The organism is Rhodococcoides kyotonense (assembly GCF_900188125.1).
GTDB classification, from domain to species: Bacteria; Actinomycetota; Actinomycetes; order Mycobacteriales; family Mycobacteriaceae; genus Rhodococcoides; species Rhodococcoides kyotonense.
Genome location: NZ_FZOW01000013.1, coordinates 114363 through 172033, shown reverse-complemented (window position 1 = coordinate 172033; position 57671 = coordinate 114363). Strand labels below are relative to the sequence as shown.

Here is a 57671-nt window from a genome sequence, read left to right as displayed (position 1 = left end):
CGACGAGTTGAACAGCTTCCCGATGACGCTCGCGCCCTACCAGGGAGTCCCGGTCATCCTGCGGTGACTCTAGGATTGTCTCTCGTGAGCGAATCCGGAAGTGACCCAGAGATCCGTCGGCCGCCGCCGCGCCCGGAGTTCGTCGTCGAGCCGCTGCGTCCGCGCGTGGAGCCGACGGGTCCTACCGTCGCGTTCCGAGTTGCGCTGTGCGCCTGGGTCGCCGTCGCTGTCGTGGTGCTGGGTCTCGCTGCCGTCGTCGCGTTCGAATACGACGGCGTGCGTGCAGCTTTGGAGACCTCGGTGCAGGACGCCGGTTCGGGTGCTACGTCGTCGGAGGTCTCGGACACCGTCACGGTGACGTTGCTCGGCAGCGGTGCAGTCGCCCTGCTGTTGCTCGTGTTCGCGGGCCTCGGTTTGTCGATGGCCGCCGCCCGGAAGGTCGCGTCGGGCATCCTTCTTCTCGTCGTGGGCCTCGCGACGATCGGCGCGAGCATGCTGTTCTGGTCGTTCATGTCCGACGCCGGATCCATCGCCGCCGGTGTGCTGCAGTGGGGGCCCTTGGCCTGCGCAGGCTTCGCGGGAATCGCCACGGTGGCCGCCGGAACCGGGTTGACGCAGCGCTGATCGAGCCGGTCAGCGCATACCCGCGACGATGCCTTCCGCACTGCGCGCGGCGACGGCGCATGCACGGGCCGTGAACGGATCGAGCAGCGGATGTTCCGACATTCGACGCCATTTCTGCACCGCAGCGAGCGCACTCTCACGCGCACCGGAGTGCGCGTCGAGACCCAGTCGGGCGACCGGGTCGATGCCGTAACCGCCGATGAGACGCTGCAATTCCGCAACGTCGCCCTCCGGAAGCTTCGGCACCTGCGAGCGCATCCGGCCCAGCAATCGCAGCTCCTGAAACCCGTGCACGTCGGCCAACATTCGACCGGCTTCGGCGCGGAACAGCGCGGACTGCGGGATCGGCCGCGATTCCAGAATACGTTGCAGCGCAACGAGAGCGGAATGCAGCTTCAACTGGTCGGCGCGCTGCCCGAACTGCACGTCGATCACCGAACGCAGCTCGTTCAACCCACTACGCTCGACGAGTTCCGCTGCCAGTGTGGGTGAATCGTGCACGCCGAGCTTGATCAGCGTGATAGCCATCCGGATACCGAAGAGCCCGAACCTGTCGACGATCGACGCTCGCAGATCTGCATCCACCGGCAGCAGCCCGGGACGCGAGAACCGATCGGCGGACAGCATCGCAAGCTGCAGGTCCGCGTCGGGCACCTGGGCAAGCGACTCGAATGCAGCGAATTCGTTCTGCCGCAACGTCTCCGCTGCCAACGCGAGAAGACCAGCAACCGGTACGACGGCCTGACACAGCCCGGTCGCCTCCAACTCGGCGGCGAATCGAGCGGCGACGTCCTTGGCGGACATCATCGCGTCCATGCGCCCGGCACCGACCTCGTCGGCTCTCGACACGACACCGACGACGCCGAGCGGCCCGGATTCGCCGCCCACATGCGACCCGATCTGGCTCAGGAAGGACACGTCCGTGGCGTTCAACGTGCGCAGCAGATACACGACCGCATCGGCGCCCGACGACGCGTTCTCCGGCGTCAGCATCGACAACGTCCGCGCCGACACGTCCCGCGACAGCGACGACGTACCGGGCGTGTCGATGATGGTGGTGTGCGTCAACGTCCGCGCCGGCCATTCGACGTCGAGCCGATCCACCTGTGACGCCGTCAGTGCACCGAGGTCGAACGTCAACCGGCCGTCGCGACGTTGCACCGGCACGTGGGCCGAACTGTCGCCGTCGTACCAGGCCGTGACGGTCGGCGTGGCGCCGCTCCGGTACCACGTGACGACCTTGGTGCATTCGGTCGCGTCCGTCGGTGCAATATCCTGCCCGACAAGCGAATTGAGCAGCGTCGACTTGCCTGCCTTCAACGACCCCGCCAGCGCGACGCGCAACGGCTGGTCCAGCCGGTCGAGACAGTCCGTCAGTGCCGCGGCTGCGTAGGTGTCGATGGAATAGGCGCTGCGCGCGGTCGAGATCAGCGTGCGTGCGGCGGCGAGCGCGGTCACTGGACGGAGTCATCGGACGGCACGAGGGCCGACGCGCGCTCGTTGAGCTCGGCTACGACTTTCATCTCCCGATCCAAATGCGCTATGCGCGAAGCTCTTTCGGTGGTCTCGACGTTAGCGGCTTCTTGCGCGGCCTTGAGCGAGTCGTTGAGGGAACGAAGGGTCTGTTCGGCGATCGACGTGAAATGATCGCGGAGGACACGCTGAATCAGTCGCAGCCGGTCCTTCGATTCCTTGCCGACCTGGAAGCTGACGTCGTCGGTGAACCGGCGGATGGCCATCTTCGCCTCCGCACGCCTGCTCTTGACGCGGTTCTCCTTGTCTTCCTTGTACGCCTTGGTGCCCAACAGAACTCCGGCGCCGATGGAGATCGGGTTGAGCAGGCTGAGTCCGACGAACGTCGTGATGAGTCCGAACATCAACACCCCGCCGTACGATCCGCGCATGCCGACGAGCACCTTCTGCGTGATGCCGGTCTTGCCCGTCTCCAGATCTGCAAGCGAGGCAACAGGATCGAGCACGTTCTCGAGGTCACCGAGATCGAGGTCGGGCAGCGCGACAGCGCCTGCAGCCGCGAAATGCTCGGCGACGAGCTCGGACAACCACAGTGCACGCTCGTGCGCCCAGACGAAATTGTCACCGACGGACGCGGCGATCTGCTCCTCGAGCCACTCGCCCAGTTCGAGCCAGTCGGAACCTGGGTCGCCCTCGTCGACGGTTTCCTCGGCCTCGCGCGTCACCCTGCGCAGGCGGTCACGTAGGTCGTGATCGATGTCCGACGCGAGGTCGGTGATTCCGTCGCTGAGTGTCTGTTGCCATTGCGACGTCTTCTTGTGCAGTTCCTCGGCTGCGGACTTCGCGCGCTGCAACCCGGCGACAGCTGCTGCGGCACGCTCCGGATCCCGCAGTGCCGCAAGCTCACTGCCCATCGCCAGAGTGAGATGCTCGGTGACGGACCGGATGTCGAGCGACACCGCGGCGCGTGTGGTGGCGTCGGCGGTCGAGACGACCTGGTCGCGGAGGAAAGCGTACAGATCGGGGAAGCCGGATTCGGTGTTCAGCTCGTCGTCGTTCAGCCGCAGTGCGTGCGAGCGCAGCAACGACGACAGCGCGATCATCGGAACGTCGAGTCCCTCTCGCTGCAGGTGGCCACGGTTGGCCTCGACGATCTGACGCCAATGCGGGTACAGGTCCGTCTTGGTGACCAGCACGGCGACCGACGGGCACAGGCCGAGAACCTGACGCAGGAACGCGATTTCGGGTTCGGTGAACTCACGGCTCGCGTCGGACACGACGAGCACGGCATCGGCAGACGGGATCAGCCCGAGAGTCGCTGCGGCATGCGGGTTTCCGTGTCCGCCGACTCCAGGCGTGTCGACGAGAACTAGACCGTCCGCGAGGAGCGGGCTCGGAACATTTACTTCGAGTCTGAGGACCTCACGCCCCTGCGCGCGAGGGCTCGCCGGTGTGATGGTCTGCAATTCGTCGAGCGGAACGTCGACGCGCACGGGGTCGTTACCCGGGTCGGCCAGAACCAGTTGTGCCGTGGACTCTTCCGAGTTCTGCACCACCGTCGGGATGGCCGTCGTCTCGTCGTCGCCCACCGAGCAGACGTTGAGATTCAACAGCGAATTGACGAATTGGCTTTTTCCCTGTTTCAGGGGCCCTACGACGACTATTCGTCTTCTCGGGTCGAGCACCCGATCGCGTGCGAGTTCCACTCGCGACACGAGATCGGACCGTCCGACCGTCTGCGCCACTGCCGCAGTTCGATCGAGCAGATCGGCCAGCTGCTTCGCTTGCCCGTCCATAGCCTTCTTTCGGATACACAACTCTTGAAGTCCATTGACTCTAACGACGAAGAGGCCCCGCGCGCACAATTGCCGCGCGGAGCCTCCGTCGATCAGGGCCCGAGTGTTACGGGTTGAGCAGATCGGTGTGGTGATCGACCGCGACGTCGGACACCGTCGTCGCGGTGCTGTCGACGTCACCGTGCAGGCTGCTCTCGGCCTGCGACGTACCGAACACGTCGGAGTCGACCGAAGACCACGCGCTGCTCGACGCGGCCCCGTCGAACGAGCCGGACAGCGAGCCGGAGGTGTCGGCCGCCGCGTCGGCGAATCCGCCGATACCGCCTCCGATGCCACCCGCGAGTCCACCGAGCGCGTCGGCGCCGCCGCCGATTCCACCTGCGACCTGGCCTGCCACGTCGGCTCCTGCATCGACGCCACCCGCGAGTCCACCTGCGAGGCCACCCGCGACGTCGCCACCGACGTTGCCTGCTGCTTCGGCGCCACCGGTGACTGCGCCGGCGACGTCTGCGCCTGCTGCCGCACCTGCGTCGATTCCTGCGCCGATGCCGGACGTCAGACCTGCACCGAGGCCGCCTGCGACGGATCCGCCGAGATCGGCAGCGCCACCGAGCGAGCCGGCCAGATCGGCACCCGCGTCAACGCCTGCGCCCACGGTTCCATCCACCGCACCAGCCAAGCCGCCACCCAGACCAGCAGCCGCATCCACACCAGCGCCCACGGTTCCATCCACCGCACCAGCCAAGCCGCCACCCAGACCAGCGGCCGCGTCGACGCCAGCGCCGACAGTTCCATCCACCGCACCAGCCAAGCCGCCACCCAGACCAGCGGCCGCGTCGACGCCAGCGCCGACGGTTCCATCCACCGCACCAGCCAAGCCGCCACCCAGACCAGCAGCCGCATCCACACCAGCGCCGACGGTTCCGCCGAACGCGCCACCGAGTCCGGTGGTCAGTCCGCCACCCAGTCCGGCGAGGCCGCCGCCGAGTCCTGCGAGACCGCCGGTCAGGCCCGCCCCTGCGTTCCCGACGGCAGCGAGGCCGCCGTCCAGTCCACCGGTGAGGCCGCCTGCGACTCCGCCGACGGTTCCGAGTCCGAGGTCAGCGCCACCGGTGATGTCGCCTGCAGCGCCGAGGGCCGCGTCGAGAGCTCCGGTCAGTGCGCCGCCGAGTTCCGCGCCGCCTCCGAGTGCAGCACCGAGATCCAGAGCCGCGCTGGTGTCGAGAACGGTGTCGAGTGCGGCGCCGAGGCCTGCGCCTGCTTCTCCACCCACTCCGAACGCTGCGCCGAGAACGCCTTCGAGGTTGGTGGCTGCGTCGATGTCGACGCCTGCCGTCGCGTCGATCGCGGTGCCGAGGGCTGCGGTGAGGCTGCCGATGGCACTGGTGTCGAGGTCGAGGGCAGTTCCGAGTGCTCCGGAGACGATGCCGCCGAGGTCGGCGCCGGTGACTCCGGTGAGGTCCAGGTCGGCGAGGGCACCTGCGTCGAGCACTGCACCGAGCGAGGTTCCGATGGTCGACGCGAGGCCACCTTCGGCTGCGAAGACGCCTTCGAGTGCCCCACCGAGACCCGCCGAGAGGTCGACGCCACCCGCCAGGTCGCCTGCTGCGCCGAGTGCGGCGTCGAGCGCGCCGGTCAGTGCACCGCCGAGAGCTCCGCCTGCACCGAGGGCTGCGCCGAGGTCGAGGGCACCGGTGGTGTCGAGGACCGCGTCGAGTGCGGCGCCGAGGCCTGCTCCCGCCTCTCCGCCGATTCCGAAGGCGGAACCGAGGATTCCTTCGAGGTTGGTGACGGCTCCGAGTCCGCCGCCGAGCGCGCCGTCGATGGCAGTGCCGAGCGAGCCCGTCAGGTCGCCGATGACACCGGCGTCGAGGTCGAGTGCTGTTCCGAGTGCGCCGGCGACGATGCCACCGAGGTCTGCGCCGACGAGGCCGCCGAGGTCCAGATCGGCCAGCGCACCTGCGTCGAGCACTGCACCGAGCGCCCCACCGAGGGCCGTGCCGAGGCCGCCCTGCAGCGCCAGCACACTCTCGAGTCCACCGGAGAGGCCACCTGCCAGACCGCCGACGAGCCCGCCGCCCGCACTGATCGCTGCGTCGAGCGCGGTGCCGAGTCCTGCTGCGACGCCGCCGCCGAGGCCGAGGCCCGCGGTCAGGGCAGCACCGAGGTCACCGGTGAGATCGATTCCGCCGGCACCGATCACGGCACCGAAGACGTCGCCGAGCGCTGCGCCGAGGTCGGCACCGATGGAGCCGCCCACGCCGAAGACCGATTCGAGTGCACCGCTGAGGGCACCGTCGACGCCTGCGAGTGCGCCGAGGTCGATTCCGCCGACTGCTCCGAGGGCCGCGTCGAGCGCGCCGTTCAGTCCTGCCGTGACGTCTCCGCCGAGGTCGATTCCGCCGCCGATCAGGCCGGTCAGTGCGCCGCCGAGATCCGCTGCGCCACCGAGGTCGATCGATCCGCCTGCACCGACGAGCGCTTCGAGTGCGGCACCGAATGCTGCGCCGAGCTCGGCTCCGATCTGGCCGCCCACGGCCAGTGCTGCGCTGAGTGCCGCGCCGATCGATGCGGCGATGTCGCCTGCGAGGTCGATGTCACCGCCCAGCCCACCGCCGATTCCGCCACCGATGATGCCGCCGCCTGCGAGGCCGCCACCGACGACTGCACCGGCGGTCAGTCCGAGACCGGTCGACAGTCCGCCGCCGATTGCTGCACCGCCTGCGAGTCCGCCTTCGATGCCGCCCGACGCGCCTGCGCCGACGATGGCTGCCAGCTGCGAACCGGCTCCGGCGAAGAGGCCCGACTCGGCGACCATCGGGGCGACCGCGACGATGTCTGCGTGGCACACGTCGCCGAGTCCGGCTGCGGCGAGCGCTGCTTCGGGGTTGGCGCAGTACGCGGCAGCTGCCTCGTCGTCGCGGAGCAGGCTGAGGATGAAGTCGAGTACTGCGTTGGTGGCCATGTCGTGGCTCCTTCTCGTGAATCGGTGATTCGTGGTTGATCACAAAGCTATGGCCCCCATGCACTCCGCCCAACGGGCTTCTACCCCCTATTCGACGCGGCTCTCCCAGGGGTGACGCATTAGGGGATTTCGGTGGGATAGGGGATTTACCCGACAACCGTCCGTGAGCTGCTGTGAGCCGTAACGAAAGGTGACATGCTTTCGACATCACCAACAGCGTCAACAGACGTCAGCGTCACTCGGCGCTGCCACCTCGAGAAGTCGGAGACGGAAGATGAGCGCAGGGCTCGGCATACGGATCGGAACGATCACCTCGGTGGCCGTCCTCGACGACTCCCACGATCCTCATGCGCCCCGCGACTACGCGACCGACGAGGCGATGCCGACCGTCACCAAACGATCCGCGCTGGACCTGCGCCCCGGCGCCGCCCCGAGCCTTGCCGACCTGTGGGACCGCGGCCAGCGACATCTGTTGAGTGGCTTCGCCGATCGCGTCGGCGACCCTGTCCCCCTCATCGACGACGACGGCCGCTCCCACCAGGCCGAGGACCTGTTCGCCACCGCCACACGCGTTCTCGTCGCCGAGGCGTGCGTCGGGACCGAAGCCGATCCGTCGATCGTCGTCGCCCACCCGGACCGCTGGTCCGGCTACACCACCGACACCCTGCGCGACGCGCTCGAGCGGGCGGGCGTTCCGGACGTCACGCTGGTCGCCGATTCTGTCGCGTCGATGCGGTGGCTCGAAAGTTCTCGCGGGGAGTCGGGTGACGGCCTCACGGTCATCTACGACCTCGGTGCGTCGTCGCTGAACGTCACGCTGATGCGGACCGGGTACGAGCAGGGGCCCATCGGTTCCGGCGTGCACTCGACGGATTTCGGCGGTGCCCAGTTCGATCACCTGATCACCCAGCACGTACTCGAAACCGTCTCGAGCAGCCACTCTTTCGAGTTCGACCCGTTCGATCCCGACACCGTCGGCGCGCTCGTCGAACTCCGGGCCCGCTGCGGTGAGGCCAAGGAGCAGCTGTCCTACGAGACCGCGACGACCCTGTCGGTCGAGCTCCCCGGGTTCGCCGCCGAGACGAGGCTCGTGCGCGACGAGGTCGAGGACCTACTGCGGAGCCCGATTCTCGACTCGGTCGAACTCGTCCGCGAAACCCTGCACACCGCGGGTCTCGACGTCTCCGACGTCACCCAGGTTCTGCTCATCGGCGGCAGCTCCAGCATTCCTCTCGTCGCGGAACTGATCTCGTCCGAACTGCGCGTCCCCGTCGCGACCGGACCGCACCCGGGTCGCATCCCGGCTATCGGCGCGGCGTTGTTCGGAAGCGAGATCGCGGCGACGTCAGCAGCCGTGGCACCGACAGCCGCAGCGGTCGCGGTCACCCGTCCCGCTCCTCGACCTGCGCCGGTGCTGGCGTCCGCGGCCACCGACTCGAACCGGATGTCCGGACGCAAGCGCGCCGGGATCGTCGTCGCTTCTGTTGCCGCACTTGCCGTTCTGGCCGGTGGCGGCCTGTCCCTCGGCACCGTGTTGACGAACAACGACGCCCCGGCCGACGCGGTATCCGAGACCGTCTCGGACGCATCGACGACGACGGCACCCGGCACGACGGCAGCAACCGTCGCCGACGCGGGTACGACGAGCACCACCACGAACGGCCTGCCGGCTCCGACGGTCGCGGCGGACGGCACGCTCGTCCCGGCTCCGGGCACAGTGATCAGCTCCGACGGAACCGTCGTCGCAGACCCGGCAGCGCCCGCTGCTGCTGGAACGCAAGCCCCTGCTGCTGCAGGCACCCCCGCGGCGCCTGCGCCGAACGTCTCCGTCCCGAGCGTCTCGGTACCGAGCCCCCAGGCCCCGACGTACACCGCACCGACCTACACCCCGCCGACCTACAGCGGTCCGACGCTCGGTGACGTCGGTACCGGAGTCGGCGGAGCCGTGAGCGACCTTGGCACGGGAGTCGGTGGCGTCGCGGGCGGCGTGGTCGGCGGACTCGGCAATGTCGTCGGCGGAGTCACCGGACCCCTGCTCGGTAACTGATGCCGCTGACGAAGTCGGACATCACGGCCCTCGCGGCCGAGCGTGGGCGCCCCATCTCGGGCGCCCTCGCCAGTACCGTCCTCACGATCACAGGCGGATGCCCGACGACGGTCGCCGCCGCGATCGATGCTGCACGACAGGCAGATTCGGACGAGTCCGTCACCCGCATCGTCACCGACGCCGTCCACGAGCACCACACTCACCAGCTGCGCGAGTTGAGCAGCGGTCACCAGGACGTCGTCGCTCTGGCGCATTTCGGGATCGGTCACGATGCCGACGTGTTGACCGAACTGTCCGACGGCCAGAATGCGTCTGCAGTACTCGAGGCGGCGGCCGCGTCGGGCATTCTGGCGTCGGTTCCTCTGCCCGGCCTGGACAGTGCACTGCTGGGGGTCCTCGGAACACGAAGGCTCGCAGCGGTTCTGACACGCTTGCTCGAATTCCGCTTGAAGACGGACACTCTCGACGCCCCGACGGCCCTGACGCTGGCACGCAACGGCATTCAGCACCCACAGCTCGCGGCCTTTCTCAGTGATGCAGCCGAGGGGTCCGATCCGGACACCGCGACCGTGCTCTATGCGAGCGCCGTCGACGCCGGGGCCGACTCGCTGAGTCTGGCAGCGCGCCGAGCCGAGGCTCTCGCCGCTCTCGGCGATTTCGATGCCGCAGAACAATTGTGCGACGCCGTACTCGAGAACAGCCCTTCGGTCGACGTCGACGAATTGCGCAGGGCTGTCACGGTATCCGCGAGCGTCGCCGCCGAACGGGGAATGACCGCGCGAAGCGCTCAACTGTACGACTGGCTCGGCCCTGACCGAATGGGCGCCGATTCCGACGTCGCCCACGTGGTTTCACTTGCCAGCGGGACTCTGGATGCGCCTTCTGCCGGGATCCCCTCGACGCCACCGACGTCGGCGAGCGCTGCCGCCTCCCTCCTGGCGACCGGGTTCCGGCAGACCATCACGGCCAGGTCGACGGCCGAAGCAGTCGCCGCGACGAACACGCTCATGCGTTCGGTATCGCTGTCCGGCAACACCATACGACGCGTCGTGCCCGAGAATGCCGCTGCGACATCGGTACTGTTCGCGTTGCACTGCGGCGACCTGGCGCGAGCGGAGTCCATCGCAACCCGCGCCGCCGGGCTGTTGCCACCCCGCCACCCGGCCGCGACGCGCATTGCCCTGCTGCGAATCTGGACTGCGATGTTGGCGGGCGACACTCACTCTGCGACGCAAGGCTTGGATTCCCTGCGAATTCCACAGGCACACACACGAAACCAGTTGTTCGCTCACGCTCTGCGCGTGGGCCTCGCACGTCGTTCCGGGGATGCCGGAACGCTGCTCCGCGCGTGGGACGATGCACAGGACGTCGTCGCCGCTTATTCGGTCGATCTGTTGTCTCTGTTGCCGGTCGGCGAACTGTGGCTCGCCGCGGTCCGATTGGGCAAGCCGGAAGCGGTGTCTCACCTCGTCGCCCAGGCGGACATGATCGTCGAGATGTTGGACGAGCCGTCCGCATGGTCATCGGCGCTGCACTGGTACGGCGTGCAGGCCGCCATCATGTCCGAGCAACCGCCCGAGCTGATTCCACACGCAAAGGCACTGGCCGCAGCCGCCGAATCCAACCGCTACAGCGCCGCGCTGGCCGGGGCTGGGCGTGCATGGCTGGCGGTCCTGCAGGGCCATCCCGATGTCACCGACGTCGACGCAGCGGCTCGCTCTCTGGCGAGCTTCGGGTTGTCGTGGGACGGCGCCCGTCTCGCCAGCGAGGCAGCGCTGCGCGTCGAGGACACACGGGTTGCGACGACGCTTCTCCAGATCGCCCGGTCTTTGCGACAACCCGTCGCCGCTCCCGCCGTCACGACCGAGGAGCCCAAGGGCTCCTTGAGCGCACGTGAGGCGGAGGTCGCCGAATTGTTGGTTCTGGGAGTCACATACCGCGAGGCAGGCAGCAGGCTCTACATCTCGGCGAAGACCGTCGAGCATCACGTCGCGCGAATCCGACGACGGCTCGGCGCAGGCTCCCGCTCGGAACTGCTGTCGATGTTGCGGGCCATGGGATACGGGACCAGCGGCGCCGACGTGTAACTTCCGGGCTCTCGATTGCGACATCACGGACAGTGAGGTGCGCCGTCCGGTTCGCCATGGCCAGACCCAAGGTAGAGACATCGACATGTACAACCGATACACGCAGCCCGACCAGGGCTCCGTCGTGGATGAAGCGCTCCCCGACGTCGGGTTGTACGTCGACGACGACCGATCCATCGCGGCTGTGTCGCACCCGCTGCGTTCCAACCCGTCGCTGCACATCGCGTCGCTGCACCCGACCGTATTGTTCGTTCACGGTGACGGATCCGCGTCGCTCGGCGGCACCGAGGATGCGTACGCCGCCGAGTTCACCGGGTTCGTCGGTGACGTCGACACCCAGCAGGCATCGGGATACAGCCCGTCGGACCTGACCGCGATGACACTGCTGTGCCTCCTCACCGAAGTTGCTACCTCGACCGGCAACAAATTCGACGCACTCGCCGCGGCGGCCAGCTACCCCGCGCACTGGACTGCCGAGCACATCGCCGACGTCCGCGAATCCATGAACGTCCACGGCCTCGGGCACGTCGCGCTCGTGTCGGAAGCAGAAGCACTGCGGGCGTGGTCCGAGAGCACCTTGTCGACCTGGGCGGGATCCGACTCCGGCATTGCCGCGGCCCGGGGTGCTGCATCGATGGCTGGGCACTACCCCGTCGACGCCGTGACCGAGGAAATTCTCGTCGCGGGCGCTCGGCGACAGGCGTCGCGCACTCCGCTGTACTTTGCCGCCGGATTCGCCGCGGTCCTCACCCTCGCCGCGGGCGTCACGGCCCTGGCGCTACGGAGTTCCGACACGGCTACCGTCCCGACCATAGAGAGCGCGGACCTCGCAGTCCCGACCACGACGGCGTCCGTGCCCGCACCACAACTGCCCTTCCCGACGGTCGTGCCCATCATCGAGCCCGAGGTACCCGTCGTGATCGCTCCGCCGGTCGAGACGACGACCGTCGAGACCATTGCCCCGCCCGTCGAAGAACCGCTGTCGACGCGACCCGCAGCAGACACCACGACGCCCGACGTCACCAACCCGGATCGCACCGAAGAGGAACCGTCACCGTCGGCCGAGCCCGAGGTGGAGGTGCCCGGGGAGACCGACCCGGACCCCGTCGACGAGGACGAGGACGAGACCGACACTCCCCCGGCCGAATCGGTCCCGGCACAGCAGTCGACTACTTCCAACTGACCCCCCGCGCATGCTGACCAGCGCCGGTGCCGGCTGCACACGGTCATGCCCTAAGGTGGGGCGCTGACACCCAGACCCGATGAAGGGATTTCATGCGTAACACGGGGGCACTGCGCGCCGCAGTGATCGGATCTTCGGCGTTGTTGTTTTTTGCTACTTTCTCCACTCCCGCCTCGGCTGCCCCCGAAGGCACCGTCGTACAGGGTTCGGCGGATCAGCTTCCGCAGGAGCTTGCCGACGCAGTGGTCCGGGATCTGAAGATCTCACCGCAGGAGTACCTGGACCGCGCCGCACGCGCACAGGAGTTGTCGACGTATGCGTCCGACTTCCGCGCTTCGCGCCCCGGCGACTTCGCGGGCGCATGGATCGGCGAGGACGGCCAGGCCGTCGTCGCAGTCACGTCGCAGGACGCAGCACGCGCAGTCGCCAAGGATGGATTCGGCACCGAGCAGCGCCCGGTCTCGGCGGATGGTCTGGAACAGTCTCTGGGTGAACTGAACAAGTGGATCGCCTCGCTCCCCCGTGAGGTCTCGAGTCAGGTCAACGGAACGTCGATCGACTTCCTGGACAACCGGGTCGTCATCGACATCGCGAACAGCCCGGTCGGCCGCGCACTGAACATCCCCACGCTGTTGGCGAATCTGAAGGTCATCCTTTCTCCTGGCGCGAACCAGCCGGCTGATCCGTCACCGATGGGTGGCGACACCTATGTCACGACGCCCGCACCCATCGCGGACGTGCCGACGACCGACATCAGCATCTGCTCGTTCGGCTTCAACGCGGTCGACGGCTCGGGTGACCCGGTCAATCTCAGTGCGGGCCACTGCAACCCGAACGCCGAAACCGGTGCAGGTGGCGCTCCCGTCTACCTGCCGAATCCTGCGGACGTCCACAACAGCACCCAGATCGGCGAGTTCCAGCGTTCGAGCCTCGGTACCGGCAACGCGCTCGACTGGTCGGTCATCTCGTTGAACGACAAGGCAGTTGCGTCCGGGCTCGACCGCCCGACGGTGCGCGGCGCCAACGGCAGCACGGTCACCATCACCGGTACCGCCGATCCGGTTGTCGGAGCGCCGGTGTGCAAGTCGGGTCAGTCGTCGTCGTTCACGTGTGGCGTGATCGCCGCCGACCGTGTGGAGACGCAGTTGTTCATGGACGACGGTACGAGCCGCACCGTTCGTGGATTCGCCAGCACCGCATGCACGTTGTCCGGTGACAGCGGCGGCGCGATCGTCACGGGAACGCTCGCGCTCGGAATCACCAGCGGCTCCAACAGCGGTGGCGCCCCGGACTGCACCGAGGCGAACCTCGCGCTCGCGCACTTCGGAGGCACTGCGAGCCTTGGCATTCCGATCGGCGCGATCGCATCCGAGACCGGCACCACGATTCGGACAGCACCCGTCGACTGATCGACATATCTGTTCCCTTCCTGGGAGTGATGGGCCACCGCGGCGACGCTGCGGTGGCCCATCGGTGTATTACGGCCACGTGTCGAAGGTTTCGACACGCAGCCGCGTATCACGGTCTAGGCCGCGGGTTTTCGCCTGCGGTGGTAGCTGGGTCGTGGTGTTCGCTCGGGGTCGACGCTCGCCGGTGGGATGGAGTAGGGGTGCCCGTCCTGTCCCATCAGTAGCTGCCAGTCGGTGTCGTGGATCAGGTGATGGCATTCGGTGCACACCAACGCCGAATTGTGCAGATCCGTCGCACCGCCGTCCGACCAATAGACCACATGATGCACTACGCACCACTGTGCCGCCCGGCCACACATCACGCACCCGCGGTCACGGATCACCACCGCAGCCCGCAGATGAGCGGGCACCAAGCGCTCGGTGCGGCCCATCGCCAACGGCACACCAGCGCCGTCGACGATCACCGGCGTCAGATCGGAATCACAGGACAGCATCTCGGCCAGTTGCCGACTGACAGCCCCGGTCCACGACAGCAGGAACGGCCACTGCGGATCCTCCGAACCCCCAGCGCCCTCCGAACCCGCAACGCCCTCCGAACCTCCAGTGCCCTCGGAACCTACAACGCCCTCCGATGCGTTCCTCTCCCGAGAAGTGTTGCTGCCCTCGTGTTTTCTTCCACCGACATCACAGTCGGTGGTGTCGTCTGAGCCTCGGTTGCGCAGGAGGTCGCGGAGGGTGACGATCAGGTTCACGTTCGCCCGGACCCCTCCCTGCACCGGCGACCGTCCACCCTGCATGTACAGGTCGAGTAGACGGGAGAGTCCGTCGGCGCGGCGTTGGCTCGGTGTCCGCGGGTCGGGTTCACCGCTCGGCCCGGGCACCGGTGCGGTCAACGGCGACAACGACGCCCGCAGCTTCTCCGCCGTCAACTTGTCCAGATCACCGGTCACCCGGGTACGACCGTTGACCAGCGGAATTAGATCGAGCTTGTTGAGCGCAGTGTTCTCCGACAATGGCACCGGCGGCGGACCCAACGGCACAGCATCCGACGCCGCAGAATCGGCCGGCGCAGGATCAGGAGTCGGTGAATCCGGAGTCGGGGAACCATCCGGCGGGAAACCATCGGGCCCCGGCGGTACAGCCGGTGTCCCGGACGATCCAGGACTGTCGCCGCGGCGGCGTTCGTCGTCCTCCCGACCCCGGCGCTCCTCATCCTCCCGCCGCCGGCGTTCCTCGTCCTCCCGGCGCCTGCGTTCGTAGCGTATGCGGGCGTCGGCGGCTGCAGCCTGCGCGAGCTTGTCGGCGCGGTCGGACACCTCACGGGCTGTGGCATCGAGCGCCAGTTCCAGCAGTGCGGCGACGACGTCGGCGAGTTGTTCGTCGGTCAGAGTCGCATCGGCGGCGGCGACAGTGGCCAGACCTTCGACGATCGCATGGAAGTGGCCCGCGTGAATCAGGCCGCCGCGCAACGCGTCCGCGACGCTGGTGTGCAGCGAGAGCCAGTACCCGAACTGGATGTGCCGACCGGCCGCGTAGTCGGAGATCCGAGCGCTGCCTGCATACCAGCGTTTGGAGGACACGGACGCGATCTGCTGCCCGAGGCCGCGGCGGTCGATCTCGGCGGCGAGCGTGAATTTCGCTGCGAGCAGGGCGCTTTCAGCCGCGTGCACCTCGGCCAGGCCGGACACACAAGCCTGGTCCGACAGCGTGTGCACCGCGCCGAAATCCCCCAATTCCCGCATGGCGCGCACCATACAACCCATCACCGACAAACTCTTCGGAGATCCGAAGGCACACAGATCGTTTACGCCGTCAGAGGAGATCGTGACGCGCGAGTCGGTGTCATCTTCAGGAACACGACACCGACTGTAGAAACACTCGATTCGGTTCGTACGCCATATAATTCGTTTCGGACACTACGAGCTCGACCCCCTCGAAATATCCACGACGAACTCGTCGCCGAACAGATATGGGAACCACATGCTTGGATTGCTTGGAGTTGCTTTCGACCTCGTCGGCTATGCCGTGACCATCATCGCCGAAGGAATCAAGCTTTCCTCCCCCGGCACGTTCAACTGAACTCGACCCCTAACACAATTCAGGCCCGTCACCTTCGAGGTGACGGGCCTGAATTGTTGGTTCGAGGTTGATCAGTTCGCGAACTTCGTGGTTCCCGGAGGAGCGTTCAGCGTGTTGATGAGGTCGATTCCAGCGACGACCAAGGTCGGTCCGCCTGCGACGATCGTGCCGACAATGCCACCGATGGCCGCGAAGGTCGGGATAGTCGCCAGTGCGACCGGGCCGCCGAGGAAGCCGATGGCGCCGATGCCGAATCCGATGGCAGTGCCGGTGAAACCACCGATGGCCGTGGCGAGTCCCAGCTGCGACGCGAACGTCTGCTGTGCCTTCAGGTTCTCGTCGGGCGAAGCGACCGGAGTAGCTCCGATGCTGCGCGAGTTAGCCGAAGCCTTCGTCAGATCCAGCTGCGGGACCAGACGCAGAGTCTTGCCGTCGTTGTCGACGTTCTGCTCGTACGGGAAGTTCAGGCCACCCAGGTTGAAGGACAGCGGCAGGGTGACAACGACGTTGTCGGCCTGATCGAGAACGTCGACCGTCTTGCCGTCGTCGGCGACCTTGAAGACACCGGCGTCGATCGTCGTGACGATCGTGCGGTCCTCGAGGTTCGATTCGAAGTTGATGTCTTCTGCGGGGGCGGGGGCGTCTGCTGCCGGGTCTGCATACGCAGTTCCGCTGGCGAGACCCATCGCGGCGGCCAGGAATGCCGCCGTAACGACCAGTTTGCTGAGTTTCATGTGGAGAATGTTCCGTTTCTATGCAGGAGCCTGGCAGTACCGATCATGAGGGGGCCCGTCTACGCAGAAACACCCAGACTGAATCCGCGAAAATGTCGGTGCCGTCGCAGCATAACGTACAAGTCGGACCGAGCGTTATCGTCTCGGCACCTATCCGAGTCCATATCTTTGCAAAACCCCAGCAAAGCGATTCGAAATGCCTCGGAAAGATGCCCGTGCCCCCACTTCTCGGGGCAGACGTGACCGTTTCGAGACGCGCACATGTCGCTCGGCGGCGTTCGAGTTAGGTCTGCCTTCCGATTCACCCCGTCGGACCCTGGGAATAACGTGAGCGTTCGGACGCACCCTACCGACCGGTTCAGCCCACCGCGACGTAGGTACTTCCGCCGAACGACCAGCGCGGCACCCACTCGCGCTACACAAGGTTACCCGTCAGTAGATCGAAGTTGTTACTGGTGGGTAACTTAGCTAGGCTTAGGCTGATCGGGCTGACCCGAGGTGGCTCCCCCGCTGCCGATGAACGAAAGGCCGCTTACATGAACGCCCTGACGATCACGTTGGGCACGGTCGGTGCGCTGTTGAGTCTCGTGTGTTGGTACGCGTTCATTCGCGGCGCGCTGAGGATGTTCTACATCGTTCGGCTAGGCCAACCAGCCCCTGACCGTTGGCGCCCGATCGTTCCTCGTTTCAAGCAGATGATGGTCGAGTTTGTCGCGCACACGAAGATGGTCAAGTTCCGGACCGTCGGCTGGGCGCACTGGCTCGTCATGATCGGCTTCTTGCTCGGCTTCATCGTCTGGTTCGAGGCATACGGCCAGACGTTCAACCCAGAATTCCACTGGCCTCTTATCGGAAACACGGCCGCGTATCACCTCGTCGACGAGATCCTCGGCCTCGGCACGGTCATCGGCATCACGACGCTGATCATCATTCGTCAGCTCAATCATCCCCGTAAGCCGGAGCGTCAGTCCCGTTTCGCAGGCTCACGCTTCCAGGCTGCGTACTTCGTCGAGGCGGTCGTCCTCGTCGAAGGACTGGGCATGATCTTCGTGAAGGCCGGCAAGATCGCCACCTACGGACACGCCAACCCGTGGACCGACTTCTTCACGATGAACCTGGCGCACCTTCTCCCAGCCAGCCCGACAATGGTGTCGATTTTTGCGTTCATCAAACTGATGTCCGGCATGATCTGGCTCTACATCGTCGGTACCCGCATCAACTGGGGCGTCGCGTGGCACCGATTCACCGCGTTCCCCAACATCTACTTCAAGCGCATGGACGACGGCACCGTCGCACTCGGCCCGGCCAAGCCGATGATGTCCGGCGGCAAGGTCCTCGAGATGGAAGAAGCCGACCCCGACGTCGACGCGTTCGGTGCAGGCAAGATCGAGGACTTCAGCTGGAAGGGCTGGCTCGACTTCACCACCTGCACCGAGTGCGGACGCTGCCAGTCCCAGTGCCCTGCTTGGAACACCGGCAAGCCCCTGTCGCCGAAGCTGCTGATCATGTCGCTGCGCGACCACAGCCACGCCAAGGCCCCGTACCTCCTCGCCGGCGGCAAGAAGGACATGGGCGGTGACGAGGTCGGTCTCGTCGACGGCGAGGGCAACGTCGATCAGAAGAAGCTCGACGCCATCCCGCAGGCCGCTCGCGACGAAGCAGACCGCAAGCTCGTCGCCGATGCTGTCGAGGGCGGCATCATCGATCCCGAGGTTCTGTGGAGCTGCACCACGTGTGGCGCGTGCGTCGAACAGTGCCCGGTGGACATCGAGCACGTCGACCACATCATCGACATGCGTCGTTACCAGGTTCTGATCGAGTCGGAGTTCCCCTCCGAGCTCGCCGGACTCTTCAAGAACCTCGAGAACAAGGGCAACCCCTGGGGCCAGAACTCGAAGGACCGTCTCAACTGGATCAACGAGATGGACTTCGACATCCCGGTCTTCGGCCAGGACGCGGATTCGTTCCAGGACTACGAGTACCTGTTCTGGGTCGGCTGTGCGGGCGCCTACGAGGATCGCGCGAAGAAGACCACCAAGGCCGTTGCCGAGCTCCTCGCCACGGCAGGCGTCAAGTTCATGGTCCTCGGCGCCGACGAGACCTGCACCGGCGACTCGGCTCGCCGCGCGGGCAACGAGTTCCTGTTCCAGCAGCTCGCGATGCAGAACATCGAGACGCTCAACAACGTCTTCGAGGGTGTCGAGCAGCGCAAGCGCAAGATCGTCGTCACGTGTGCGCACTGCTTCAACGCGCTCGGCAACGAATACCCGCAGGTCGGTGGCGACTACGAGGTGGTTCACCACACGCAGCTGCTCAACCGACTCGTTCGGCAGAAGAAGCTGATTCCGGTCGCATCGGTCAGCCAGGACATCACGTACCACGACCCGTGCTACTTGGGTCGTCACAACAAGGTCTACGACGCTCCCCGCGAGCTGATGGCCGCGTCCGGCTCCAACCTCAAGGAGATGCCGCGTCACGGTGAACGGTCCATGTGCTGTGGTGCCGGTGGTGCTCGCATGTGGATGGAAGAGAACATCGGCAAGCGCATCAACATCGACCGGGTCGACGAGGCGCTCGAGACCAATCCCAAGAAGATCGCGACGGGTTGCCCGTTCTGCCGCGTCATGCTCACCGACGGTGTCACTGCACGTCAGGAAGGCGGCGCACACGAAGGTGTCGAGGTCGTCGACGTCGCGCAGCTGATGCTCGAGTCGATCACCCGCGTCGAGTCGTCGGTGCTCAGCGAGAACATCAAGGTCATCCCGCGTGAGCCCACTCCCGAGGAGGAGCTCGCTACCGAGGAAGCGGCCGAGGTCGAGGAGCAGGGCCGCGTCGAAGAAGTCGAGGTCGCGGCCGAGGGCGTCGATCCCGAGGAAGCCACCAAGAAAGCCCAGCCCGCGAAGGCTGCCGGCGGCCTGAAGATGAAGGGCCTCGCAAAAGCACCAGGCGCGAAAGCACCGGGCGCGAAGGCTCCCGGGAATGCGGCCACGTCCGCCGAGGCCGACACGTCGTCGGGCCACTCGGCCGATACCGCGGCGGATGCGTCCAAGCCGAAGGGTCTCGGACTCGCCGGTGGCGCGAAAGCTCCCGGCGGCAAGGGCCTGCAGGTCAAGGGCAAGGCTCCGGGTGCGAAGTCCGCAGCGCCCAAGGCTGCCGAGCCCGAGGCGCAGGCGTCGACGTCCGAAGCACCCGCCGAAGCTACGGAAACGAAACCGACGGTCAAGCCCAAGGGCCTCGCCGTGAAGTCCGGCTTCAAGAAGCCGGGCGCCAAGGCACCCGGGAAGCCCGCAGCGGCACCCGCGTCATCTGACGCCGACGCACCGAGCGACACCGAGACCCCGGCAGCGACGCCGGACACGGCAGCAGCTCCTGCATCGGAGTCGATGCCGACGGTCAAGCCCAAGGGCCTCGCGGTGAAGTCGGGCTTCAAGAAGCCAGGAGCGAAGGCGCCCGGCAAGCCCGCTGCGGCACCTGCGCCCACCGAGACTGCGACCGAGACCCCGACCGAGGAAACTCCAGCCGCATCGGAGGCGCCTGCCGAGACATCGGCACCGGCTCAGGAGTCGAAGCCGACCGTCAAGGCAAAGGGCCTCGCGGTCAAGACGGGCTACAAGAAGCCAGGAGCCAAAGCGCCCGGCAAGCCCGCCGCAGCACCCCAAGAGCCGGAGACACAAGCACCCGCAGAGCCGGAGGCACAACCAACGGCCGAGACGGAGCCGGACGCACCGGCGCCTGCCGAGGCTTCTGCACCGGCCGAGGCCGCGTCGACCGAGGCGTCTGCACCGGCCGAGGCCGCGTCGACCGAGGCGTCTGCTCCAGCCGAGGCTACGAAGCCGACCGTCAAGGCCAAGGGCCTCGCAGTCAAGACGGGCTACAAGAAGCCGGGCGCCAAGGCACCCGGCAAGCCCGCGGCAGCACCTGCGGCACCCGCAGAGCCGGAAACGCAAGCACCCGCAGAGCCGGAAGCGCACACACCAGTCGAGACGGAACCGGAAGCTCCCGTGCAGGAGACGACCGAGACCAAGGCTGAGCCGACGGCCGAGGCACCTGCCGAGACGTCATCCAACGGGGATGCTCCGGCACCTCCGGCCGCGAAGCCCGGTGGTCTCGGGTTCCGTGCGGGTGCGAAGGCGCCGGGTAGAAAGAAGTAGTGCCGAGCCCGCCGGGCCCGTGATGCGAAGTGTCAGGTCACGGGCCCGGCGTGTTCGCGCCGACGGTGTGCATCGTGGGGACGGGAGCCGGCCCGACCGGTTCCGGCGCCGTAACTGCATGCGCCGCAACGAAACCGCCGACACCGAGCAGTACAGCGGCGGCTCCGCTCGCCATCCACACTCGGCTCTTCGTCCAGATCGAGCGGCGGGTTCGGCCGTCGGCGATGCTTGTCGGTCGGATCGGAATCGTCGGCATGTTCGACGCGATCGGTGAAACGAGGCCGCTCGCCCACAGAATTGCACCCTTGATGACAGTGGCGTCCGGGGTGGTCGCGACTACGACGGCTGCACGGGTTCGGACCGAAATAGCCTCGGCAACCATCGGAATCGACGCCGCAGCCCCATGCACGACGACCTTCTGCACGGGCTCGGAGAACTGCGCGACGGTACCTGCTACTCGCGAAGCCATTCGTACGACGTCGGCGACGATCAGTTCCTCGAATTCGGATCGAACGATCCGCATGGTGCGATGTACACCGTGGAGATGGGTGTCCACGTCCACGACCGGCGTGGTATCGAGGCGGTGTCTGGCCGCGGACACACGCTGCGCGAGCTCGTGCAGGTCGTTCCAGTTCGACGGATCGGCCGGGTCGATCGAAGGGTCCGCCTTGCGGAGCTGACCGACTATGTGCGCCAACACTGTTCGGTCCACAGAGACCGCTCCGAATGGGTCCGATCCAGGCTCGGTGACGACGACGGTCCGTCCGTTCTCGGCGCGGCAACACGAGACGACCGTGTCGTCCTCGCCTACCTCGACCACGATCGCCTGCCCCTTCGATGGCACTGTCCCGATGCCGCGAAGCCACCGGTCCGCGACCGACGGCCGATTCACGACGGCGGCCACGACAGACCGTCGGCTCAGTTCGTTCTCGAGCGCCGACACCGCATACCGCGTCCAAGTGACTGGATGGACCACGACGACTGCGTCATATTTCCTGCGTCCTGCAAGTTCCGCGATGGTGTCCGCGACCAGTTGCGCGCCGGTCGCACTGCGCCCGTCGGGCAGGAAGATCGGCACCGGATCTCCGACGCGGCCCGCCGGCGACAGAACACGAGCGTCGTCGCCGATATGGACGGACGCACCGACGACCGAACTGTCGACGACCGAAACGTCCACGGACGCTTCGAAATTGTAGGTCGCGACGGTCATGTCGTTCGAGCCGATCGCGATCGCCAGCACTGTGTGCATTACGGCACTCCTGAGGTTCGGCGCGGCGACCCGCGCTCGGTGTATGCCCTATTTCACTCGCGCGTGGTGCATCCTCGCTGTGCGCACGCTGTGAAGGTGCTGTGACCGAACCTGGATCGAAAGCGCAGGTCGTTGCCAAGGTCTTCCCAGAGTCCGTCCCTAACTTCGGTGTCTGCAGGCCGAATGGCCGAACAACTCACCGGAAGCAGGAATCCATGCGCACTCCGATCAGGTCGAACAACCACCACCTCGCTCCGACCGCAGACATGGGGCAAGCCTTCGATCCACATGCTGCGATCGAGAGCACGCTCACGCGGTTCTTCCACGACATTCGCCACGTGGGCGGCACACATCCCGCGGCATTCCCGGTGTCCGCGGAACGCATTCCCGACGCGCAACACGTCGACACCCGGGTCGTCGATCGTCACGACGCAGACGCGCAGACCCCTCAGCGCGACCATGTTCAGACACACGACAACGTAGTGGCGGGTGCCACGCATCTCGGCGACATCCGGTCGTCCGCTCAGCGCGATACATCCAAGCAAGACAACGAATCTCACGATCAGCACATGCAAGCGCAGAGCGGATCCGTCGACCAGCACTTCACGTCTTCCTTCGGAGGCTCTGCTGCACTGCGCAACAACGAGTCTCACGGAGCGGACCGGGTGGGCATCACGCTGCAGAACTCGACGCCCCAGGCAACGGCAACGGCAGCGCCTACTCCGACAGCCGCGTCGGCTACCCTTGCGGCAACTCCGGTTCCGACGTCGCCGACGAATTCCGTAGCGTCGGTTCCGCTCTCGACGTCGGTCCAGTACACCGCCTCCGAAGCGACTGCTGCCACCTACACGGCACCGACGGCCGACTTGGGAACCGCCTCGACATGGTCGGCCGGACAGCAGACCGCCGTCACGACTGTCGCGGACACCACGACGGAAGCGGCAGCGACCACAACCACGGCCGCCGGCAACGACGCACCGTGACGACCACCGCCACCACTGTCGAGCCGAACCCCGCCTCGACCAGCGCCGCCACTGCAGACACCGCGACAACTGCAACGACTGCAACGACTGCAACACCTGCCGCCGAGACCCCTACCGCGACCGACACCGCAGGCATCGGCACCAGCGCACTCATCGGCACCACTGAAACCACTGAAGCCACTGCAACCAGCACAGCCACCGAAACCCCGGCCACCGACTACGCGGACTACAGCACCACCGTCCCGACGGTCGAGTCCGATCTGAGCGCGGATACGTCACTGTCCACAGGCCTCACCGCGGACACCAGCGCGTCCGCGACCGACCACTCGACGGCAGACCTGGCGACGACGGACACCCATCACAGCATGTAAGTCGGGTCGATCTCGGCCGGTACTGCTCGCGCGCGTGCCGGCCGAGGTCGCGTGAGAAAGGATCGAACAGCAGTGTCCATCAGCATCATCGAGACCGAGGTGTCGAATCTGCTCGACAGTCTCGAACACGCTGCAGCGGCAGCAGGCAGACACGACATGTCGGATCGTCTCGATTCCGCACGAAAGCGATTCTTCGACAGCACTGTCCGCGTGCTGGTCGTCGGCCAGCCCGGTGCCGACGCGTCGTCGACCTCTGATTTTCTCCGCGCGGAGCTGGGCGACCTCCAGCTGACCGAAGTGCCCGGTCTGTCCGCCCGGCACCCGTCGAACGCGGGTGAGGCGCTGAGCCTGGTCACGGTGTCGGACGCCGTTCTGTTCGTGACCGATGCGAGTCAGGAATTCACCGCGCCCGAGCTGGACTTCGTCCGTCAGATTCACGCGTTGTGCCCGTTCGTCGTCTGTGTGCTGACGAAGATCGACTCGTATTCACAGTGGAAGGACATTCAAGGCGCGAATCGTGCGCATCTGACCGAAGCCGGGCTCGGGCTGCCGATCCTGCCGGTGTCGACGGCGCTGAAATCCGCGTCCGACGACTTCGACGACGACGAGCTGCGCATCGAATCCGGCTTCCCTCAGCTGATCGAATTCCTGTCCGGCACCGTCGTCCAACAGCAGGATGTGTTGGCTCGCATCGCGTTCTCGAACGACATCGGATCCATCGCGGACCATCTGTCGCTCGCACTGCGCACCGAACGCGAGGCGTTGATCGATCCTGCGAACGGCGCTGCGACCGTCGCTCAGCTCGAAAGAGCACGAGCAGAGGCCGACGCGCTTCGGCAGCGCAGTTCGTCGTGGCAGTACACGCTCACGGACGGTGCGGTAGAGCTGATGACCGACATCGAACACGACCTACGTGACCGGCTCCGAGCCGTCGTACGCGACGCCGAGGCCGATATCGCGGCGTCGGATCCAGCGCCGAGATGGGCCGACTTCGAGTCGTTCGTCGACCAGAAAGTGGCGACGGCGGTGCGCGAAAACTTCGTCATGGCCCACACGCGGTCGGTCGAGCTGGCCCGTGCCGTCGCCCTGCGCTTCGCCGACGATGGTGACATCACGCTGCCCAGCATCCACATCGACGACGTGTCCGACGTCCTCGCACCCGTCACCGCACTCGATGCGCTCGAAAGCGGCAAAGCGGGGATCGTCCAGCGGGTCATCAGCGCCACACGCGGCTCGTACGGCGGCATTCTGATGGTCGGCTTGGCGACGTCGTTGATGGGTATGGCATTGGTGAACCCGTTCTCCATCGGTGCAGGTGTTCTACTCGGCGCCAACACGTTCCGCGAGGATCGAAAGGCGCGAACAGCCAGACGGCAAGCGGAGGCGCGCGTCGCGGTCTCCAAACTGATGGACGACGTCGTCTTCCAGGTGAACAAGGAGTCGAAGCATCGACTGCGCCACGTCCAGCGCACGCTGCGCGCCACTTCACGCAGGTTGCGACGGATCTTCTGAGGTCGGTCGACGAATCACTGCGCAGCGCCCAGAATGCCGTTGCCTCTCAGAAGGACTCGTGTGTCGCCCGAGTGTCGCACATCGACGAACTCGCTCAGGAGATCGCGTCCGTACGACGCGGCACTGTCGCACTGGTGTCCAGCGAGGCGTACGCGTGACCGACCTCGACCGAGCACACGCACTCCTCATCGAGGCCCGAGCGGTGCTGGGATCCGATCGTGTCGTCGACGCAAGAATCGTCGACATCCGTGCCCGACTGGACTCTCCGCTCCGAATCGCGCTGGCGGGTACCGTCAAGGCCGGAAAGTCGACGCTGCTCAATGCGCTTGTCGGAGAGGAGATTGCACCGTCCGACGCCACCGAGTGCACACGCGTCGTGACATGGTTCGTGCGCGGCAGGATACCGTCGATCGCAGTGACGACCGAAGGCCGGACCAGAGCCCTCCCGGTCGAACGCACGGACGGCAGACTGATTCTCGACCTCGGAGACGTCCCGGCGGACCGCGTCGAGCGGTTGGAGGTCACCTGGCCGTCGAGCCTGCTCGAGCGCTACACGGTCGTCGACACCCCTGGTACGGCGTCGAATTCGCGTGACGTGTCGCGGCGAACGATGGCGCTGCTGGCCCCGTCGTCGGGTCACCGGGAAGTCGACGCGGTCGTCTATCTCACGCGGGATCTGCAACCGTCGGATGTGGACATTCTCGACGGCCTGCGCGGTGCGGGCGCGGCAGGTCCGCTAGGGGTCATCGTCGTGCACAGTCGCGTGGACGAGGCACGCGGAGAACAGGATTCGTCGATATTGCCGGTGTCGGGATTGTTGGCGCTGCGCGGGCGTACGCTGCGCCAGCGGGAGTTCGACGCGTTCCTCACCCTCGCTTCGGTGCCCGATCTCGAGCGATCGCTACTGTCGGTCGACCGATTCGCGAAGGCCGACTTGCCGGTCGACTCCACTGAACGACGCACACTCGCACGACGATTCGGGCTCTTCGGCATCAGATCTGCGGTGTCGATCGTCCGGTCCGGGGTCTCGTCGGCGCCGGAACTTGCCGCCGAACTGGTGCGCCGAAGCGGTGTGGCCGAGTTGGAGCACCGAATCGACGTGCACTTCGGTGCGCGCCATACTCAATCGAAAATTCACGACGCGTTGACGTCGGTACAGAAGCTGCTCGAGGCGCGTCTCGACGCACGGTCGGCGCCGTTGCTGCGGCGCGTCGACCGGGCACTCGCCGAGGACCACCTGTTCGAGGAACTCACCGTCCTTGCGAGCCTGCAGACCGACCCGCTCGCCACGACGGAATGGCAGCGGAATGCACTGGACGGAATTCTCGGTGGCCGCGGGCTCGATCCGGCCACTCGGCTCGGCCTGCCGGAGAACACCGGCACCGACGACGTGGTCCGCACTGCCCGAGCAGCCCTGCGCTACTGGCGCTTTCAGCTGTCGAATCCTCTGCTGTCGCCTAGGACGACGCGGGCCTACCGGGCCGCAGCCCGGAGCGCCGAGGCGATACTGCACTGAGCGTCACGGCCTCCACAAGTCGAGCGTCGGGATCCCCGGAGGCGTGAAGCCGAGCACCTGGCCGTAGAACGACAGCTCGGATTCGCGCGCGTTCACCTGCGTCTCGAGCTTTCGGAACCCGTGTGACTCGCCTTCGTAGGCCAGGTACGCGTGCGGAATTCCCTTGCGCACCATCGCGTCACGGAAACGTTCGGCTTGCGACGGCGGGACGATCGGGTCCGCCAACCCCTGGAGCAGCAGCACCGGGCACGACAATCCGTCGACGTTGTTGACCGGCGCCCGAGTACGGTACAGATCGAGGGCCTCGGGCAGCGGGCCGATCAACCCGTCGATGTAGCGGGATTCGAAATCGTGCGTCTCGGCGACGAACAGTTCTAGTTCTGCGACACCGTAATACGAAGCACCACAGGCGAACACGTCCGACGAGGTCAATGCCGCCAGCACGGTCCAGCCACCGGCCGACCCGCCCTCGATCGCCAACCTGGCCGGGTCCGCCAGGCCGGCATCGGCGAGCCCCTGGACCGCTGCGACGGTGTCCTCGACGTCGACGATGCCCCACTGGCCACGAAGCCTGTTGCGGTAGTCACGGCCGTACCCGCTCGAACCGCCGTAATTGACGTCGACGACGCCGATTCCGCGACTGGTGAAGTACGCGTACACCAAGTTGAGCGCGGGTGCGACATGCGCCGTGGGTCCGCCGTGCACGAACGCGACGTACGGAGGCAGCTCCCCCTCCACTCCCTCGAACAAGGGACTTCGAGGCGCATACGCGATGGCGTGCACCTCACGATCGGGACCGTGGAACGTCATCGGCTGACCCTGCGGAAGGTAGTCGGCGTCGGGGATGGTCTCGATGCTCGACCGGATGTCGGTGACGCTGCGGGTGTCCAGATCGAGTTGCCGCAACCCGGCGGGGCTCTGTGCACCACCGGTTTTCAGCAGCACCTTCGATCCGCTACGCCCGCCGAGCGACACCGATGTGAGCGGGCCGAGGTCGATGTCGTCGATCGCCCCGGTCGCGGGATCGAGGATGCCGAGCGTCTCGGTTCCGAAAGTCCTGACCGTGAGCAGTTTTCCGTCGTCCAAGATCGAGTACCACCGCGCACCGAGCTGCCACAGTGGTGCACCGAAGTCGGCCTCCGCCGCGTACAACGGTGTCACGACGCCCTCGCGTGTCGTGCGATAGATGTTCCACCACCCGGTGCGGTCGCTGATGACGTACAGCGAGTCGTCGTCGATCCACTCGGGCTGCAGGACGGACTCCTCGACGCCGCCGAGTACCGTCGTCCACTCACCGGTCGCCAGATCGGCGATGCGCAATTCGGTTCCATCCCAGGGCATCTGGGGGTGATTCCACGCGATCCATGCGAGCTTCGAGCCGTCGGGCGACAGCCGCGGGTAGGCGAGGAAGTCCGATTCGGACACCACCGAGCGAACTCCGGTGCCGCCCAGGTCGATTGCGCAGATGTCGCGCGTGATCTTCTCGCCGTCGTGAGTCTCGCGCACTGCGAAGATCTCGTCGCCGACGACGGACAGCTCGCCGAATCTGACCGACGCCGCGACGTCGGGCTTGTCCGTCAACGGCACGGGCGTATCACCGGGACGGGTGATGTAGACGCGCTGATCGGAGAACTCCGCGAACACGATTCGGCCGTCGTCGGTGGCCGCCCATGCGCCGCCGCCGTATTCGTGGACACGGGTCCGCGCGTTGTACGGCTCCGGCAGAAGCGCGACGACGGCACCGTCGACGTACCGACAGATCGTCGTACGTCCGTTCTCCGTCGGGCGCATCTCGGACCACCAGACTTCGCCGCCGACGAACCGTCCCCCTTCCACCGGGTGTCCGCTGGCGGACAGGTCGGTCGCGGAGATGGGGGACGGCCAGGATCCGAAGGGCAGCGCGGTACGAGTCACGCCGACCAGTATTACCCGACAGGTGTCAGTAGTTCCGGACTGTCGTTCCTCACGCTGTTGACAGCGGTGCTGACCTCGTACGGCACGAGCCGCGGTTCCGGGATGGCCGCCAGCATCTCCTGCACCGACCCGAGATCGGTGATCGCCGGGTTCAGCCAGTCGGATCGCAGGTCTGCGGGGACGACGACCGGCGAACGATCGTGGATGTGGCCGAGCGCGTCGGCGGCAGGGGACGTCAATACCGTCACCGACCACAACCAGCGGTCCGGGTCGTCGTCCTCCTTGGCCGGATCACGCCACAGCTCGTACAGCCCTGCCATCGCGAGGACTCCCTCCTCGTGAAGGAAGTACGGCACCTTCTGGCCGTCGCGCTTCTCCCACTCGTAGTACCCGTCGGCAGGAACGATGCATCGCCGACGTGCGGCGGCCTTCTTGAACGACGGCTTCTCGGTGATCGTCTCCGACCGCGCGTTGATCATGCGGCTGCCGATCTTGACGTCCTTGGCCCACGACGGAATCAGGCCCCACCGGACGGACCGGAGCTGGCGAACGGCGTCGGCGTCGGGCTCGTCCTTGGGGGCGCGCTCGAGCACTGTCCGCACGGTCTGCGTCGGCGCGACGTTGTACGCCGGCGGAATCTCGTCGCCGACCGTCTCCGCGATGTCGAACACCGCCCGAAGATCACTGTCTGTCTGGGTACTGGCATACCGTCCGCACATACGCACGATTGTCGCACCGACCACCGACACCAGCAGGTGGACGAACAATGCCAGATGGACGGACAATGCGATGGCGATGCCGTCGGCAGACCTGGCACGATAGGGGCGTGAGCCATCCCCACCAGTCGCGCGTACATCGCCCGCTTCAGCAGTCGACGAAGCTGCAGAACGTTCTCTACGAGATCCGAGGACCGGTACACGCGCACGCGGCGAGGTTGGAAGCCGAGGGTCACCGGATCCTCAAGCTCAACATCGGCAACCCTGCCCCGTTCGGTTTCGAGGCACCCGACGTCATCATGCGCGATATGATCGCCGCGCTTCCCTACGCGCAGGGCTACTCGGAGTCCAAGGGCATCCTGTCCGCGCGACGCGCCATCGTCACGCGCTACGAGCTCGAGCCCGGCTTCCCCGAGCTCGACGTCGACGACGTCTACCTGGGCAACGGTGTCTCCGAACTCATCACGATGACGATGCAGGCGCTGCTCGACGACGGGGACGAGGTGCTGATCCCGGCTCCCGACTACCCGTTGTGGACGGCGATGACGACGCTGTCCGGCGGCAAGGCCGTGCACTATCTGTGCGACGAGGAGAACGGGTGGAACCCCGACCTCGCCGACATCGAATCGAAGATCACCCCGCGCACCAAGGCGCTGCTTGTCATCAACCCGAACAACCCGACGGGCGCGGTCTACTCGACCGAGGTTCTGCAGGGCATCGTCGACCTGGCACGACGCCATCAGCTGCTCCTGCTCGCCGACGAGATCTACGACCGGATCCTGTACGACGACGCGAAGCACACGTCTCTCGCGAGCCTGGCTCCCGACCTGCTGTGTCTGACGTACAACGGGCTGTCCAAGGCGTACCGGGTTGCGGGTTACCGCTCGGGCTGGCTCGCCATCACCGGCCCGAAGGAACATGCGGCCGGGTTCATCGAGGGCATCGATCTGCTCGCGTCGACGCGTCTGTGTCCCAATGTGCCTGCCCAGCACGCGATTCAGGTTGCTCTCGGTGGACATCAGAGCATCGAGGACCTGATTCTCCCTGGCGGCCGTCTGCGTGAGCAACGCGACGTCGCATGGGAGAAGCTCAACGAGATCCCCGGCGTCTCGTGCGTCAAGCCGAGGGGTGCGCTGTATGCGTTCCCGCGGCTCGACCCCGAGGTCCACGAGATCCACGACGACGAGCGGCTCGTGCAGGATCTGCTGTTGCAGGAGAAGATCCTGGTCGTGCAGGGCACCGGGTTCAACTGGCCCGGTCACGATCACGTTCGGATCGTGACACTGCCCTGGGCACGGGACCTGTCGGTCGCGATCGAACGCTTCGGTAACTTTCTCGCGTCGTATTCGCAGTAGCGGTCGAATCACCTTTCGTCACGATCCCACCCGCCGATTCCTTACGGGAAAGTAGGGAAAGTGATTGAAAGTGACGCAAAAAACATACTTCGATTGCTCCCAAAACGGCGTGGAGTCTGTAGATTGGCGTGCGGCACCTTGTTGTGCCCGAGCACTGGTCGTATCCCATCCCCCCCGGGACGATCAGGAAGGTGGCGGGGGACGCCCCCCCTGCTCCCCGCCACCGAGCTCCCTTCTCCGACACCTAGTCTTGCTGGGTGGAGTCACACGGTCACGGTCATGGTCACACCAACACGCCCGCACCTCTCACCCCTCTCGCCGCTCGAATAGTCGTCGGCCTGCTCGTCGCGATCGGAATCGCCGTCGTCGCGGGTGCGGTCGCGCTGTGGCCGAGTGAGCAGCACATCGAAGTCCCGCTCCCGTTCCAGACGTCCGGCGGCGGTGCCGTCACGACCGAGGCAGGAACGGTGGTCTCGCAGGACATCGGGCCATGCGGCAGCGCGTCGGCCGGCCGCGTGTTCACCGGAAACCCGACGCCTCCCGTCAGCGCGGGCTACGACTGCCAACGCAGCATCGTGTCCATCGACTCCGGACCGAACGCAGGCACCAAGACGCTCCTCGAGATCGTCCCCGGTCCCGGCCAACCGGATCTGCGCACCGGAGAGAACATCCGACTGGTCCGACAGACCGACCCGAGCGGTACGACGCAGTACTCGTTCAACGACTTCTCCCGAGGCCTCCCGCTCGCCCTGATCGTCGGCGTGTTCGCGGTGGTGATCTGTGTCGTCGCACGGTGGCGTGGCTTCCGCGCACTGATCGGTCTCGTCATCGCGTTCGCCGTGCTCGTCGGCTTCATGCTTCCCGCCCTGCTCGACGGGGCGCCCGCTATTCCCGTCGCGCTGGTCGCCGGATCGATCATTCTCTATGCCGTGCTCTATCTCGCCCACGGGGTGAACCTGCGCACCAGTTCGGCTCTTCTCGGCACGTTGACGTCGATGGCCCTCGCGGCGGTGCTGTCCTACGTCGCGATCCGCATGACCCACCTGACCGGCCTGTCGGAGGAACAGAACACCGACGTGCAGGCGTATATCCAGAACGTCAGCATCACCGGACTACTGCTCGCCGGATTCATCATCGGCTCGCTCGGTGTGCTCAACGACGTCACCATCACCCAGGCGTCGGCGGCGTTCGAGATCGCATCGGCGGATGCGGCGACGACCCGTCGGGACATCTTCTCGTCGGCGATGCGCGTCGGACGTGACCACATCGCCAGCACGGTCTACACACTGGTTCTCGCGTACGCCGGCGGCGCACTGCCGCTACTGCTGTTGTTCTCCGTCGCGGGCCGGTCGATTCAGGATGTGCTCACCGGTGATGCCGTCGCGATCGAGATCGTGCGATCTTCGGTCGGCGGTATCGCGTTGGCCCTGTCCGTTCCGCTGACGACGGCGATCGCCGCGCTCCTCGCCCGACCCGGCGGTGCCCCTGGGCCATCGAAGCCTCAGGCCCGCAAGTCGGGGCGCCATTCTCGGTAGTGCGGCTGCGCCGCCTGTGCGTGCATAGTTGGCATGGAGACCAACTCTGCACGCACGGGTGGCTGCGCCGCGAAGGCCGCAGCAACCGTGGCGGACAACAGCTTTCCTTCGTGCGTGCTGAGGCCCGCGCGCAAACCGGGATCGGCGGCGACGGCGGCCTCCCATCCCTTGTCCGCGAGGGCGACGACGTACGGCAACGTGGCATTGGTCAGCGCGTACGTCGACGTCCGCGGCACCGCACCGGGCATGTTCGCGACGCAGTAGAACACCGACTCGTGGACGCGGTACGTCGGATCCGCGTGCGTGGTGGGGACCGAGTCCTCGAAGCATCCGCCCTGATCGATCGCGATGTCGACGAGCACCGAACCCGGCTTCATTCGCTGAACCAGACTGTTGGACACCAACTTCGGCGCTTTCGCACCGGGCACGAGAACGGCTCCGATGACCATGTCCGCGGTCAGCACGGCCTGTTCGAGCTCGAAAGCATTGGAGACGACGGTCTTCACCGCGCCGTGGTAGAGGTCGTCGATTGCCCTGAGCGCCTTGACATTCAGATCGAGAACCGTGACGTCGGCGTGCATTCCGTGTGCGATCGCGACGGCGTTCCGCCCGGATACGCCCGCGCCGATGACGACGACGTTGGCCGGTCGAACACCAGGCACCCCGCCCATCAGCACGCCGCGCCCACCGCCGCTCGCCATCATGTGATACGCCCCGGCCTGGGGTGCGAGCCGACCCGCGACCTCGCTCATCGGCGCCAGCAGCGGCAGGGAGCCGTCGGGTGCGGTGACGGTTTCGTAGGCGATCGACGTCGTTCCCGACGCCAGCAGCGCGTCGGTGCACGCCTTCGACGCTGCGAGATGCAGGTACGTGAACAGCACCTGCCCCTTGTGTAGACGCGAATACTCCTCTGCAATAGGCTCTTTCACCTTCAGAAGGAGATCGGCGGTAGCCCAGACGTCGTTCGCGTCGACGAGAATCTGCGCACCTGCAGCTTTGTAGTCGGTGTCCGAGAAGGACGATCCCGCACCGGCTTCCGACTCGATGACGACTTCGTGCCCACGCGAGACCAGTTCGTGTACGCCTGCCGGGGTGATCGCCACCCGGTACTCGTGGTTCTTGATCTCGCGTGGAATTCCGATCTTCATTGCCGCCTCCAGCAGTGGGGGTTGATGCGATGTCACCACTATGAATTATCGAAAGAAATACCCACAACAGATGTGAACATAATTCTGTATCGTCTCCATATGGCAACAGAACATTCGGAATCTCCGCGTCAGAGGCCTGCCGCACCGAAGGATGTTCGGCGGGCTCCGCTCGACGCGATCGACCACATCCTGATCGACGAGCTTCGCCGCGACGCGCGCATGCCCAACAACGCATTGGCCGCCGCCGCGGGCATCGCCCCGTCCACAGCGCTGGGCCGGGTCCGGTCTCTCGTCGAGCGTGGCGTCATCCGCGGCTTCCATGCCGAGATCGACCCGGACGCGCTCGGGCAGGGCATCCAGGCCATGATCTCGGTGCGCCTCCAAGCAGATGCCCGACGACGCATCAGCGAATTCGGCGAGCAGATCGCCGCACTTCCGGAGACGCTGAACATCTACTTCATCGCAGGTGCCGACGACTTCCTGATCCACGTCTCGACGGTGGACACCGCCGCGCTACGGCACTTCGTCGTCGACAACCTCAGCGCGCACCCAGCCGTCGCGGCCACCGAGACGATCCTGATCTTCGAACACATCCGGCCACGCGGGCAGCGGGCACCGATGACGGACTGACTCAGGGCGCAGGCGGGAACAGCGGTGGCAGCACCGGCAGCGTGAACTCGGGCAGACCTGGGATCAACGGAACAGCAGGTGCAGGCGCAGGTGCCGGTGCAGGTTGCTGCGGAGACTGCTGGGTCGGTGCTTCCTGAGTCGGCGCTTCCTGGGTGACCGGGTTCTGCGTCTGAGGCTCGAGCTGCGGCGCGGGCGCGGGTGCCGGAGCCGGAGGGGGCGCCTCGACGGCAGTCGTCGCGGCCGGCGGCGGCACGACAGGCGCGACGGGTGCTTCCGGCGTCGGGGCGGGCGCCTGCGTCGTCGCGGCGACGCTCGGAGTCGTCGCGGGGGCCTGAGTCTGCGTGTTGGTCACCGACGTCTCGACGACGGGTGAGCTGCCCTGCTGTGAGAACAGGAATCCACCGACCGCGATGACCGCTGCGGCGGCGACGCCTGCGACCGACCAACCTCGCACGAGCCGACGCTTGCGTTCCTCGTCGTTCTCGCCGTCGGAATCATCGAAATCCGCGTCGAGCCAGTAGACGTTCTTCAACGCGAAATGCGTCGGCTCGGCAGCAGCCTCGGCAGCGACCGGCGCCTTCTCGGGCTCGGGAGTCGCGGGCGTCGGTGTCACCGGTGGCTGAGATGCGGGAGGCAACACGCGCGGAAGATCTTTGCGCGCAATGGAAATGGTCGGCGTGGCGTCCGTCGGCCTGGGTGCGCTCGGTGGGACGACCGGACGCGGCCGCGACGGGGTCTGGCGGGGCACTGCCTGTCGAGGAGGCGTCGGCACCGGACGCGCGACCGGGCGCGGGCGATCCAGACCCGGCGTCGACCGCGCCGACAGCGCGGCACCACGGGCAGCGACGGACTCGGGTTCGTTGGGTGTCAGCGCCGGAAGATCGAGCGAGTTCCCGACGCGGTCACGCACGAGCGGGATCCTGGAACCGCCACCGATCAGCACGACGGCGTCGATCGCAACGTGTGCACTGATGAGGACGTCGCGCGCGAATTCGATCGACCTGTCGACGGTGTCACCGATCAATGTCTCGAAGCTGTCCCGCGACAACAGGATCATTCCGCTCGCGTCGGGCAGGCAGACGGCGTCGTTGCTCGACAACCGTTCCTTCGCGACGCGGCATCGGCGCTCGAACAGGTCGATGTCCGCGTCGTCACTCGGCTTGCCGAGACGCGCGAGCTGATTGTCGCGGAGGACGTCGTCGAACAGATCTCCACTGAACTCGGTGCTGCGGCTCGACGCGACCACTCGGCGGGCGACGAGGTCCACGACGCTGACGTTCAGTCCCGAGCTACCGAGGTCGTACAGCGCGACGGTCGAGTGACCGGCCGCTTCGCCGCTCGCGATCAGGTATTCGATGACCGCTTCGACCTCGTGAACAAGGTAGTAGTTCTGCAGGTGCTGGTTCTTGAGCGCGCGGTGCAGCGTGTCGGCCTGCCGTGCATCTCGATAGGCGACGCCGGTGCTCAGGGACGGCTCGGACTCCGCGGCGACAGCGCTGATCGACTCGGCGGCCAGGTACTCCACTTCGTCGTCGACGGTGTCGATGACCTGGTTCTTGAAGAAGAGGGGCTGCGGCGGGTCCGACGGAACCACCCGCGACGCCACCGCACCGTTGCGCGGCAGCGCCATGCGCACGGCGTGGGCACCCATGGACACCCCCAGCAACACAGTCATCGTCGACCTCGGTTCGTGTACGGCGGGGCATGCTCGAATCGCCCCGATTGCGTCACACGCTACCTGGGACGACGACAGGCCGTGTACTTCACCTGAACGATTGCCAGGTCAGTACGCTCCCTCGCTCCGCGTCACGGCGCGAACCGTTCGGGCGATGATCAGCAGGTCCTGGCTCATGGACCAGTTCTCCACGTAGGACAGATCCAGACGGACCGATTCCTCCCACGACAGATCCGATCGGCCGCTGACCTGCCACAACCCGGTCACGCCCGGCTTGACCAACAGGCGCCGACGCACATCGATGTCGTAGCCGTCGACCTCGCGGCGAAGCGGGGGCCTCGGGCCGACGACACTCATGTCCCGTTTCAGAACGTTCAGGAACTGAGGGAGCTCGTCGAGGCTCAACCGTCGAATGACCCGCCCCACGCGTGTGACCCGTGGATCGTCCTTCATCTTGAACAGGACACCACCGTCGGAGTCGTTCTGGCTGAGCAGCGCTTCCAGGTGTGATTCGGCGTCGACGACCATGCTGCGGAACTTGATCATCTCGAACGGTTTTCCGTCGAGCCCCATCCGTTCGGATCGATGGAACACCGGGCCAGGGCTCGTGCATTTCACGGCAACGGCGATGACGAGCATCACCGGCGCGGCGACGACGAGCGCACCGAGCGCGAACAGGATGTCGAACGCGCTCTTGGTGAATTTCGCGGCGCCGTCGTACTGCGGTTTCTCGACGTTGATCAGCGGAATGTCGGCAGCAGGTCGCATCACCAGACGCGAACCCGCGACGTCCATGACTCCGGGCGCGACGACGAGATCGACGTCGTGCGGTTCGAGTGCCCACAGCATCTTGCGGATGCCGACGGGCCCCAGATGCTCGGTGGCCGTGACGGCGACGGTGTCCGCTCCCGACGCGCGAACGGCGTCGAGGACAGTGTTCTCGTCGCCGAGCAACGGAATGGACCGGCCGTGGACCGTCAGGAATTCCGGCGCCGTCGCCGTGTTCGGGGCGCAGTACCCGACGACGCGATAGCCACTTCGTCGATCGCGTTCCAGCGACCGAATCATGCCTGCCGCCGCGTCGGGCGATCCGACGACGAGCAGCGACGAAGTCGACAGTCCCCTGCCCCGCTCGCGGACCAGATGTTTGCGCCATGCCCGACGCGTCACGAGCAGCCCGAGCGTGCCCAGCGGGAATGCGATCGCGAGATAGCCGCGGGCGACGTCCATCTGCAGCAGAAGACTTCCTATGGCCAACAGACCGAACAGCCGGAACGACGTCGTGAGCACGAGTCGGTATTCGTCCGGTCCTGCTCCGACTATGCGGGTGGACCGGCTGCGGAATGCAGCGAGAGCGATCAGCCATCCGGCGATCAAGCCCACGGTGACCGGGACGTAACTGGAGTCCGTGTCCGCTCCGAATCGAACGAAGTGAGCAGCCGCTACCGAGGCGACCACCACGATCGTGTCGCTGACGACGAGCCTGCGCGAGTATCGCCGCTGCCACTCGGCACGAGATTGTCCGCGAAGACTTCCGGGTACCGACGGGGCCCTGAGCTCCCTGTCGATGCTGGTCAAGTGGGTGGCCTTCCCTCGGGAACGAGCATGCATGTGTACGGCGTGCACGAAGTGTGCGGACCGCCCCCGACGCGGCCCCTGCACCACCGTCGAGCGGTGCGTGAGCCAGGCTAGCAGAAAATACATACCGAGAGATTGTTTAGACGCACCGGATTCGGTTCTGCAGCTGTTTGACCGCGAGATGCGGTCGTTCGAATGAATCCGTAGCGCGGATTTAGTGCAAAACAGACCGTTCGACTATATTGTCAGTAGTTAGCAAGCATCGGTATTGCGATCCGGGGTCGTCGCAGTCCAGGAGTCACCGCGTTCCAACAGTCACATGGTTCAGCACGACGGCACACCGCGCAGGCGGAGACCGACGTACCGACGACATCGACTCGAAAGCCTTCGAGTCCACGTGAAAGTAGCTCTGCATGGATCTGACACACCCCGAAACCGAACCTGCCGTGACCGACGCCTCGAGCAGCACCACGTGCCGGCTGTGCGGCAACACCGAATTGCTGAGCGTCCTCGATCTCGGCGCGACGCCGCCCTGCGAGAAGTTCCTTTCCGCACACGAGTTGGACCATGCGGAGCAGACGTATCCGTTGCATCTTCGACTGTGCGAGAGCTGCCTTCTGCTGCAGATTCCCGGACTCATCACGCCGGAGGAGACGTTCGTCGAGTACGCGTACTTCTCGTCGTTCTCCACCAGCTGGGTCGAGCACGCTCGCACGTTCGTCGACGCCGCCGCCGCGCGCCTGTCGCTCGATTCGTCGTCGTTCGTCGTCGAGGTCGCCAGCAACGACGGCTACCTGCTGCAGCACGTCGTCGAGCGGGGTATCCCCTGCCTCGGCATCGAGCCGTCCGTCAACGTCGGGCGCGCCGCCGTCGAACGTGGGGTCCCCACGTTGACGACGTTCCTCACCGAAGAGTCCGCTCGCGAAGTCCGCGCCGAACACGGCCCGGCCGATCTGGTCGTCGCGAACAACGTCTACGCGCACATCCCGGATCTCCTGGGCTTCACGCGCGCACTGCGCACTCTGCTGAGCGACGACGGCACGCTGAGCATCGAGGTCCACCACGCCATGGAACTGGTGACCCACGCGCAGTTCGACACCATCTACCACGAACACTTCCAGTACTACACCGTGCTCGCCGCGCGTAATGCGTTGGCGACGGCCGGTTTACAGCTCGTCGACGTCGAACGCCTCGGAACGCACGGCGGTTCCATCCGCCTGTGGGCCATGCCGTCGGAAGCAGGTGCGACGCCGTCCGCCGCCGTCGAGGAGATCATCGCCATCGAGCGCGCCGCGGGTCTGCACGAACCAGCCGGTTACCTCGATCTTCAGGCTCGGTCCGAGACGGTCCGTCAAAATTTGCTGTCCTTCCTGTTGGACTGCAAGAAGGACGGTCTGTCCGTCGTCGGCTACGGCGCTCCCGGCAAGGGCAACACACTTCTCAATTTCTGCGGTATCCGCCCGGACCTGCTGGCGTACACGGTCGACCGTAACCCGTACAAGCACGGCAGATTCACCCCGGGAACCAGAATCCCGATCCATCATCCGGACCGCATCGCAGTCGATCGTCCCGACGTCGTGCTGGTCCTGCCGTGGAACCTCGAAACCGAGATCTCCGCACAACTGGATTACGTCCACGAGTGGGGTGGCCGCATCGTGTACCCCCTTCCCACGCTGCACACATCCACACCGACCGAGGAGCACTGACATGAAGGTTGTACTTTTCTGTGGCGGATACGGGATGCGTATGCGCAACGACGGCGGAGACACACTGCCCAAGCCGATGCAGCTGGTCGGACCGCGTCCGCTGGTATGGCACGTCATGCGGTACTACGCGCACTACGGGCACAAGGAATTCATCCTGTGCCTCGGCTACGGCGGCGAGCACATCAAGGACTACTTCTTGAACTACAAGGAGACCGAGTCCAACGACTTCGTCATGCGGGGCGACAACGTCGAACTTCTCGACTCCGATATCGCCGACTGGACCATCACGTTCGTCGACACAGGACTCGAATCCCCGATCGGCGAACGTCTGCGCCGCGTCCGCAAGCACCTCGGGGGCGACGAGTACTTCCTCGCCAACTACGCGGACACGCTGACCGATGCACCGATCGACAAGATGATCGCTCGAACCGTCGATTCCGGTTCAGCCGCTTCACTTCTCGCAGTACCGCCACAGTCGTCGTTCCACTGCATCGACGTGGCTCCCGGCGGCGCCGTCAAGCAGATCACACCGGTCAGCGAATTCCCGATCTGGGAGAACGGCGGCTACTTCACGCTGTCCCAGGAAGTCTTCGATCTGATTCCGCCGAACGGTGATCTGGTCGAGGATGCGTGCGGCACACTGGCAGGTCAGGGCCGGTTGCTCGCGTACCAGCACAGCGGTTTCTGGAAGCCTGCCGACACGTTCAAGGAACGCGCCGAGCTGGATGCCAACTACTACAAGGGCATTCGACCGTGGATGGTGTGGGAGAACGACGCCCCGTCCGAGCCCAAGCCGCTCGGTCTGGTCGCCGTTCCGTGAAGTCCTTCGCGTCCGGCCGTATCAGCGAGATAGCGTTGCTCGCCGCGCATTGCGACGACATCGCCATCGGCGCAGGCGGCACTCTACTGACCATCGCTCGGGCAAACCCGGGACTCAGGGTGCATGCCCTCGTGCTCACCGGCGGCGGCAGCGCACGCGAAGTCGAGGAGAAGACTGCGCTGGCGGCGTTTCTCCCGGGAGCCGACGTCCGCCTGACCGTCACCGACATCCCCGACGGCCGCTCCCCTGCGTACTGGGATGCAGCAAAGGACTCGTTGGCAGCGTTTCGTCGTACGTGCGAACCGGATGTCGTGTTCGCACCGCAACGGCACGACGCCCATCAGGACCACCGACAGCTGGCAACGCTCGCGCCGACCGAGTTTCGTGATCACGCGGTCCTCGGGTACGAGATCCTGAAATGGGAATCCGACCTCCCCACTCCGTCTCTGTACCACCCGATCTCGGACGACGTCGCCCGCGACAAGGTCGAGTTGCTGCATGCGTCGTACCCGTCGCAGACCGACAAGGACTGGTTCGACGCCGACGCCTTCCTCGGCCTGAGTCGTATCCGCGGCGTGCAGTGCAAGTCCCGATACGCCGAAGCATTCGTCGTCGAGAAAACCATCATCGATTTCGTAGGAGCATTCTGATGCGCGTACTGGTCACCGGACACCAAGGCTACCTGGGCACGGTCATGGTGCCTGCTCTCACTGCCGCCGGGCACCACGTGGTGGGCCTCGACTCCGGGTTGTTCGCGGACTGCGTTCTGGGGCAGCCGATTCAGGATCCCGAGACTCTGACGGTCGACCTGCGCGACGTGACGACCGAACAGCTCGTCGGGTTCGATGCGGTCATCCATCTCGCGGCGTTGTCGAACGATCCGCTCGGCGCCCTCGCGCCCGAGATCACCTACGACATCAATCATTTCGCGTCCGTACGCCTTGCGCGTGTGGCGAAGGAAGCAGGTGTCGCTCGATTCCTGTACGCGTCGACGTGCTCGGTGTACGGCTCTGCGGGCGAGGATCTGGTCACCGAGAGTGCGCCACTGCGTCCACTGACCCCGTACGCCGAGAGCAAGGTTCGAGTCGAAGACGACGTCGCCGCCATGGCCGACGACAGTTTCAGCCCCGTATTTCTGCGCAATGCAACGGCTTTCGGCTTCTCACCGCGCCTGCGCGCCGACATCGTGCTGAACAACCTCGTCGGGCATGCAGTGCTGTCGGGTGAGGTCCTCGTGCTGTCCGACGGCACCCCGTGGCGTCCGCTCGTGCATGCACAGGACATCGCGTCGGCGTTCGTCGAGGCACTCGCTGCACCCGTCGAACGAATCCACACTCGTGCGTTCAACGTCGGCATCGAGTCCAACAACGTGACGGTCGCCGAGATCGCCGACGCCGTCGTACGGACCGTGCCGGGTTCGACGCTGAACATCACGGGTGAGCACGGCGCCGATCCTCGCTCGTACCGCGTCGACTTCTCCTCGATCCGCGAGGCGCTACCGGGGTACGTGGCCAAGTGGAGCATTCTCGACGGCGCACAGGAACTGTTCCGCGAGTACACCACGGCCGGTCTGACCCGCGATGCCTTCACCGGCCAGTTCACCCGACTGAAGAAGCTGCAGGAGTTGCAGGAGACGGGACGTATCGACTCGACGATGCGCTTCGTTCAGGCGAAAGTCTGACCGGCAGTGTCCCCCGCGCTGCCGTCAGAACCGGTCGACGGCGTCCTTCCACGTCCCTGCGGTGCGGTCGCGCTCGCTGACGGCCGTCGGTTCGAGCGGCCACTCGATCGCGAGGGTCACGTCGTCGTAGGCGACGCCGATATCCTCGCTCGGGTCGTGTGGCCGGTCGATGCGATAGCAGACGTCCGCGGTCTCGGTGAGTGCCTGGAAGCCGTGCAGCAGGCCCGGCGGGATGTACAGGTGCGCGTGGGTCTCGTCGTCCAACCGGAACGTGCGCACCTCACCGAACGTCGGGGAACCGGGCCGCGCGTCGACGACCACGTCGAGTACGGCGCCATGAGCACACCGGACCAGCTTCGCCTCACCGCGGCCGAGGCGTCCGTGCATGCCGCGGATGGTCCCGCGAATCGATCGGGATTGCGAGTCCTGGGTGAAACTCGACGCGGACACCTCGGTGCCGAGTACGTGGGCGTCGAAGATGTCCGTATCGAAAGTGCGTGTGAAGAAACCGCGTTCGTCTCGAAACGGCTGGGGCACGAACAGCAGCACGCCCTCGATGTCACTGGTATCGACTCGCATTCGTCGATCATGAACCATTTTCCGCCTCACGTCACGCCGATCGAGAGAAATCGATGACCGCCCACCGTTGCCGCGGGTGCGGTTCGGACCGTCTCACGACCGTCCTGGACCTCGGATCCGTCCCTGCCGCAGACCATTTCCCCGAGTTCGACGAATCCACCGTGGCCGAGGACGCACGCCACGCTCTCGCGATGGTCCTGTGCACCGACTGTTCGCTGGCACAACTGGCCGACGACGACACCGTCACCGACGAGCCCCGTGGAATCGAACCGAAGGCCCTGACGGATCAGGCCGCGGAAGCTGTTGCCGTCGTTGCGAATTCCGGATGGCTTCGCGGTGAGACAGTCCGAGAATTCGGTAGTCCGCACGGCGGCACGTGGCTTCCCCTGCTGGCGGCACGAGGTGTGCGGGACGCTGAACCAGGACGGCCTGCGAATGTGGTGCTCGACTGCTTCGGCATCATGCACGAGCCCGACCAAGCCGATGCCTTCGCCTCGCGCGCAGCCGCGTTGGCGACCGACGGCGTGCTGCTGATCCAGTTCCACACCCTGACGGCCATCGTCGGCGACAATCAGTGGAATGCACTGCGACACGGACATTTCGCGTACTATTCACTGACCTCGCTGGCCGGGTTGCTCGGACGCGCCGGGCTCGTCGCTCGATCCGCGTGGACGTTCGATCTGTACGGTGGCACCATTCTGGTGGCGGCCACCCGAACCGGCGTTCCCGACGCGTCGGTCGGCGCAATTCTCGACGCGGAAGCTGCGGCCGGCATCGGCGACGCGTCGACGGTGGGGACTCTGCAGGCAGCCGTGGACGCGGACATCTCGCTGCTGACCGATTCGCTCGCCGACATGCGAGAGGCGGGCAAGACGGTGTACGCCTACGGTGCCGCGTCGCGTGCGGTCGCCTTGTTCGCGATCGCAGGACTGACGCGATCACTGCTCGGCGCCGTTGCCGACGCGTCCCCGTCGAAGCAGGGTAGACGTATGCCCGGCACCGACATTCCGATCATCGCCCCGTCCCAGTTGATCGCCGCGGAACCCGACGTCGTACTGCTCACGCTCCCCGACCTTCTCGGTGAGCTGGAACAGTCGATGCCGGAGCTGCGCGGTCGATGGTGGGTACACGGCACCGACATACGGGAAGGCACACGATGAACGTATCGGACACACCCTCACTCGAGGGGCACCGCGGTTTCGCGAAATCGATTGCTGCACAGTCTCGTCTGCACGATGTCATTCCGGGCGGCGCACACACGTACGCGCGCGGCGCCGATCAGTATCCCGACGACATGGCGCCCGTCCTCGAATCCGGTCTGGCTGCACATGTCTGGGACGTCGACGGCAACTGTTACGTCGAATACGGCATGGGCCTGCGCTCGGTCACGCTCGGCCACGCGTTCGCTCCCGTCGTCGACGCAGTTGCCGAGGCTGCGCGGCGTGGACACAATTTCAGCAGGCCGACGCTGCTCGAAGCCGAAGTGGCCGAGTCGTTCCTCGATCTTGTCCCGACAGCGGACATGGTCAAGTTCGGCAAGAACGGGTCCGATGCGACGTCCGCGGGCGTCAAGCTCGCTCGCGCAGTCACCGGCCGCGATCTGGTGGCCGTGTGCCGTCAGCCGTTCTTCTCCACCGACGACTGGTTCATCGGGACGACCGAGATGAACGCGGGCATTCCGTCGGCCTATCGCGAGCTGACGGTGTCCTTCTCGTACAACGACCTCGACTCGGTGCGCGCCGTCTTCGAGGCACACCCCGGCCGGATCGCGTGTGTCGTCATGGAAGCCGCCACCGGTACCGTCGAACCCGAACCCGGCTTCCTCGAAGGTGCCCGCGCCCTGTGCGACGACGCAGGCACCGTGCTCCTGTTCGACGAGATCATCACCGGATTCCGGTGGGCAACGGGTGGAGCGCAGTCGGTCTACGGTGTCACACCCGACCTGTCGTCGTGGGGCAAGGCGATGGGCAACGGATTCGCCGTGTCGGCACTCGCTGGAAAACGAGAGCTCATGGAGCGCGGCGGTTTACGTACCGACCTCCCGCGCACGTTCTTGATGTCGACCACGTACGGCCCCGAAACCACGTCTCTCGCGGCGATGAAGGCGGTCTTCGACACCTACCGCGATCACGACCCTGTCGCGGTGATGGAAGAGCGAGGCACTGCCCTCGCCGACGGCGTCAACGACGCTGCCGAACGCGCCGGACTCTCGGATCATCTCCAGGTCGTCGGGAGGCCGTCGTGCGAGGTGTTCGTCACCCGCGACGCCGACGGCGTTCCGTCCCAGGCTTTCCGGACGCTGTTTCTGCAGGAGCTGCTGACCCGGGGAGTCCTGGGTCAGTCGTTCGTCGTGTCGGCGGCGCACACCAAGGCCGATATCGACCACACGATTGCCGCGTGCGAGGCAGCCATGATTCCCTACCGCAAGGCGATCGAGGCGGGTACCACCGACGGCCTGCTCATCGGACGGCCTGTGGCTCCGGCACTTCGGTCGATGGCTGCTCCGAGACGCGTTCGCTGACGGGCGCCTCGATCGACGACCGCGCCACGTAGTACGAGGATCCCGCAAGTCCGACGAGGATCCACATCAGCAACCAGATCTGCGCGAACCCGGATACGTCCAGGATCAACGCGATCACACCGACTGCTGCAATGGCCGCAGCGATGCCGCGCGTCAACTCGAACATGCCTGCATCGTCGCGGCGGTCCTGCGACGCCTGTGCTCGCCGCCAGAATCGTTGTGAGGCAATCAGTGCGAAGAAGAATGCCGCCCCGAGGAGCAGAACGAACGACGCGACCCCGAACAGACCGGTTTCCATCAGACGGCCCAGGTACTGGTTGTCCAAGACCGGATATCCACGTGCCGAGTACGTCGCCGTGCCCTCCCCGAACCACAGGTGGTCGGCGAAATGCTGCAGCACGTAGTCACGTCCATGGTCACGGGACTGCAGCGAGGAATCCGTTCCGCTCGTTGCGAAGATCTGCACGAACGCGTTGAGCAGTTTCGAATCGGTGACGTAGGCGACGACCAACGGAACGCCGACGACGGCGACGATCGCCAGAACGCGTCGCACCGGCCATTTCCACGCCATGAACAGGACTGCCACGGCGAGTCCGACGACCGCCGAACGCGACAGCGTCAGCGCAGCCCCGCCGACGAGGACGACGGTGAGCAGGACCCAGTGCCAGGACCGACGCCCTTGTGCGCGAGCTGAATACACGACACCCAATGCAACAGGCACCAGAACCGTCAGAACGGCGCTGAGTTCGAGCGGGTGCCCCGCACTGCCCTGCGGGCGCGCGAACCCTTCCCGCATGAGGGCTTCGCTCAGGACCGAGCCGTGATCGTTCAGCAACGGCGGCTTCAGCATCGCAGCGAGGTCGATGCCGGTGCCGTACTGGACGATGCCGAACGTCGCGCTGATGGCTCCGCCGATGACCAAACCTTTTGCTACCCACTCGATGCCGGTACGGGTTCGGATCACAGCGACGATGAAGAAGAACACGGTGACGAGCGCGAACTCGGTGATCAAGTTGGTCTGCGATCCCAGCACGATGGCGGGGTCCGTCGGCCGCGAGGCGAGGGACCCGAACGACACCAGGCTGGCCACGGCGTAGAGAACGACTGCGCCGGACAGGATTCCGAGTCCGGCACGCGAACGCTGCCCGACGATTCGGGTCAGAACCCACAGAAGTCCGCAGCCGAAGAAGATCAACGACGCCGGACTCAGCCCGAGGGCGCCCGGCACGGTGAACGACTGCCGCATTCCCAGCAGCAGCACTGCGCCGATGACGAGAACGACGGCCCCGAACGGAATCGCATCGGCGCCGAAGCGAATGTGCCGCCCCAGAACGACGACGGTCACCGCCGCGGACCGCTACCGGTGATCGAGGACCGCGGGTAGTCGTGATGCGCCGACCGAATCGGCACGTGCACACGCTCTTCGACGCCGTAGTAGTCGTCGATGTCGTGTTCGATCTCACGTACCGGGGTGGTCGTACGTGCCGGGAAGCCATCGGACCCGCGCTGCGTGGCAGCTCGTGGATCGGTCGGCGTCGGCACGTTGAACGGATCGAAGTCGTCGTAGGTCGACGAGTCCGGCGGCTTCGGCGCAGCCGTCGAATGGATGCGTCCCGGAGGCCTGGCAGCCGCTCGATCTCGCTGCGGCTTCGCACCCTTCTCGGGCGACTCGTCGCGGGGCCGTTCGTCACGCAGTGTTTTCTCGTCACGCAGTGGCTTCTCGTCACGCAATGGTTTCTCGTCACGCAATGGTTTCTCGTCACGCGATGGTTTCTCGTCACGCGGCGGCTTCGAGTCGGCGGGCTCCTGGAATGCGGACCAGACATCCGCCTGGACAGGGAAGGCCGCGGTTTCGGCGTCGTCGAACTCCTCGGCCGTCGTCTCGGAGCCGGTCTCGGCCGGCACCTGATCCTCGTCGACGTCCGAGAAATCCGTGCGCGCGTGGTTGTCCGCGTCAGGATGCGGATGGCCGTTGCGGGACTCTTCGACGCGTTCGGCCCGGACCGGCCGTGCGAGTGCAGGTTCCGCGACACGCCGACCGTTGTGACCCGTCACAGACTTCGAGGGCGTGACAGCGACCGGCGCAGCAGATGCCGCTGCAGTTCCGTCGTTCGAACGGGTCTGAGAAAGCGCACGTCGGCGGTCCAGAATGGTGCCGACGGTGACGATGCCGAGCAGGCCGACGACCAGCACGGCCAGCCCGTATGCCCCGGCAGCCTTCAACGGGCTGGACGGAACGAGCGTGCCTGGTTCGGGCATGACGGCGGCTGTGATCGACGCCTCGGTGTTGGGTCGGACACCCGTCTGCACCTGGAGCTGAGCCAGCGCGACGGACGAGTAGTCCAGAAGAGCCTGGGCACCTGCCTGCGCAGCCTCGGGAGTGGGGCCGCTCGTGGTGATCATCAGCTGCGGGGACAGTCGCAGCGCAGCCGCAGTGTCACCGAGCGTCGACGCGACCGTGTACTCACCGGACGCGCCCGCTTCCTCGACAAGCGCTGCAGCAGCAGGTGATTGAAGCAATGTCGCCGTCACGGCCGCGAGCTGGGCCATGTTGTCGTTGAGGTTGACGAAAGGGTTGAGCTTGGCGTCGATGTCACCGGCACCGGGCGGATACACCACCGCCACGGCCGACGACTGATACGAGTCGGTCGTCGACATGACGCCGAAGGTGCCGGCCGCAAGTGCGCACAGCACGACGATGACGCACGCCACCTTGCGGCGCAGCGTTGCTCTGACCAATTCGTCGACGTTCACATCTCTGCTTTCGATTCGTGTTTGTGGAATGTTACAGAAGCATTGATACCAGTTCGAGACTGCATTCGCCGTTCAAACTGGATATGCAGTAATGCAACTGCACTGTATTCTGTTTTCATGACCGTTAACCACGCCCAAAACATACCTTTGGTCGGGTATCAACAGTCGGGGATCCACGCAGGCATCGCAGAAACAGGAGCACTCAACACAGAAGCCTTCACTCGCAGCTTCGGTACCAGCAGTTTCACCATTCGCGTGCCCCGCTTCGCAGACTTCGAGCGGTGGCGCACCACCCGCGTCACGCATGCCGACTTCCTGTCGCCCGCGTTCGGCGAGGCCGGTCGCACATGGAAGGAACTCAACACTCCCGCAGCGTGGATCGAGAAGTACGTGACGGACCGTCGCCTGTCCCGGCGCGGGCTGTCCTTTCCTCATCTACTGGTCGAAACAGCGCAGACCACCACAGTCAAGAAGAATCCCATCGTCGCCGGTGAGGTCAACATCTCACGCGTCGACGGGCTGTCTCACGCAGGCGAGCTCAGTGTCTGGTGCACACCGAGCGTCCATCAGTCCGAGGTCACCGGCTGGGCGGGGCACGTCGTCGTCCTCAACGCTTTCACCCGCACGAATCCGTTGCGGTGGGTCATCGCGCCCGTCGCCGTCGACAATCCGCGCCCGGCAAAGGGTTTGGCCCTTGCCGGTTTCGAGAGAACCGCCACGCTCCGTCGTCAACGTGACTACGCGGGCAGTCCCACGGACCACGACCTGTGGGTCTGCGAGAACACCGATCGCAATCGCATCCGCCTTCGAGAATTGATGGACATCGCATGAGCATCGACCGACACGACAACCATGGTCAGGCATCCGCCACGGTTCGCATGGTGGCAGGCGGCACCCCGGTGGAACTCTGCAGCTTCGAGACCGTCGTAGAGGCGGTGACGCAGCGTCTGGCCGAGCCGGGTCATGTCCCGCTCGCGCTGGGATCGGTCAATCTGGACCACATCCATCACTTCCGCGTCGGCCCCGACGCGGCCAATCATCTGGACACCCAGCGGTCGGACCTCCGGTGGGCGTTCCTCGCCGACGGTGCCCCCATCGTCAGCCATGCAGAGAAGCTGACCGGACGCTCGTGGTCGCGGGTCACGGGATCGGATCTGCTGCCTGCGATCGTGGACATGGCTGCAGCCGAGGGCCACACCGTCGGTTTCCTCGGTGGAACGTCACGCATGCACGAGCGGCTTCGATTCGCGTTGCGTCGTAGCCACCCCGACCTCGAGGTCGCGGGATTCTGGTCACCGTCGGCCGACGAGCTCGCCGACCCGGCACAGTCGTCGCGCATCGCGGCACAGATCTCCGCAGCGTCCGTCGACGTTCTGGTCGTCGGACTGGGCAAGCCGCGCCAGGAGATGTGGATCAGCACGTACGGCTTGGCCACGGGTGCACGGCTACTGCTGGCATTCGGTGCTGCCGCCGACTTCATGGCAGGCGAGTCGCAGCGCGCACCTCGGTTCTTCCAGGACAACGGCCTGGAATGGTTCTACCGCTTGGCCACCGAGCCGAGACGTTTGTCACGTCGGTACCTTCTGGAGGGACCTCGTGCTTTGATGCAGCTTCGACATGCCCACATCGAGGTAGTCGACGACTCGCCGTTGTTCGGACGTCAGGACGTCGCTACACCGACCGAACGATCTGCGCTAGGTGGTATGCCATGACGCTCGACGTGAACTGCGATCGCACTCGCGCTGCCGCGGCATGACCCATAGCCGCGGCCCGGTCCGGGTCGGCGAGCAAGCCTGCGATGGCATCGGCCAACGCGTCGGCATCGCCACCCGGTACGAGCACGCCGGTCACACCGTCCTCGACGTAGTCGCTCATACCAGGGTTGTCGGTGACGACGACCGGCCTTCCGCTCGCCATCGCCTCCAACACGACGGTCAGACCCGACCCGGAGATCGTCGGTCGAAGAGCGAGTGCGACGACGCTCGCACGCTGGTACACGTCGCGCATCCGTCCGTCGAGACGCTCGGTGTGCACCGCGCCGAGATCGGCGGGCACGTCGACGGGCAGGCCCGTCGCGAGTTCGAGGAACGCGTCGGGGATCGTTCGTCGCACCGTCGCCACGGCCTCGACCAACAGAGCATGGTCGCGGAACCGGTCTTCACCGGCACTCATGACGCGGCCGGGAATCGGCGGCTCGGTCTGGACGCGGTAGAAATCCGCATCGATTCCGAGAGGGACGAAGTGAAGTCTCTGTCGTTCGATGCCCCACTCGTCGTGCAAGGTGTCGAGAACCGGCCTGCACTGCGACCACAGCGCGGGCGTTTTGGCGAGCGCGTGTCCGAACATGCGATTCCACTTGGGGTACGGGGCGGATCTGTGTGTGATCCAGCCGATACCGGACACGACAGGCGCGTATCGACGCGACGTCTCGGCGAGCATCGCCGCGGGAATGCCCGTGCGCTCGTCGTAGCACAGTACGGCGTCGGTGTTGCTCGTCGTGTAGTTCTTTCGCTCCCCGAGCGCCTCCACGAGTTCGAGCCCGTCCACGCGATAGCGCACGGACGCACCGACTCTGGCGCTCGCACGCCCGAGATCCGCTGTGCCGAACGTGGTCTCGATTCCACTCTCGGCCATCTTGTGCAACCCGTAGGGCGTTGCGTCCGGAACTTCCCCCGCGTCGTACCGACGACGCCACTGCGCAGCCGACAATTTCCCCGCCAGCGGCACGTGAGCCCGCGTGATCGACATGTTCTCTCCCCGATGTCGGCCTTGATCCCCAACTCCGCCACCCTATTACGTCCCGGCGTGCGGCGGCAGCTTCCGAACGAGGTGGCTGCATGAAACTCGCCTACCACCTGCCCGAGGCCACGGTTCACCGTGACCCGACGACACGTGCGCAGGAAATGGCCGCACGGGAGGCATTCTGGCAGTTTCCCGAGCAATCCACCATACGATTGCCGCGAATCGTCGATTCACCTCGAATCGAGCAACCGAAGCTGCCCGACGACGGTGACGAGAACCACGACGACGAGGAAGTCTCCACCGGCAAGATCGCGCAGGCCTTCGGAACCCAGTTGGTGTTTCGTGTTCTCGGCATGCTCGCGTCGGTCTTCACCGTCGCCATCACGACGCGTCATCTCGGGCCGACGTCGTACGGCCATCTGACCACCGCAATCGTCTTCGTCGGACTGTGGACCAGCTTCACCGAGCTCGGGATCGGCTCGGTCATCGTGCGCCGCGTCACGTCCGGGAAGGGCGACCTGCAGCGACTGATTCGGATCAACACCGGTCTGTCGTTGGTGTACTGCATCCCGCTGTCGTTGATCACCATGGCGTCCGGGCTCTTGATCTACTCGGGTGATTCCGAGGTCAAGGCGATGCTGATCATCATGTCGACGACGCTGACGGTGTCGACGGTATTGACCTGTGTGCAGCCGATTTTCGTCACGAAGGTCAACTTCACTGCGGTTGCCGTATCGGACCTGGTCGGGCGCATGGCATCTCTCGGCGCGACTCTCGTCATGATTCAGATCGATGCGCCACTGGTCTGGTTCGCCCTCGCCCAGGTCGTACCCCTCGTCGTGCAACTGGTGATCCAGTTCTGGGCTGCGGGCAAGATGATTCCGTTCTGGCCGATCTTCTCGTGGAAGGAAAGCATCGGTCTCATCGTGGAAAGCCTTCCGCAGACCGGTGTTCTGATCATCGGTGTTCTGTACTGGCGAACCGACGCTGTACTGCTGAGCTTGTTGAGCACACCTGCGCAAGTGGGTGTCTACGGCCTGGCTTACACGGTCGCGTTCACGACGTCGGTCATCTCGCAGTTCTTTCTGTCGTCGACGTTGTCGTCGATGACGCGGAAGTTCGCCGTCGACAAGAAGGGATTCGCCGACTTCGTCGAGCGGAGCGTCGAAACACTGTCGCTCGTTGCACTTCCGATCGGCCTGGTCGGCATCATGCTGGCGGGACCGATCGTCGCGACGATGGGGTCGGACGAGTTCGTCAGCGACGGCAAACCTGCCCTCGCGTTGCTGTTCGTCGCGGTGTCGGTCACGTTCATGAACGGCGTGTTGAGCCAAGCACTGTTCGCTGCCCACGATCAGGTATTTCTGCTCAGGCTCAACGTCGTCAACCTCGTGATCAACATCGGTCTGAACATCGCGTTCATCCCCGCCTTCGGCGCGATCGGCGCCAGTGCCGCACTGTTGTTCGCCGAGTTCAGCGGGCTCGTCGTCGTCACCTGGCGTCTGCATCGCAAGAGTCCGTATCGAACCCCGTTCCGGTACATGGGCAAGGTACTCGTCCCGCTGACCATCACCGGCGTCGTGGTGTATTTCGTGCAGGATCTTCCTCTGGTGATCTCGGGTGTCGTGGCCGTCGTCGTCTACGCCGTCGCGAATCTCGTGTTCGGGCCCGCGAAGATCCGGAACCTGAAGACGCTGCTGGACACCGAAGGCGACGACGACCCTCTCACCGACACTGCCGCAGAGACCGAACAAGGAAGGACCACGCGATGACCCGGCACAGCACCGACACCGCGAAGGCCGCACCATCGAGTACCGACAGCGTCGCGCGCACGGTCAGCATTCTGATCGTCGCGTACCGCAGCCCCGACCAGCTTCGGACATGCCTCGACTCCGTCGCGACCCACATGCCGGACAATCCCGTTCTGGTGTGGGACAACTCGGGTCTCGACTACCCCGGTATGGACGACGTCCGCGGCGAGCACCCCGACGTGCGGTGGTTCGGAGACGGATCCAACAAGGGATTCGCCGCAGCAGTCAACGCTCTCGCCGCCGAGGTTCCCGACGATCACCTGTTGCTTCTCAATCCGGACGCCGAGGTACTCGCTCCTCTGAACCGGACGCTGGAGGTACTCGGACATCGCGATGTGGCCGCAGCCGCTCCGATGGTCGTTCCGAACGGAGACCGATTCCATTCCGAGCGCACCGGCCGCCACCGGACTTGGGATGTCGCACATCGTAATTCCGGAGTCGTGCGGTCCCTCGTATCCAAGGCCGGGTACGCCGAGGTGCTGCGCGGAACACCTCTGTCGGATCTGTATGCCTCGGCGCCCGACGAGGTCGACGGGTACCTGACCGGCGCGTGCCTCGCGATCGACCGGGATGCCTGGAACGCCGTCGGCGAGTTCGACGACGAATTCTTCCTGTACGGCGAGGAATTCGACTGGCAGCAGCGTGCCCGCGCGGCCGGCTGGACGGTTCGACTCGTCGACGAGACGGCCATCGCGCATTCCGGCGCGGGAACCGTCGCCGGCGACGACAAGGGTACGACGCGATCGGCAGAATTGTTGCGTGCCAACGTCGCTCTCGGTCTCGAGCACCGGCGCGGCGTCCACAGTGCCGACCTGTATCTGGCGGGGACGTCGATCCTCGATCGCGTGCAACGGTCCCGACGGAACGCGCGGCGACGCACGTCCGGCACGGCACGGCCGTCCATCGTGTTCACGATCAATCGCCTCGTCTACGGCGGCGCCGAGCGTCATCACGTGTTGCTCGCCACCGAATTGCACAGGCGGGGTTACGACGTCACGATCGCGGCCATGCAGCGCTTCGGCCCCCTGGTGGCCGAGATCCCGCACACGGTGCGTGTCGTGCGTCAGCCGTGGTGGGCGCCGATGGTCGACACGGCGAACAAGAACACCGTCGTCGTCAGCGGTGACACCAACACCGAGGTCGGCTTCGCGAGTCTGTGGCGGGCGAGTGGCCGTCATCGAAAGTGGTTGGTGGCAGCCCACATTCCGCCGGAGCTCGACGCGCCGACCTACTCGTCTCCGCTGGCACGCGCGATGGCACGCGCCGACGGTTTCGTCGCGCTGTCCGGCGGGCACTGGGACCAGGCTACGACGCATCAGCACCTCGGAGACACGGTGTTCGTCGCGCCCAACGGTGTCGTGTCGGCCCTGGAATTGCCGGACGAGGAACCCCGGCGCCCCATTGCCGACGTTCCGCACCTCGTCATGCTCTCGCGGATCCTCGAACACAAGAATCCTCATGTGCTCGTCGAGGCATTGGACGGCCTGCGCGACTTGCCGTGGGAGCTGTCGATCTACGGCGACGGGCCCGACCGTGAACGCCTCGAAGCCCTGACTCCGGCCGACCTGCGCGATCGAATCCGGTGGCGTGGGTGGTCTCCCGGACCGCAGCATGCGCTCGCCGATTGTGACCTGCTGTGCGTCCCGAGCCGATCCGAGGCGTTTCCGATGGTCATTCTCGAGGCGATGGCGCGGCGGATCCCTGTCGTCGCGTCGTCGGTGTGCGCTGTGCCCGACATGCTCGATCACGGTCGGGCAGGCACACTGGTCGAACCGATCACGGTCGACGCGTGGCGCTCCACCCTGGCAGGCCTCCTCGGTGACACGACGACGTGGCCGACACTCGGACTGGCAGGCTACGACCGCATGCGTTCCGAGTACACCATCGAATCGATGGCCGATGCGTACGAGGAATCCTTCGACGCCGTGCTGTCGGAAGGATCTCGATGAAGGTTCTGTGGCTGTCGCCGTGGATGCGCCCGCTGGCCCGAATTCACGTCGAAGCACTTCGTGAGCGCGGCGACGACGTCATGCTCGTCACCACCGACCAACACCCCGAGTCCGACGCGGCCCGCCCGTACGAGGTGGTCCTCGACGCGCGGTTCAAGCAGCCTCGGAGCTGGCTTCCGTTCGCGAAAGCGCTTCGTGGGGCGCGCGAGTTCGCTCCCGACGTCGTGGTCACCGAACTCGTCCGTGACCCACGGTGGATCGCGTTCGGTGCACTGGCTCCACGCGTGCAACTGATTCACGACGACCGTCCGCACGACGCAAGCGAGCACCGTCCCACCTGGGAGAGAACGGTCTTCGACCGGTGGGGTCGGTCCTCCTCTGCGACTGTGACATTCAGCGAGTACGTCGCCGACGCCGTGCGCAGAGGACAGGTTCCCGGTACGAGCACGCCCGTCCGTGCGATCCCGCTGACGAGCGACCTCGAGGACGCTCGAGTATCCGCCGTCGTTCCTGCAGACGCCCGTCGGGACTTCGTGCTGCTCGGACGTATCAACTCCTACAAGAACATCGACGTCGTCCTCGAAGCATGGCGTCGACACGTCGCCGGACCCGGTTGGCGGGGTGACGATCTCGTTGTCATCGGCAAAGGGTCGATCGACGAACCGCTGCCGCCCAACACCGTTCATCGCAACGAACCGTTCCGGTACGACGACGAACTCGGCGCCATCTCACGCGCGAAAGCGTCACTCGCACATTACCGTCGAGCATCGCAGAGCGGAGTGCAGGTGCTGTCGATGCAGTTGGGTGTCGCGACGATCGTCAGCGATCGAGGTGCGCTACCCGAGTTCCAGACGCCCGGCGAACCGGCTCTCGGAGTGGACGACGTCGACTCGTTGATCGCCGAGTTCGATCGACTTGCGAACCCCGACACCGCATTTCGATCGGGTGTCGCGGCACGGAGGCACTACGACTCGATGTTCTCCTCGAACGTGGTGGGTGCTCGGCTGCATGCGCTACTTGCCGACACCGCGGGCATCGCGCCAGATCCCGTTCAGGCTCGCGTACCAGGTGTCGACGTCGAATCGTGATGCCGTTGCGCGAGCAGCGGCGGCGATGCGGCGGCGAGCGTCTCCGTCCTCGACGACGCGTCGGAGCGATGTCGCCAGTGCGGGAACGTCGCCCGGCGTCACGACGAGCGCATCGACGTCGTCAGTGACTACCTCGCCGATACTCCCGGCAGGCGTCGTGACGGGCGCGAGGCCGTGAGACATGGCTTCCAGCAAGGCCATCGGCAGGCCTTCACTGTAGCTCGGGAGCACGAACACGTGCGATCGAGAGAGTATCTCGGCACAGTCTTCCGGCGACGTCCACCCACGCACTGTCACCACATCGTCGATACCGTTGCGACGCACGGACTCTCGAACCTCGTCGACATCACCGTCACCGCACATCGTCACCGACATTCGACGACGAATCTCCACCGGCAGCGACGCGACCGCGTCGATCAGATCGAACGACCCCTTGCGCTGCCCGAGCCGGCCGAGAGTCACGATTCGGATCACGTTCGTGTCCTCTTGCGGTGCAACGGCTTCGGGGAGCCGAACCGGGTTGTACAGCACCGTCACCGACTCTGGATCGAGCCCGACGCGGTCCGCATATTCGACGGCCAGTTCGGTCCCGAGCACCAACCACCGGTCCGCCGCGAGGGCCGACCGAACGAACGCGCGTGCAGGCCCTGGCAGTCGATCGAACCAGCCCGCGAAATCGTAACTGTGTGCGTGCACGATCACCGTGACGCCGACGCGTCGAGCAACCGCCATGGGCACCGATTTCCGAAGAACACTGCCGCCGTGTGCCAGGTGCACGTGCAGCACGTCCGCTCGACCGCGCCCGACGGCCCAGGAGGCACGCAGCACACCGGTGACACCGACCACGAGCTTCCTGAGCCGCGTGGAATCGACATAGGTGGCAATGCTGCTCGTCACGATGTCGGCCGACGGATCGGCCAGCATCAGCTTCACGACGGTTGCCATTCCTCCGCGGCTCTCGGGGGACGATGCTGCAGGCCCGACGACAAGCACGCGAAGCGATTTCTGCACTGTTATAGTCTAACTGGTCTTTTCCTGTCCTCCAGCTCGAGAGTCGGTTCATGCGCCCATCCGCAAAGGGATCCCTCGAGCTCGGAATAGGAATGCTTCAAGTCGGCGTTCGGTACGCGAAATTCCAGATCAGGCAGGCACGCCGTCCCGCTGTGCAGTTCGGTGTGGTCGAGGCGACCGCAGTCACCACCGACGGACTGCTCGAGCTGGTTCGGACCGCACCCGAGCGTCGCGCGGCCGGCCGCGGCCACATCGGCCCGCACTACCGCTACTCCATCGTCGTCGACAAGGTTCCCGTCGGCTTCGTGACTGCCCTCCTCGATCACGGCACCTCGTCCGCTGTCGTCGTGTTGGCGCTCGACACAGTCGATTCCGACGTCGTCGCCTCCGAGGCAGTCGGAGCCGTCCTCGGCTCGCTCGCAGGCACCGACCCGTGGCTGCGCCGCGCGTCCATCGCGGTGCATCCCGACGACGCGGCGTTGGCGCGTGCGCTTCGACTGCGTGGTTTCGTCAGCGAGGGCGAAGTTCCTGGTTACGTGCAGGATGCACCGGGAACGAAGCGGGACTTGTGGACCACCATGCTCGGCTGAGTCACCCGCCTCGAACCACCCGGCTCGAACTCAACGGCCGTCACGGAATCTGGAACGTCACCAGTCCGTAGCTGCCGTCTCTGCCGCGCCCGTTCTGTGCCAAGTTCATCGGTTCGTAGTCGACTGTCGTCGTCGCGCCCGCCTTGTGCTCGTTCCACACGACAGCTGCAGACACCGTGTAGAAACCCGACGACAATCCCGAGGTGTCGAATTCGATGGTTTCCTGCGCGGTGGTCGGCGTCGGAACGGTTCCGTTGTCGGCGGTCGACTGCGGCGAGCTCATGGACCGTAGATCGATCACCGACGGCACGGTCTGCACGACGGCACCGTTGGGGTCGAGCAAGCGGTACTCGATCGTCCAGTTCTCGTGCGTGGATCCGGACCCCTTGTTGGTCCATCGCACGGTCCCCGACACCGTTCCCGCCTGGTCGGACGTGTGCGCCGTCGCATCTGCGACGTAGCGATATCCCGCGACGACGTTGGCCTGCGACCACAGTGAATACAGCCTGCGGTCCATCGTGTCGCCGTTGAACTGATCGGGGAAACCGCTGCTCGCGGTCATCGACACGTGATTGTCGATGACGTCGGCGAGGCCGCGCTCGTAATACTCGCTCGATGTCATGTCGTCGGGCTTCTGACACCACTCGGTCAGTACGGGCGCCGTCGAATACCGTTCTCGGAGAACGTCGATGATCGGGTCGGCGCGCTCGACATATTTCGAATACCGATTGTCGGCCCATGTCGGTACAGGCGAGAAGACCCCGAGGCAGTCTGCACGAAGTCCGACGGGTTTGACGGTGCCCGCCAACTCGGCACTGTCCCGTAGAAGCTGCTTGACGATCTCCGGATTACCTGTCGCGGTGACGATCTGCGTGTTCGCGAACGCACGAAGGTTGGCGTCGACGAGACGCACCACGGTGTCCTTGGTGATGTACTGATCTCGATACTGACTGTAGTAACCCAGCTCGGCTTCGCTGGATTCTTCTTCTGGGCCGGGGAGTCCGAGCTGATCTCGCATGAACGCGACGTGGTTCTCACTGAAATCCCCGTAGCCCGACATCTCGAATATGGACAGACGTTCGTCGCGGTCGTATCGACGACCGAGCGCCGCAAGCAGTGCTTCGAAATTCCCGACGTAGTTGTTGTCGTTCCAGCTCGGGATGACCTGCCGGATACCGTCGTACTCGTAACTCGTCGTCGCTCCGGGGACCGTCGTGAGCCAGTCGGGTGCACCGATGTTGACGTTGCCTTCGGGCGAAGTCTCGCAACACGAGTCGTAGGCGGACACACGCAGTCCGACGCGCATCCCCTGAGCGCCGTATGCGGCGAGCGCTGCGTCGATCTCGGAGAAGTCGTATCGTTCCGACTCCGGAGCCTCGGGCGGCAGCGTGCGAGGGTCGACCGGTTGCAGAGAGCGCCAATTCACTCTGATCGCAGCATCTTTGGTTCCCGGCCAGTCCGGGTAGTGCTGCTGGCTGACGTTGGCCTGCGGGAACAACCCCGTCGTGATGTTGTCGAACTGCCCGCGCATCGGATTCACGACGTCCGGGCCGCTCATCTCACGGAACACGGGATGATCGCTGACGGGTTCATGAGCGACAGTTCCGACCATCGCCGTCGCAACGGCGAGTATCGGCGCGAGTATCAACCACCGGCCGCGCATCTTTCGATCAGACAACAGCAGACTTC

General features: G+C 65.6%; 42 protein-coding genes and 1 pseudogene (1 of these 43 only partly in view). 26 read left to right on the top strand and 17 right to left on the bottom strand.

Annotated elements, in window-relative coordinates; all coding sequences use genetic code 11:
- Both treS and CHB96_RS21035 read left to right on the top strand, forming a co-directional pair.
- Positions 1–67: the end of a maltose alpha-D-glucosyltransferase gene (treS, locus tag CHB96_RS21040; protein WP_089249877.1), read on the top strand. 2114 nt of this gene lie to the left of the window's left edge; the window shows 67 of its 2181 coding nt (coding positions 2115–2181); the start codon falls outside the window, past its left edge; its stop codon occupies positions 65–67.
- A 17-nt stretch (positions 68–84) separates the two neighbouring features.
- Positions 85–624, top strand: coding sequence for a hypothetical protein (locus tag CHB96_RS21035; RefSeq protein WP_089249875.1), 540 nt, complete (start codon positions 85–87; stop codon positions 622–624).
- Positions 625–633: 9 nt separating this feature from the next.
- Here CHB96_RS21035 and CHB96_RS21030 read toward each other — a convergent pair whose 3' ends face one another.
- The 3 genes from CHB96_RS21030 to CHB96_RS30305 form a co-directional block, all read right to left on the bottom strand.
- Positions 634–2082 (bottom strand): dynamin family protein, encoded by a 1449-nt coding sequence (locus tag CHB96_RS21030; RefSeq protein WP_089249873.1) that lies wholly within the window; start codon positions 2080–2082, stop codon positions 634–636.
- Positions 2079–3893: a dynamin family protein gene (locus CHB96_RS21025; protein ID WP_089249871.1), complete on the bottom strand. Its 1815-nt coding sequence runs from the start codon at positions 3891–3893 to the stop codon at positions 2079–2081. Before CHB96_RS21025 ends, CHB96_RS21030 begins: the two co-directional genes overlap by 4 nt.
- 106 nt (positions 3894–3999) lie before the next feature.
- A complete protein-coding gene (locus CHB96_RS30305; protein WP_089249869.1) occupies positions 4000–6858 on the bottom strand; it encodes an IniB N-terminal domain-containing protein in 2859 nt (952 codons plus the stop codon).
- A gap of 274 nt (positions 6859–7132) precedes the next feature.
- On the opposite strand from CHB96_RS30305, the gene CHB96_RS21015 reads away from it, so the two are divergent.
- The 4 genes from CHB96_RS21015 (at position 7133) to CHB96_RS21000 (ending at position 13584) form a co-directional block, all read left to right on the top strand.
- Positions 7133–8905, top strand: a complete 1773-nt coding sequence (locus tag CHB96_RS21015; protein WP_089249867.1) for an Hsp70 family protein — start codon at positions 7133–7135, stop codon at positions 8903–8905.
- Positions 8905–10992: a LuxR C-terminal-related transcriptional regulator gene (locus CHB96_RS21010; RefSeq protein WP_089249865.1), complete on the top strand. Its 2088-nt coding sequence runs from the start codon at positions 8905–8907 to the stop codon at positions 10990–10992. Before CHB96_RS21015 ends, CHB96_RS21010 begins: the two co-directional genes overlap by 1 nt.
- Before the next feature lie 85 nt (positions 10993–11077).
- The gene (locus CHB96_RS21005) at positions 11078–12175 is read left to right on the top strand and encodes a hypothetical protein (RefSeq protein WP_089249863.1); all 1098 of its coding nucleotides are present in this window, start codon (positions 11078–11080) and stop codon (positions 12173–12175) included.
- A gap of 92 nt (positions 12176–12267) precedes the next feature.
- Positions 12268–13584: a S1 family peptidase gene (locus CHB96_RS21000; RefSeq protein WP_176444410.1), complete on the top strand. Its 1317-nt coding sequence runs from the start codon at positions 12268–12270 to the stop codon at positions 13582–13584.
- Between the two features lie 116 nt (positions 13585–13700).
- Here CHB96_RS21000 and CHB96_RS20995 read toward each other — a convergent pair whose 3' ends face one another.
- Positions 13701–15326 (bottom strand): HNH endonuclease, encoded by a 1626-nt coding sequence (locus CHB96_RS20995; protein WP_245865990.1) that lies wholly within the window; start codon positions 15324–15326, stop codon positions 13701–13703.
- A 408-nt stretch (positions 15327–15734) separates the two neighbouring features.
- Positions 15735–16397, bottom strand: a complete 663-nt coding sequence (locus CHB96_RS20990) for a DUF8020 domain-containing protein (RefSeq protein ID WP_089249859.1) — start codon at positions 16395–16397, stop codon at positions 15735–15737.
- 536 nt (positions 16398–16933) lie between these two features.
- Between CHB96_RS20990 and CHB96_RS20985 the strand changes: the two genes are divergently transcribed.
- Positions 16934–20548 carry a (Fe-S)-binding protein gene (locus CHB96_RS20985; RefSeq protein ID WP_089249857.1) on the top strand — a complete coding sequence of 1205 codons (3615 nt, stop codon included), beginning with the start codon at positions 16934–16936 and terminating at the stop codon, positions 20546–20548.
- 37 nt (positions 20549–20585) lie between these two features.
- Here CHB96_RS20985 and CHB96_RS20980 read toward each other — a convergent pair whose 3' ends face one another.
- A complete protein-coding gene (locus CHB96_RS20980; protein WP_089249855.1) occupies positions 20586–21797 on the bottom strand; it encodes an Hsp70 family protein in 1212 nt (403 codons plus the stop codon).
- 215 nt (positions 21798–22012) lie between these two features.
- On the opposite strand from CHB96_RS20980, the gene CHB96_RS29770 reads away from it, so the two are divergent.
- From CHB96_RS29770 to CHB96_RS20960, 4 genes are all read left to right on the top strand, one after another.
- Positions 22013–22780, top strand: coding sequence for a hypothetical protein (locus CHB96_RS29770; RefSeq protein WP_089249853.1), 768 nt, complete (start codon positions 22013–22015; stop codon positions 22778–22780).
- Positions 22777–23151, top strand: coding sequence for a hypothetical protein (locus tag CHB96_RS20970; protein WP_089249851.1), 375 nt, complete (start codon positions 22777–22779; stop codon positions 23149–23151). Before CHB96_RS29770 ends, CHB96_RS20970 begins: the two co-directional genes overlap by 4 nt.
- 72 nt (positions 23152–23223) lie before the next feature.
- A complete protein-coding gene (locus tag CHB96_RS20965; protein ID WP_089249849.1) occupies positions 23224–24663 on the top strand; it encodes a P-loop NTPase family protein in 1440 nt (479 codons plus the stop codon).
- 154 nt (positions 24664–24817) lie between these two features.
- Positions 24818–26179, top strand: a complete 1362-nt coding sequence (locus CHB96_RS20960; protein WP_245865988.1) for a dynamin family protein — start codon at positions 24818–24820, stop codon at positions 26177–26179.
- Between the two features lie 3 nt (positions 26180–26182).
- Here CHB96_RS20960 and CHB96_RS20955 read toward each other — a convergent pair whose 3' ends face one another.
- Positions 26183–28093, bottom strand: a complete 1911-nt coding sequence (locus CHB96_RS20955; RefSeq protein ID WP_089249845.1) for a dipeptidyl-peptidase 5 — start codon at positions 28091–28093, stop codon at positions 26183–26185.
- 11 nt (positions 28094–28104) lie between these two features.
- The gene (locus CHB96_RS20950) at positions 28105–28812 is read right to left on the bottom strand and encodes an SOS response-associated peptidase (protein WP_089249947.1); all 708 of its coding nucleotides are present in this window, start codon (positions 28810–28812) and stop codon (positions 28105–28107) included.
- Between the two features lie 65 nt (positions 28813–28877).
- On the opposite strand from CHB96_RS20950, the gene CHB96_RS20945 reads away from it, so the two are divergent.
- Together CHB96_RS20945 and CHB96_RS20940 are read left to right on the top strand one after the other, a co-directional pair.
- Positions 28878–30164: a pyridoxal phosphate-dependent aminotransferase gene (locus CHB96_RS20945; RefSeq protein ID WP_371829038.1), complete on the top strand. Its 1287-nt coding sequence runs from the start codon at positions 28878–28880 to the stop codon at positions 30162–30164.
- A gap of 257 nt (positions 30165–30421) precedes the next feature.
- Entirely contained in the window at positions 30422–31699 is a 1278-nt protein-coding gene (locus CHB96_RS20940) for a YibE/F family protein (protein WP_089249841.1), read from the top strand.
- 74 nt (positions 31700–31773) lie between these two features.
- On the opposite strand, the pseudogene ald reads toward CHB96_RS20940, so the two are convergent.
- Positions 31774–32847: pseudogene (gene ald / locus CHB96_RS20935) on the bottom strand (alanine dehydrogenase); the annotation flags it as partial.
- A gap of 99 nt (positions 32848–32946) precedes the next feature.
- Between ald and CHB96_RS20930 the strand changes: the two are divergent.
- Positions 32947–33477: an Lrp/AsnC family transcriptional regulator gene (locus tag CHB96_RS20930; RefSeq protein ID WP_176444409.1), complete on the top strand. Its 531-nt coding sequence runs from the start codon at positions 32947–32949 to the stop codon at positions 33475–33477.
- A 1-nt stretch (position 33478) separates the two neighbouring features.
- On the opposite strand, the gene CHB96_RS20925 is transcribed toward CHB96_RS20930, so the two are convergent.
- Both CHB96_RS20925 and CHB96_RS20920 read right to left on the bottom strand, forming a co-directional pair.
- Positions 33479–35152, bottom strand: coding sequence for a DUF7159 family protein (locus CHB96_RS20925; protein WP_089249836.1), 1674 nt, complete (start codon positions 35150–35152; stop codon positions 33479–33481).
- A 108-nt stretch (positions 35153–35260) separates the two neighbouring features.
- The gene (locus CHB96_RS20920) at positions 35261–36763 is read right to left on the bottom strand and encodes a sugar transferase (protein ID WP_089249945.1); all 1503 of its coding nucleotides are present in this window, start codon (positions 36761–36763) and stop codon (positions 35261–35263) included.
- A gap of 380 nt (positions 36764–37143) precedes the next feature.
- Here CHB96_RS20920 and CHB96_RS20915 point away from each other — a divergent pair, with 380 nt between their 5' ends.
- The 4 genes from CHB96_RS20915 to CHB96_RS20900 are packed head-to-tail and all read left to right on the top strand — an operon-like array spanning position 37144 to position 40937.
- A complete protein-coding gene (locus tag CHB96_RS20915; protein ID WP_089249834.1) occupies positions 37144–38436 on the top strand; it encodes a class I SAM-dependent methyltransferase in 1293 nt (430 codons plus the stop codon).
- Between the two features lies 1 nt (position 38437).
- Positions 38438–39256: a glycosyltransferase family protein gene (locus tag CHB96_RS20910; protein ID WP_089249832.1), complete on the top strand. Its 819-nt coding sequence runs from the start codon at positions 38438–38440 to the stop codon at positions 39254–39256.
- A complete protein-coding gene (locus CHB96_RS20905; RefSeq protein ID WP_176444408.1) occupies positions 39253–39906 on the top strand; it encodes a PIG-L deacetylase family protein in 654 nt (217 codons plus the stop codon). Before CHB96_RS20910 ends, CHB96_RS20905 begins: the two co-directional genes overlap by 4 nt.
- A complete protein-coding gene (locus CHB96_RS20900; RefSeq protein WP_089249830.1) occupies positions 39906–40937 on the top strand; it encodes an NAD-dependent epimerase/dehydratase family protein in 1032 nt (343 codons plus the stop codon). The genes CHB96_RS20905 and CHB96_RS20900 overlap by 1 nt, the downstream gene beginning before the upstream one ends.
- Positions 40938–40961: 24 nt before the next feature.
- Here the strand turns inward: CHB96_RS20900 and CHB96_RS20895 are convergent, their stop codons facing one another.
- Positions 40962–41516 carry a dTDP-4-dehydrorhamnose 3,5-epimerase family protein gene (locus CHB96_RS20895; protein WP_089249941.1) on the bottom strand — a complete coding sequence of 185 codons (555 nt, stop codon included), beginning with the start codon at positions 41514–41516 and terminating at the stop codon, positions 40962–40964.
- Between the two features lie 53 nt (positions 41517–41569).
- On the opposite strand from CHB96_RS20895, the gene CHB96_RS20890 reads away from it, so the two are divergent.
- Positions 41570–42676 carry a class I SAM-dependent methyltransferase gene (locus CHB96_RS20890; RefSeq protein WP_089249828.1) on the top strand — a complete coding sequence of 369 codons (1107 nt, stop codon included), beginning with the start codon at positions 41570–41572 and terminating at the stop codon, positions 42674–42676.
- On the top strand, positions 42673–44037 hold the full coding sequence (locus tag CHB96_RS20885) for a glutamate-1-semialdehyde 2,1-aminomutase (RefSeq protein WP_089249826.1): 1365 nt from the start codon (positions 42673–42675) through the stop codon (positions 44035–44037). Before CHB96_RS20890 ends, CHB96_RS20885 begins: the two co-directional genes overlap by 4 nt.
- Here CHB96_RS20885 and CHB96_RS20880 read toward each other — a convergent pair.
- Entirely contained in the window at positions 43976–45382 is a 1407-nt protein-coding gene (locus tag CHB96_RS20880) for an O-antigen ligase family protein (protein WP_089249824.1), read from the bottom strand. The genes CHB96_RS20885 and CHB96_RS20880 overlap by 62 nt on opposite strands.
- On the bottom strand, positions 45379–46791 hold the full coding sequence (locus tag CHB96_RS20875; protein WP_089249822.1) for a chromosomal replication initiator protein DnaA: 1413 nt from the start codon (positions 46789–46791) through the stop codon (positions 45379–45381). The genes CHB96_RS20880 and CHB96_RS20875 overlap by 4 nt, the downstream gene beginning before the upstream one ends.
- A 117-nt stretch (positions 46792–46908) precedes the next feature.
- On the opposite strand from CHB96_RS20875, the gene CHB96_RS20870 reads away from it, so the two are divergent.
- Entirely contained in the window at positions 46909–47622 is a 714-nt protein-coding gene (locus CHB96_RS20870) for a hypothetical protein (protein WP_141136521.1), read from the top strand.
- Positions 47619–48503, top strand: a complete 885-nt coding sequence (locus tag CHB96_RS20865) for a WecB/TagA/CpsF family glycosyltransferase (protein ID WP_089249818.1) — start codon at positions 47619–47621, stop codon at positions 48501–48503. The genes CHB96_RS20870 and CHB96_RS20865 overlap by 4 nt, the downstream gene beginning before the upstream one ends.
- Here the strand turns inward: CHB96_RS20865 and CHB96_RS20860 are convergent.
- Positions 48463–49539, bottom strand: coding sequence for a glycosyltransferase family 4 protein (locus CHB96_RS20860; RefSeq protein ID WP_089249816.1), 1077 nt, complete (start codon positions 49537–49539; stop codon positions 48463–48465). The two genes, CHB96_RS20865 and CHB96_RS20860, sit on opposite strands and share 41 nt — an antisense overlap.
- 89 nt (positions 49540–49628) lie before the next feature.
- Between CHB96_RS20860 and CHB96_RS20855 the strand changes: the two genes are divergently transcribed.
- The 3 genes from CHB96_RS20855 to CHB96_RS20845 are packed head-to-tail and all read left to right on the top strand — an operon-like array spanning position 49629 to position 54381.
- Positions 49629–51305, top strand: coding sequence for a flippase (locus tag CHB96_RS20855; RefSeq protein ID WP_245865985.1), 1677 nt, complete (start codon positions 49629–49631; stop codon positions 51303–51305).
- Complete coding sequence (locus tag CHB96_RS20850) at positions 51302–53293, top strand: glycosyltransferase (protein WP_089249814.1); 1992 nt, start codon at positions 51302–51304, stop codon at positions 53291–53293. The genes CHB96_RS20855 and CHB96_RS20850 overlap by 4 nt, the downstream gene beginning before the upstream one ends.
- Positions 53290–54381 (top strand): glycosyltransferase family 4 protein, encoded by a 1092-nt coding sequence (locus tag CHB96_RS20845; protein ID WP_089249812.1) that lies wholly within the window; start codon positions 53290–53292, stop codon positions 54379–54381. Before CHB96_RS20850 ends, CHB96_RS20845 begins: the two co-directional genes overlap by 4 nt.
- On the opposite strand, the gene CHB96_RS20840 is transcribed toward CHB96_RS20845, so the two are convergent.
- Positions 54307–55392, bottom strand: coding sequence for a glycosyltransferase family 4 protein (locus CHB96_RS20840; protein ID WP_245865983.1), 1086 nt, complete (start codon positions 55390–55392; stop codon positions 54307–54309). The two genes, CHB96_RS20845 and CHB96_RS20840, sit on opposite strands and share 75 nt — an antisense overlap.
- Positions 55393–55442: 50 nt before the next feature.
- Here CHB96_RS20840 and CHB96_RS20835 point away from each other — a divergent pair, with 50 nt between their 5' ends.
- Positions 55443–55982, top strand: coding sequence for a hypothetical protein (locus CHB96_RS20835; RefSeq protein ID WP_141136520.1), 540 nt, complete (start codon positions 55443–55445; stop codon positions 55980–55982).
- Between the two features lie 40 nt (positions 55983–56022).
- On the opposite strand, the gene CHB96_RS20830 is transcribed toward CHB96_RS20835, so the two are convergent.
- A complete protein-coding gene (locus tag CHB96_RS20830; RefSeq protein WP_245865981.1) occupies positions 56023–57660 on the bottom strand; it encodes a hypothetical protein in 1638 nt (545 codons plus the stop codon).
- Between the last annotated feature and the right edge of the window lie 11 nt (positions 57661–57671).

Excerpts from the sequence above, each read along its gene's own strand:
- CHB96_RS20950 (WP_089249947.1), bottom strand. The coding sequence starts at position 28,812 with ATGTGCGGACGGTATGCCAGTACCCAGACAGACAGTGATCTTCGGGCG.
- CHB96_RS20930 (WP_176444409.1), top strand. The coding sequence starts at position 32,947 with ATGGCAACAGAACATTCGGAATCTCCGCGTCAGAGGCCTGCCGCACCG.
- CHB96_RS20995 (WP_245865990.1), bottom strand. The coding sequence starts at position 15,326 with ATGCGGGAATTGGGGGATTTCGGCGCGGTGCACACGCTGTCGGACCAG.
- CHB96_RS20980 (WP_089249855.1), bottom strand. The coding sequence starts at position 21,797 with ATGCACACAGTGCTGGCGATCGCGATCGGCTCGAACGACATGACCGTC.
- CHB96_RS20835 (WP_141136520.1), top strand. The coding sequence starts at position 55,443 with ATGCGCCCATCCGCAAAGGGATCCCTCGAGCTCGGAATAGGAATGCTT.
- CHB96_RS29770 (WP_089249853.1), top strand. The coding sequence starts at position 22,013 with ATGCGCACTCCGATCAGGTCGAACAACCACCACCTCGCTCCGACCGCA.
- CHB96_RS20870 (WP_141136521.1), top strand. The coding sequence starts at position 46,909 with ATGACCGTTAACCACGCCCAAAACATACCTTTGGTCGGGTATCAACAG.
- CHB96_RS20900 (WP_089249830.1), top strand. The coding sequence starts at position 39,906 with ATGCGCGTACTGGTCACCGGACACCAAGGCTACCTGGGCACGGTCATG.
- CHB96_RS21015 (WP_089249867.1), top strand. The coding sequence starts at position 7,133 with ATGAGCGCAGGGCTCGGCATACGGATCGGAACGATCACCTCGGTGGCC.
- CHB96_RS21000 (WP_176444410.1), top strand. The coding sequence starts at position 12,268 with ATGCGTAACACGGGGGCACTGCGCGCCGCAGTGATCGGATCTTCGGCG.
- CHB96_RS20890 (WP_089249828.1), top strand. The coding sequence starts at position 41,570 with ATGACCGCCCACCGTTGCCGCGGGTGCGGTTCGGACCGTCTCACGACC.
- CHB96_RS20885 (WP_089249826.1), top strand. The coding sequence starts at position 42,673 with ATGAACGTATCGGACACACCCTCACTCGAGGGGCACCGCGGTTTCGCG.
- CHB96_RS20895 (WP_089249941.1), bottom strand. The coding sequence starts at position 41,516 with ATGCGAGTCGATACCAGTGACATCGAGGGCGTGCTGCTGTTCGTGCCC.
- CHB96_RS21025 (WP_089249871.1), bottom strand. The coding sequence starts at position 3,893 with ATGGACGGGCAAGCGAAGCAGCTGGCCGATCTGCTCGATCGAACTGCG.
- CHB96_RS21005 (WP_089249863.1), top strand. The coding sequence starts at position 11,078 with ATGTACAACCGATACACGCAGCCCGACCAGGGCTCCGTCGTGGATGAA.
- CHB96_RS20910 (WP_089249832.1), top strand. The coding sequence starts at position 38,438 with ATGAAGGTTGTACTTTTCTGTGGCGGATACGGGATGCGTATGCGCAAC.
- CHB96_RS20850 (WP_089249814.1), top strand. The coding sequence starts at position 51,302 with ATGACCCGGCACAGCACCGACACCGCGAAGGCCGCACCATCGAGTACC.
- CHB96_RS21010 (WP_089249865.1), top strand. The coding sequence starts at position 8,905 with ATGCCGCTGACGAAGTCGGACATCACGGCCCTCGCGGCCGAGCGTGGG.
- CHB96_RS20920 (WP_089249945.1), bottom strand. The coding sequence starts at position 36,763 with ATGCATGCTCGTTCCCGAGGGAAGGCCACCCACTTGACCAGCATCGAC.
- CHB96_RS30305 (WP_089249869.1), bottom strand. The coding sequence starts at position 6,858 with ATGGCCACCAACGCAGTACTCGACTTCATCCTCAGCCTGCTCCGCGAC.
- CHB96_RS20860 (WP_089249816.1), bottom strand. The coding sequence starts at position 49,539 with ATGTCGATCACGCGGGCTCACGTGCCGCTGGCGGGGAAATTGTCGGCT.
- CHB96_RS20845 (WP_089249812.1), top strand. The coding sequence starts at position 53,290 with ATGAAGGTTCTGTGGCTGTCGCCGTGGATGCGCCCGCTGGCCCGAATT.
- CHB96_RS20985 (WP_089249857.1), top strand. The coding sequence starts at position 16,934 with ATGAACGCCCTGACGATCACGTTGGGCACGGTCGGTGCGCTGTTGAGT.
- CHB96_RS20990 (WP_089249859.1), bottom strand. The coding sequence starts at position 16,397 with ATGAAACTCAGCAAACTGGTCGTTACGGCGGCATTCCTGGCCGCCGCG.
- CHB96_RS20865 (WP_089249818.1), top strand. The coding sequence starts at position 47,619 with ATGAGCATCGACCGACACGACAACCATGGTCAGGCATCCGCCACGGTT.
- CHB96_RS20855 (WP_245865985.1), top strand. The coding sequence starts at position 49,629 with ATGAAACTCGCCTACCACCTGCCCGAGGCCACGGTTCACCGTGACCCG.
- CHB96_RS20925 (WP_089249836.1), bottom strand. The coding sequence starts at position 35,152 with ATGACTGTGTTGCTGGGGGTGTCCATGGGTGCCCACGCCGTGCGCATG.
- CHB96_RS20915 (WP_089249834.1), top strand. The coding sequence starts at position 37,144 with ATGGATCTGACACACCCCGAAACCGAACCTGCCGTGACCGACGCCTCG.
- CHB96_RS20945 (WP_371829038.1), top strand. The coding sequence starts at position 28,878 with ATGCGATGGCGATGCCGTCGGCAGACCTGGCACGATAGGGGCGTGAGC.